The 56783-nt window shown below is 64.6% G+C and carries 53 protein-coding genes and 1 other RNA gene (2 of these 54 only partly in view); 35 read left to right on the top strand and 19 right to left on the bottom strand.

Going from position 1 to position 56783, the window contains the following annotated elements; all coding sequences use genetic code 11:
* Nucleotides 1–606, bottom strand: partial view of a galactofuranose ABC transporter, galactofuranose-binding protein YtfQ gene (gene ytfQ, locus K1177_RS09425; protein ID WP_318153295.1) — the 5' portion only. 345 nt of this gene lie to the left of the window's left edge; 606 of the gene's 951 nt are visible here — the first part of the coding sequence; it begins with the start codon at nt 604–606; the stop codon falls past the left edge of the window.
* Between the two features lie 472 nt (nt 607–1078).
* The gene (locus K1177_RS09420) at nt 1079–1378 is read right to left on the bottom strand and encodes a hypothetical protein (RefSeq protein ID WP_224703050.1); all 300 of its coding nucleotides are present in this window, start codon (nt 1376–1378) and stop codon (nt 1079–1081) included.
* 147 nt (nt 1379–1525) lie between these two features.
* Here K1177_RS09420 and K1177_RS09415 point away from each other — a divergent pair, with 147 nt between their 5' ends.
* From K1177_RS09415 to K1177_RS09405, 3 genes are all read left to right on the top strand, one after another.
* Entirely contained in the window at nt 1526–1945 is a 420-nt protein-coding gene (locus K1177_RS09415; protein ID WP_224703049.1) for a DUF4864 domain-containing protein, read from the top strand.
* Nucleotides 1946–2198: 253 nt separating this feature from the next.
* Nucleotides 2199–3401, top strand: coding sequence for a pyridoxal phosphate-dependent aminotransferase (locus K1177_RS09410; RefSeq protein WP_224703048.1), 1203 nt, complete (start codon nt 2199–2201; stop codon nt 3399–3401).
* Entirely contained in the window at nt 3402–3917 is a 516-nt protein-coding gene (locus K1177_RS09405; RefSeq protein WP_224703047.1) for a 2'-5' RNA ligase family protein, read from the top strand.
* Nucleotides 3918–4009: 92 nt separating this feature from the next.
* On the opposite strand, the gene K1177_RS09400 is transcribed toward K1177_RS09405, so the two are convergent.
* The 6 genes from K1177_RS09400 to greA form a co-directional block, all read right to left on the bottom strand.
* Nucleotides 4010–5122 carry a hypothetical protein gene (locus K1177_RS09400; RefSeq protein WP_224703046.1) on the bottom strand — a complete coding sequence of 371 codons (1113 nt, stop codon included), beginning with the start codon at nt 5120–5122 and terminating at the stop codon, nt 4010–4012.
* 1189 nt (nt 5123–6311) lie between these two features.
* Nucleotides 6312–7304 (bottom strand): magnesium transporter CorA family protein, encoded by a 993-nt coding sequence (locus tag K1177_RS09395; RefSeq protein WP_224703045.1) that lies wholly within the window; start codon nt 7302–7304, stop codon nt 6312–6314.
* Between the two features lie 209 nt (nt 7305–7513).
* On the bottom strand, nt 7514–8221 hold the full coding sequence (locus K1177_RS09390) for an HAD family hydrolase (protein ID WP_224703044.1): 708 nt from the start codon (nt 8219–8221) through the stop codon (nt 7514–7516).
* Nucleotides 8222–8231: 10 nt separating this feature from the next.
* Nucleotides 8232–9125 (bottom strand): LysR family transcriptional regulator, encoded by an 894-nt coding sequence (locus K1177_RS09385; RefSeq protein WP_137152546.1) that lies wholly within the window; start codon nt 9123–9125, stop codon nt 8232–8234.
* Nucleotides 9126–9158: 33 nt separating this feature from the next.
* On the bottom strand, nt 9159–10109 hold the full coding sequence (gene trxB / locus K1177_RS09380) for a thioredoxin-disulfide reductase (protein WP_224703043.1): 951 nt from the start codon (nt 10107–10109) through the stop codon (nt 9159–9161).
* 154 nt (nt 10110–10263) lie between these two features.
* On the bottom strand, nt 10264–10737 hold the full coding sequence (greA, locus tag K1177_RS09375) for a transcription elongation factor GreA (protein WP_224703042.1): 474 nt from the start codon (nt 10735–10737) through the stop codon (nt 10264–10266).
* A gap of 203 nt (nt 10738–10940) precedes the next feature.
* Between greA and K1177_RS09370 the strand changes: the two genes are divergently transcribed.
* Entirely contained in the window at nt 10941–12068 is a 1128-nt protein-coding gene (locus K1177_RS09370; RefSeq protein WP_224703041.1) for a PQQ-dependent sugar dehydrogenase, read from the top strand.
* Here the strand turns inward: K1177_RS09370 and K1177_RS09365 are convergent.
* Nucleotides 12065–12631 carry a TetR/AcrR family transcriptional regulator gene (locus K1177_RS09365; RefSeq protein WP_224703040.1) on the bottom strand — a complete coding sequence of 189 codons (567 nt, stop codon included), beginning with the start codon at nt 12629–12631 and terminating at the stop codon, nt 12065–12067. The two genes, K1177_RS09370 and K1177_RS09365, sit on opposite strands and share 4 nt — an antisense overlap.
* Before the next feature lie 76 nt (nt 12632–12707).
* Between K1177_RS09365 and K1177_RS09360 the strand changes: the two genes are divergently transcribed.
* The gene (locus tag K1177_RS09360) at nt 12708–13109 is read left to right on the top strand and encodes a nuclear transport factor 2 family protein (protein ID WP_224703039.1); all 402 of its coding nucleotides are present in this window, start codon (nt 12708–12710) and stop codon (nt 13107–13109) included.
* Nucleotides 13110–13340: 231 nt separating this feature from the next.
* Nucleotides 13341–14258, top strand: a complete 918-nt coding sequence (gene ppk2, locus K1177_RS09355) for a polyphosphate kinase 2 (RefSeq protein ID WP_224703038.1) — start codon at nt 13341–13343, stop codon at nt 14256–14258.
* Here ppk2 and K1177_RS09350 read toward each other — a convergent pair.
* Together K1177_RS09350 and K1177_RS09345 are read right to left on the bottom strand one after the other, a co-directional pair.
* Entirely contained in the window at nt 14252–15250 is a 999-nt protein-coding gene (locus tag K1177_RS09350; RefSeq protein WP_224703037.1) for a GlxA family transcriptional regulator, read from the bottom strand. The genes ppk2 and K1177_RS09350 overlap by 7 nt on opposite strands.
* The gene (locus K1177_RS09345) at nt 15247–15804 is read right to left on the bottom strand and encodes a cysteine hydrolase family protein (RefSeq protein WP_224703036.1); all 558 of its coding nucleotides are present in this window, start codon (nt 15802–15804) and stop codon (nt 15247–15249) included. The genes K1177_RS09350 and K1177_RS09345 overlap by 4 nt, the downstream gene beginning before the upstream one ends.
* Before the next feature lie 177 nt (nt 15805–15981).
* Here K1177_RS09345 and K1177_RS09340 point away from each other — a divergent pair, with 177 nt between their 5' ends.
* The 3 genes from K1177_RS09340 (at nt 15982) to K1177_RS09330 (ending at nt 19352) form a co-directional block, all read left to right on the top strand.
* The gene (locus K1177_RS09340; protein WP_224703035.1) at nt 15982–18153 is read left to right on the top strand and encodes an FdhF/YdeP family oxidoreductase; all 2172 of its coding nucleotides are present in this window, start codon (nt 15982–15984) and stop codon (nt 18151–18153) included.
* Complete coding sequence (locus tag K1177_RS09335; protein ID WP_224703034.1) at nt 18150–18839, top strand: DUF2461 domain-containing protein; 690 nt, start codon at nt 18150–18152, stop codon at nt 18837–18839. The genes K1177_RS09340 and K1177_RS09335 overlap by 4 nt, the downstream gene beginning before the upstream one ends.
* 183 nt (nt 18840–19022) lie before the next feature.
* The gene (locus tag K1177_RS09330; protein ID WP_224703033.1) at nt 19023–19352 is read left to right on the top strand and encodes a hypothetical protein; all 330 of its coding nucleotides are present in this window, start codon (nt 19023–19025) and stop codon (nt 19350–19352) included.
* Between the two features lie 134 nt (nt 19353–19486).
* On the opposite strand, the gene K1177_RS09325 is transcribed toward K1177_RS09330, so the two are convergent.
* The 3 genes from K1177_RS09325 to K1177_RS09315 all read right to left on the bottom strand — a co-directional run bounded on the left by K1177_RS09325 (nt 19487) and on the right by K1177_RS09315 (nt 23247).
* Entirely contained in the window at nt 19487–20419 is a 933-nt protein-coding gene (locus K1177_RS09325; RefSeq protein ID WP_224703032.1) for a catalase family protein, read from the bottom strand.
* Between the two features lie 110 nt (nt 20420–20529).
* The gene (locus K1177_RS09320) at nt 20530–21858 is read right to left on the bottom strand and encodes a M16 family metallopeptidase (RefSeq protein WP_224703031.1); all 1329 of its coding nucleotides are present in this window, start codon (nt 21856–21858) and stop codon (nt 20530–20532) included.
* 3 nt (nt 21859–21861) lie between these two features.
* On the bottom strand, nt 21862–23247 hold the full coding sequence (locus tag K1177_RS09315) for a M16 family metallopeptidase (protein ID WP_224703030.1): 1386 nt from the start codon (nt 23245–23247) through the stop codon (nt 21862–21864).
* 206 nt (nt 23248–23453) lie between these two features.
* Here K1177_RS09315 and ettA point away from each other — a divergent pair, with 206 nt between their 5' ends.
* The 4 genes from ettA to K1177_RS09295 all read left to right on the top strand — a co-directional run bounded on the left by ettA (nt 23454) and on the right by K1177_RS09295 (nt 26815).
* Nucleotides 23454–25109 (top strand): energy-dependent translational throttle protein EttA, encoded by a 1656-nt coding sequence (gene ettA, locus K1177_RS09310; RefSeq protein WP_224703029.1) that lies wholly within the window; start codon nt 23454–23456, stop codon nt 25107–25109.
* A 52-nt stretch (nt 25110–25161) separates the two neighbouring features.
* The gene (locus K1177_RS09305; RefSeq protein WP_224703028.1) at nt 25162–25491 is read left to right on the top strand and encodes a hypothetical protein; all 330 of its coding nucleotides are present in this window, start codon (nt 25162–25164) and stop codon (nt 25489–25491) included.
* A 158-nt stretch (nt 25492–25649) separates the two neighbouring features.
* Entirely contained in the window at nt 25650–25970 is a 321-nt protein-coding gene (locus K1177_RS09300; RefSeq protein WP_224703027.1) for a hypothetical protein, read from the top strand.
* Nucleotides 25964–26815, top strand: a complete 852-nt coding sequence (locus tag K1177_RS09295) for an alpha/beta fold hydrolase (RefSeq protein ID WP_224703026.1) — start codon at nt 25964–25966, stop codon at nt 26813–26815. Before K1177_RS09300 ends, K1177_RS09295 begins: the two co-directional genes overlap by 7 nt.
* Before the next feature lie 144 nt (nt 26816–26959).
* Here the strand turns inward: K1177_RS09295 and K1177_RS09290 are convergent, their stop codons facing one another.
* Nucleotides 26960–27409, bottom strand: coding sequence for a host attachment protein (locus K1177_RS09290; RefSeq protein ID WP_224703025.1), 450 nt, complete (start codon nt 27407–27409; stop codon nt 26960–26962).
* Between the two features lie 202 nt (nt 27410–27611).
* On the opposite strand from K1177_RS09290, the gene rarD reads away from it, so the two are divergent.
* A complete protein-coding gene (rarD, locus tag K1177_RS09285; RefSeq protein ID WP_224703024.1) occupies nt 27612–28568 on the top strand; it encodes an EamA family transporter RarD in 957 nt (318 codons plus the stop codon).
* Nucleotides 28569–28606: 38 nt separating this feature from the next.
* Here rarD and K1177_RS09280 read toward each other — a convergent pair whose 3' ends face one another.
* On the bottom strand, nt 28607–29113 hold the full coding sequence (locus K1177_RS09280) for a nuclear transport factor 2 family protein (RefSeq protein ID WP_224703023.1): 507 nt from the start codon (nt 29111–29113) through the stop codon (nt 28607–28609).
* Between the two features lie 144 nt (nt 29114–29257).
* Nucleotides 29258–30157, bottom strand: coding sequence for a hydrogen peroxide-inducible genes activator (locus K1177_RS09275; RefSeq protein ID WP_224703022.1), 900 nt, complete (start codon nt 30155–30157; stop codon nt 29258–29260).
* 108 nt (nt 30158–30265) lie between these two features.
* Between K1177_RS09275 and katG the strand changes: the two genes are divergently transcribed.
* From katG to ftsA, 20 genes are all read left to right on the top strand, one after another.
* Nucleotides 30266–32467: a catalase/peroxidase HPI gene (gene katG / locus K1177_RS09270; protein ID WP_224703021.1), complete on the top strand. Its 2202-nt coding sequence runs from the start codon at nt 30266–30268 to the stop codon at nt 32465–32467.
* Nucleotides 32468–32649: 182 nt separating this feature from the next.
* On the top strand, nt 32650–33780 hold the full coding sequence (locus K1177_RS09265) for a DUF2336 domain-containing protein (protein ID WP_224703020.1): 1131 nt from the start codon (nt 32650–32652) through the stop codon (nt 33778–33780).
* A gap of 145 nt (nt 33781–33925) precedes the next feature.
* A complete protein-coding gene (locus tag K1177_RS09260) occupies nt 33926–34876 on the top strand; it encodes an ArsR/SmtB family transcription factor (RefSeq protein WP_224703019.1) in 951 nt (316 codons plus the stop codon).
* 12 nt (nt 34877–34888) lie between these two features.
* Nucleotides 34889–35788, top strand: a complete 900-nt coding sequence (metF, locus tag K1177_RS09255) for a methylenetetrahydrofolate reductase [NAD(P)H] (protein ID WP_224703018.1) — start codon at nt 34889–34891, stop codon at nt 35786–35788.
* Between the two features lie 278 nt (nt 35789–36066).
* Nucleotides 36067–36903 (top strand): hypothetical protein, encoded by an 837-nt coding sequence (locus K1177_RS09250; protein WP_224703017.1) that lies wholly within the window; start codon nt 36067–36069, stop codon nt 36901–36903.
* Nucleotides 36904–37053: 150 nt separating this feature from the next.
* Nucleotides 37054–37767 carry a TerB family tellurite resistance protein gene (locus K1177_RS09245; RefSeq protein ID WP_224703016.1) on the top strand — a complete coding sequence of 238 codons (714 nt, stop codon included), beginning with the start codon at nt 37054–37056 and terminating at the stop codon, nt 37765–37767.
* A gap of 33 nt (nt 37768–37800) precedes the next feature.
* An RNA gene (gene rnpB / locus K1177_RS09240) (RNase P RNA component class A) lies at nt 37801–38192 on the top strand.
* A gap of 180 nt (nt 38193–38372) precedes the next feature.
* Nucleotides 38373–39374, top strand: coding sequence for a 16S rRNA (cytosine(1402)-N(4))-methyltransferase RsmH (rsmH, locus tag K1177_RS09235; protein WP_224703015.1), 1002 nt, complete (start codon nt 38373–38375; stop codon nt 39372–39374).
* Nucleotides 39371–39754 carry a cell division protein FtsL gene (gene ftsL / locus K1177_RS09230; protein ID WP_224703014.1) on the top strand — a complete coding sequence of 128 codons (384 nt, stop codon included), beginning with the start codon at nt 39371–39373 and terminating at the stop codon, nt 39752–39754. The genes rsmH and ftsL overlap by 4 nt, the downstream gene beginning before the upstream one ends.
* On the top strand, nt 39754–41496 hold the full coding sequence (locus K1177_RS09225) for a peptidoglycan D,D-transpeptidase FtsI family protein (RefSeq protein ID WP_224703013.1): 1743 nt from the start codon (nt 39754–39756) through the stop codon (nt 41494–41496). The genes ftsL and K1177_RS09225 overlap by 1 nt, the downstream gene beginning before the upstream one ends.
* 17 nt (nt 41497–41513) lie before the next feature.
* On the top strand, nt 41514–42956 hold the full coding sequence (locus K1177_RS09220) for a UDP-N-acetylmuramoyl-L-alanyl-D-glutamate--2,6-diaminopimelate ligase (RefSeq protein ID WP_224703012.1): 1443 nt from the start codon (nt 41514–41516) through the stop codon (nt 42954–42956).
* A 180-nt stretch (nt 42957–43136) separates the two neighbouring features.
* Nucleotides 43137–44528, top strand: a complete 1392-nt coding sequence (locus K1177_RS09215) for a UDP-N-acetylmuramoyl-tripeptide--D-alanyl-D-alanine ligase (protein WP_224703011.1) — start codon at nt 43137–43139, stop codon at nt 44526–44528.
* Nucleotides 44529–44555: 27 nt separating this feature from the next.
* A complete protein-coding gene (gene mraY, locus K1177_RS09210; protein WP_224703009.1) occupies nt 44556–45641 on the top strand; it encodes a phospho-N-acetylmuramoyl-pentapeptide-transferase in 1086 nt (361 codons plus the stop codon).
* Between the two features lie 147 nt (nt 45642–45788).
* On the top strand, nt 45789–46958 hold the full coding sequence (locus tag K1177_RS09205) for an FtsW/RodA/SpoVE family cell cycle protein (RefSeq protein WP_224703724.1): 1170 nt from the start codon (nt 45789–45791) through the stop codon (nt 46956–46958).
* A complete protein-coding gene (gene murG / locus K1177_RS09200; protein WP_224703007.1) occupies nt 46955–48037 on the top strand; it encodes an undecaprenyldiphospho-muramoylpentapeptide beta-N-acetylglucosaminyltransferase in 1083 nt (360 codons plus the stop codon). Before K1177_RS09205 ends, murG begins: the two co-directional genes overlap by 4 nt.
* Before the next feature lie 23 nt (nt 48038–48060).
* Entirely contained in the window at nt 48061–49479 is a 1419-nt protein-coding gene (gene murC, locus K1177_RS09195) for a UDP-N-acetylmuramate--L-alanine ligase (RefSeq protein WP_224703006.1), read from the top strand.
* Between the two features lie 8 nt (nt 49480–49487).
* Nucleotides 49488–50465, top strand: a complete 978-nt coding sequence (murB, locus tag K1177_RS09190; RefSeq protein WP_224703723.1) for a UDP-N-acetylmuramate dehydrogenase — start codon at nt 49488–49490, stop codon at nt 50463–50465.
* 43 nt (nt 50466–50508) lie between these two features.
* The gene (locus K1177_RS09185; protein WP_224703005.1) at nt 50509–51429 is read left to right on the top strand and encodes a D-alanine--D-alanine ligase; all 921 of its coding nucleotides are present in this window, start codon (nt 50509–50511) and stop codon (nt 51427–51429) included.
* Nucleotides 51417–52298, top strand: coding sequence for a cell division protein FtsQ/DivIB (locus tag K1177_RS09180; RefSeq protein WP_224703004.1), 882 nt, complete (start codon nt 51417–51419; stop codon nt 52296–52298). The genes K1177_RS09185 and K1177_RS09180 overlap by 13 nt, the downstream gene beginning before the upstream one ends.
* Nucleotides 52295–53608, top strand: coding sequence for a cell division protein FtsA (gene ftsA / locus K1177_RS09175; protein WP_224703003.1), 1314 nt, complete (start codon nt 52295–52297; stop codon nt 53606–53608). The genes K1177_RS09180 and ftsA overlap by 4 nt, the downstream gene beginning before the upstream one ends.
* Nucleotides 53609–53611: 3 nt before the next feature.
* Here the strand turns inward: ftsA and K1177_RS09170 are convergent, their stop codons facing one another.
* Together K1177_RS09170 and K1177_RS09165 are read right to left on the bottom strand one after the other, a co-directional pair.
* Nucleotides 53612–54238 (bottom strand): LysE family translocator, encoded by a 627-nt coding sequence (locus K1177_RS09170; RefSeq protein WP_224702998.1) that lies wholly within the window; start codon nt 54236–54238, stop codon nt 53612–53614.
* Nucleotides 54239–54273: 35 nt separating this feature from the next.
* Entirely contained in the window at nt 54274–55074 is an 801-nt protein-coding gene (locus tag K1177_RS09165; protein WP_224702997.1) for a nucleotidyltransferase domain-containing protein, read from the bottom strand.
* 242 nt (nt 55075–55316) lie between these two features.
* Between K1177_RS09165 and ftsZ the strand changes: the two genes are divergently transcribed.
* Nucleotides 55317–56783: the 5' portion of a cell division protein FtsZ gene (ftsZ, locus tag K1177_RS09160; RefSeq protein ID WP_224702996.1), read on the top strand. Its footprint extends 216 nt past the window's final position; only the first 1467 of its 1683 coding nucleotides appear in the window; it begins with the start codon at nt 55317–55319; its stop codon lies off the right edge, out of view.

The raw sequence follows: 56783 nt of genomic DNA, 5'->3' as shown, positions 1-56783 counted from the left end.
CTTGATGAAGCCTTCCATGACTTCCTTGCCCTTGGAGCGGGTGAAGTCACCGGTCTGGCTGCGGGCGATGGTGATGTTGTCGTGGCCGGCAATGGCTTCTTCAAAGCCCTGCTTGCGGTTGATGGCCGGGGTGGAGCCGACGGTGCCCTGGAGCTCGACGACCTTGCAATCGGCATCGCCGACGGTGTCGACCAGCCACTGACCGGCAACGCGGCCTTCCTTGACCTGATCGGAGGCAACCGAGGTGAGGTAGAGGTCTTCGGGGGCATCCACGCCACGGTCGAGCAGGATCACGGGGATCTCGGCTTCCTTGGCTTCGGTCAGCACATCTTCCCAGCCGGTGGCGACGACGGGGGCAACCATGATGGCATCAACGCCCTGGGCGATGAAGCCGCGGATGGCCTTGATCTGGTTTTCCTGCTTCTGCTGGGCGTCGGCAAACTTGAGGTCGATGCCGCGTTCTTCGGCCTGGGCCTTGGTGACCGAGGTTTCGGCAGCGCGCCAGCCGGATTCCGAGCCGATCTGGCTGAAGCCGACGACGAGACCCTTGAGGTTGTCCTGGGCGATGCTGACGGACGTCAAAGCGGTAGCGAGGCTCGCCGCGATGGCAAGCTTGGTGATGATGGTCACGATGTCCTCCCAAAAAATGGTCGCTACGGTGTGTTCACCTGCAGCGATGATCGGACGCTATATAAAGTACTATTATATGTAAAGTCAAAATCGCGCGCAGGATCTGACCAAGAAAGGTCAGATGGAGTGTGCCCATCAAGTCCTTGTTTTGCAATGATTTTGCTCGCCGGTTCAGCCAGGGGTTGAGCATCTCGGCGGTGCTGCGGGCCTGCTGGACGGGCCGGAAGGTTTCAGCCTCAAGTGGTTTTGCGGCGCCTTTGCCGGCGTCCCCGCAAGGGGGAGGGGGCGATCGAGCCGTGCCCATCTGAAGGCGAAACGATCTGGATATTCTGGCTGGGGCTGGCGTTGAGCGGGGTTGGCGTGTTCCGCTGCGGCAAAGAAAAAGCCGGCCCAGAGGGCCGGCGAAGGGTCATACGACTGGAGGGAGGTCGATGAGAAAGGGGAGGCGTCAGCCTTCGCGGCGGCCGGGGGACCAATGGCGAGGCTTGCGGATGCGCGCCGGTGCACTGTCAGGGAGGGGACCGCGCAGGGCGAAGCGGGCCACTTCGATCATGGTCGCCAGGACCAGAAGCGTCAGGGGCACCATGAAGATGGCGATCTGGGCGTCGGGTTGAGCAATCAGCGTGGCCGCAGAAGCGGTGCCGACCCCGGCAAGCAGCGCGCCACCGGAGGCAACGGCCACCACAACCGTAGAACCAATGGCGAAGCGCTTGAAACTTTTCTGCCGGGGCGACGTAGTTTTGTGCATGGGTAGATGTCGTTCATCTGGAGGTCAGTGACAGCATCAAGCCATGTGAATGCGGTTCGAGTTTGTACCCAATCCGGCTGCCTGCGTACCATTTGGTGGCGGAACTGTGGCAGCGCGATGCGCCCGGCGCATCAGGAGGAGACAGACATGCGCACTTTGGCAGCACTATTGATGGTGATGATGGCGCTGGTGATACCAGCACAGGCACAGGACGATGCGGCGCCCTGGCAGGCGGTGGTGAGCGGGCAGATCGCGGCCCTGCACGAGCAGGACGCCGCGGCGGCACTGGCATTTGCCAGCGAGGGTTTCCGCACCCAGTTTGCCGAACAGCCCGAGGCCTTTCTGGTGGCCGTTGAAGCCAGCGGCTATGGGCCGATTATCCGGTCGCGCTCGCACAGCTTTGGCAGTTTCGAGCGGGTGAGCGACACGGTTGTGGCGCAGGTGGTCAAATTCGTCGGCCCCGACCAGAGCCTTTACGACGCGCTCTACCAATTGGGCGAGGAACCCGGCGAGGGCTGGCGCGTGCTGGGTGTGGCGCTGCGCAAGGCGCCGGGCATCGGCATCTAGCTCATTTCACGCCAAAGTGGATTTGCGGCTCCTTTGCCTTTCTCCATTTTATGGGAGTGAACGAGGGAGAAGGACACCGGTGGCCGCTAGAGCCACCCCCACCCCAACCCTCCCCTCAAGGGGGAGGGGCGATGGCACCGCATCAATCTGATCTTGCACCGATCAGACGAAAGCGCGCCGCGCGGCGCATGCGGCTTGATTGGCTTGCGCGCAATGCCTATCACTGCCGCCCGTCACAGGTGGGAGATCGATGATGGGGTTCTTGTCGGAAGCACTGGGCCGGGTGGCGCCGTCGGCGACCGTGGCCATCAGCCAGAAGGCGCGCGAACTGGCGCAGCAGGGCCGCGACATCATCGCGCTCTCGGCCGGCGAGCCGGATTTCGATACGCCGCTCAATGTGCGCGACGCAGCCAAGGCGGCCATGGACGCGGGCAAGACGCGCTACACCAATGTCGACGGCATTCCCGAGCTCAAGGCGGCAGTGGCGGCCAAGTTCAAGCGCGACAATGGGCTGGACGTCACGGCGGCCGATTGCTTTGTGTCCTCGGGCGGCAAGCAGATCATCTTCAACGCGCTGATGGCCACGCTCAACCCCGGCGACGAGGTGGTGGTGCCGGTGCCCTATTGGGTGAGCTATCCGGAAATCGTGCGGCTGTGTGGCGCCGAGCCGGTGTTTGCGGTAGCCGACGCCTCGACCGGCTTCAAGCTGTCGCCGGCCGTGCTGGAAGCGGCGATCACGCCCAAGACCAAGTGGCTACTGCTCAATACGCCGTCGAACCCGACGGGCGCGGCCTATACGGCGGCCGAGCTGCGCGGGCTGGCCGATGTGCTGCTGGCGCATCCGCATGTGCATATCCTCACCGACGACATCTATGAAGTGCTGGTCTATGACGGCGGCAGCTTTGCCACCATCGCCCAGGTGGAGCCCAGGCTGCAGGCGCGCACGCTGACCATGAACGGCGTGTCCAAATCGCATGCCATGACCGGCTGGCGCATCGGCTTCTGCACCGGGCCGCGGCCGCTGCTGGCGGCGATGACCAAGCTGCAGGGCCAATCGACCAGCTGCCCGACCTCGATTGCGCAATGGGCTGCGGTGGAAGCGCTCAACGGGCCGCAGGACTTTCTGGCCGAGTGGCGAGAAGTGTTCCAGGCGCGGCGCGACATGGTGGTGGCCGGGCTCAATGCCTGTGCGGGCCTTGATTGCCTGACGCCGGAGGGGGCCTTCTATGTGTTCCCGTCCTGCCAGGCGCTGCTGGGCAAGACCAGCGCCGGCGGCACACTGCTCAAGACCGATGAGGATTTCGTGCTGGCGCTGCTGGAAGAGACCGGCGTGGCGCTGGTGCATGGCACGGCCTTTGGCCTGCCGGGGCATTTCCGCCTGAGCTATGCAGCCAGCAATGCCGAGCTGGAGGAAGCCGTGAAGCGCATCCAGGGGTTCTGTGCAGGGATCAAGTAGGTGGCCTATTCCTTCTGCCTGACGCTTGATGCGGCGACTGATGCCGCCGTTCGATCGATCTGGCAGCAATTGGCGGCCGAAGGCATCTGCAACCACATGGTGACACTTGACTATGTGCCGCATGTGTCGCTCGCGGTGCTCGATGATGAGCCGCCGCGCGAGACGGTGGAGGCGGCGCTGGCGGCCATGAGGTCGGTGCGGGCCCTAACGGTCCGGCTGGGTGGCGTGCGGAGCTTCGAGGGGACCACTATTGCCTGGCTAGCAGTGGAGGGCGGAGACGCGCTCGAAGCGATGCATTCGCACCTGATGGCGCACCTGCCAATCGACAAGGTACGGGCGCACTACCAACCGGGATTGTGGACGCCCCATGTGACGCTACAGATGGAAGGCGACGTAGCGCGTGGAATGGCCGCCATCTCGCGCTCATGGCCCGAGCGGCGCGCGGCACGGATAGACGCCCTGGATCTGGTGCAGGTGCCCCCCGTCGTGGTGTTGAACCGCATAAGGTTGCAGTAGGACCGTGCTTGTTACACGCCCGGGCCATTCGAGCGTAGCGCTCATGGCCTCCAAACCTAAAATCACGACATGGGCGTGATTTTGCCTGCGGCCTACTTGCCCATCCAGCTCAGGAAGCTGGTGCTGCTGCCGCCGGCCTGGGCGAACATTTCGGTGAGCTTGTTGGTGGTCTGGTAGCTGGCGAGAGCGGCGGCATAGAAATCGCTGCTCCAGCCGGCGGCCTGGCGCTCCTCGTCGCTCATCGAGGAATAGATCGAAATGATGTTCTGGCTGAAGGCGGTGGGGTCGCTGGACTTGGCGGCGTTCTGGAAGCCCGCCAGCAGCGCGGCGCCGCTCTTGGTGCGCAGGGCGCCCCTGGCGGCATTGACTTCTTCGGGCGCGAACTTGTTCTCGGTGTTGAGCGCGATGGCGGAGAGGGTACGGCTGGGGAAGCTGGACAGGTCGACATAGGTGCCGACCGTGGTCTGCTTGTTGAAGGTGGGCACCTTGCCGTCCTTGATCGCCTTGGCATAGAGCGCGTCGAGCGAGGCGCGGGCGCCGGTGGCGACATCCTTGATGTCCTGCTGCTGGGTCTGGCCGGCCTCGGTGAGCGCGAGATAGAGCGCCACCGGATCGTTGTCGCCGGCATCGGGCAGGGTCTTGGGATCGGACTGCAGCTGCTTGAGGCCTTCCGTAATGGCGTCACGGCCGGCAATCCAGTCGGTGCCGTTCTTCTCCTCGTCGCCCAGGCTATCGAGATAGGTGGCGGCGGCCTTGTAGAGGCCAGTGTAGTCGCCGGTGACCTTGGCGACGGCAGCGGGGCCGGACATGGCGCTTTCAAAGCGGCGCTGCATCTCGAGCCCGGCGGCCTCGCGCTCTTCGGGAGCGAAGCTCTTGTCGCTGGACATGGCATAGAGCTCGCGCGGATCCAGGCTCGAGATGTCGAGCGCCAGCTTGCCATCCTGCAGGGGGCTGGTGCGCTTGGCGTCCTTGAGCAGGGCGAGCAGCTTGGCATGGGCGTCGGCCAGGACGGTGGCGAAATCCTTCTTGGCCAATTCGGCCTGGGCGGCACTGGACAGCGTGATCGAGGTGGCGGGCGCTTCGGTGGTGGTGGTCGACGTGGTGCCGGCGCCCGAGTCCTTGTTACTGGCAGCCAGGTTGGCCGCCACGGTGGTGGCGAGATTGAGATAGCTGGTGCTGGGATAGGTGGCGTTGACGGCAACCATTGTGGGCTCCTGCAATCGGTTAACAAATCCTATGCAAGGGCCGTGCCTGAAAATTACGCCGATAAATCAATGGGGTGACGGGCGAGTGCGGCTGCCGCGCGGCAATAATTGCCGGTCGGTGGGCAGAAGTGACATGTCCGGGGAAAAAGGAAAGGCCCTGCCCGAGGGGATGGGCAGGGCCAGGAGTCATTGGCCGGAGCCAGTGACTTTGGAGGTGCGGCACCACGACCGCCGCAGAACTTACAGGCCAGTTATCGCGCCCGGAGGCGGGTGCGACAATTCGTCAATTGGGAAACGCTGCCATGCAGAATCGGGCGCCCGGGACGCGGCCGGGATGTGCCGGGGCAAAAAAAAGAGGCTCCAACCGAAGTTGGAGCCTGATGATAGGGCCGAAGCCAAATCTGAAGTTTTGGCCCGATGCAAGGGAGGAGGAGATGCATCAGACCGGTGAACCCAAGCCGAGGGAGGAGGATACGGCTCAAGTTCGTGTCGCCTAAACGCGGGTCCGAGGGAGGAGGATACGGAGCGGCGTCGCCAGCGACAGGTACACATATAGATTTTGACCGTTTGGTCAGCAAGACATAGGTCAACATGCCTGCCATGCATTTTGCACAGCGACAAGTTGTCAGCCATGCAGCGCGCCGGGGCGAAAGCGGACGAAAAAAAAGGCCCTGTCCGAGGACAGGGCCAATGATAGGGCCGAAGCCAAATCGAAAGTGAGGCAGAGAGCAAGGGAGGAGGAGATGCGCTCTGCCGGTGAACCGTGATCGAGGGAGGAGGATACGATCGTGGCTCGGTGTTGCGATACTTGTTCCAAGGGAGGAGGAAATGGAACGCGCCTCAGCAACACCCTCCTTATGAACTCGACTCACTCAGTAGGCAATCATCTGTGTCGTATGTCAGCCATGCGCTGAGTGCAGGATGGCCAAAACACATGTGGCCCCGCTCGAGGGGAGAGCGGAGCCACATATTTGCGGGAACGAGTTCCCACAAGGAGGGAACGCAGAGGGCGCAAGGGAGGAGGGAGGCGCCCGCTGTGCTGGGAGGCATATATGGGGTGTCGCTTTGCTCAACAATAAGGCATCGCGTATAATAGCTATGCAGAGGCTGCATAGATTTTAGAACATTTCAGTCGTCCGGGCCGGATTTGGCATGGTTTTTCCGGCGCTTACGGCGGCAGGCCGGGCGCTCACAACCAGCCGCGCCGCTTGAAGAAAAGGTAGGGCAGGACGGCCGACGCCACCATGGCAAACAGGGCAGCAGGATAGCCGAACTGCCAGTTGAGCTCGGGCATGACCTGGAAATTCATGCCGTAGATGGAGGCGACCAGCGTGGGCGGCAGGAAGACCACGGCCGCCACCGAGAAGATCTTGATGATCTGGTTCTGCTCCAGATTGATCAGGCCCAGGGTGGCATCGAGCAGGAAATTGACCTTGTTGGAGAGAAAGCCGGCGTGATCGGCCAGGGCCTGGGCGTCGCGCTGCAGCACCTTGAAATCCTGCCGCACCTCGCGGGCGCTGCGCGGCGTGCCGGGCAGGCGGGTTTGGTGGAAGGTGGTGAGGCGCAGGATGGTGATCAGGCTTTCGCGCACCAGGGTGAGCATGTCGCCCTTGTTGCCGATCTTTTCGATCAATCCTTCCAGGTTGCGCGACTTGCGGGTGGCGCCCTTGACCTTGTTGCGGAAGACCTCGCGCGAAATGGCGTCGAGATCCTCGCCGGCGGTCTCGAGCACCTGGGCGATGCGATCGATGAAGGAATCCAGCAGGCCCGCCATGACATGTTCGCCGGTGGTCAGTGGGCGACCGCCGGGGCGGGTGGCCAGGGCCTCGAAGGTGACAAAGGGCAGGGGCTCGGCATAGCGGATGGTGACCAGCGCCGTGCCGCGCAGCACAAAGGTGACGGGCACCTTGATGGGGTCGTGCTCGTGCATCTTGCTCAGGACAGTGGCCGTCATGAACTCGGCGTCCGCCTCGGCATAGAGGCGGGCGGAGGGCTCGATGTCCTTCATCTCGTCGCGGGTGGGCACCTGGATACCCAGGCATTGCTCGACCAGATGTTCTTCGTCGCGGGTGGGATTGACCAGGTCGAACCAGATGGCCTGGGCGGCATCGTCGGGCACGGAAGCGGGGGCGAGGGGGAGGCGGGCCAGGTGGTCGCCGGAGACGGTGTAGATGTTCAGCATGGCAGGTATCCTTGTGCGCGGGCGGCTACGCCGGCGCGACCTGCTGCGTCACGCCGTGTTTCGTGCCGTCCTGTTCGTCGATCGACTTCGAGAGTCGGGGTTCACTTTTGCGGTCCGTGGCTTGTCAAAGACGGTGCACGGATGCTCCCGAAGCGCGGCGAGGTCAAGACCCTGATGTGATGTTGAACGCGTGTGGCGCGTATTGCCGCTCAGGCCGCAGCCTCAAAGCCGGCGATGGCGGCCGCCAGTTCGCCCAGATGGGCAATTCGGGCATAGCGCGGCTCGTTGAGCGGTTCTTCGGCCTGCTCATAGGCCCAGGTGAGATCGTGCGGCACAAAGACGCCATAGCTGCCGGCGGCAATGGCGGGCAGCACGTCGGATCGCATGGAATTGCCCACCATGACGGTGTGGGCGGCGCCATCGGTGTGGCGCTCGAAAATGCGGGCATAGGCAGCCGGCGTCTTGTCGGAAATGATCTCGACCGCCGAGAAAAAGTCGGCCAGGCCCGAGGCGGCGAGCTTGCGCTCCTGATCGAACAGATCGCCCTTGGTGACCAGGATCAGGCGGTGGCTGGCCTCGAGCTCTGCGAGTGCCTGATCGACATAGGGCAGGGTTTCGACGGGAAAGTTCAGCAGTTCGCGGCCCGAGGCAAGGATTTCGGCAATCACGGTGCCGGGCACGGCATGATTGGTGACCTCGAGCGCCGTCTCGACCATGGAGAGGGTGAAGCCCTTGGCGCCGAAACCATAGTGCCTGAGATTGCGACTGACCGCGGCGATGAGGCGTTCGTCGAGGTTCTCGGCATCGGCGTGATCGGCCAGGAGGGCCTTGAACCGATCCTGAGTGATGCGGAAGAACTGCTCGTTCTGCCAGAGCGTATCGTCGGCATCGAGGGCGATCGTGGTGATGCGCGTCACGGCGGCGTGCCTAGAAGCTCCACTCGCGAGCCTTGCCGACCAGGAAGTCGCGGAACACGCCGACGCGCTTGGAGTTCTTGAGCGCAGGCGGGTACACGAAGAAAGCCTCATAGGCCGGCAGCTCGGTCTCGGGCAGGACCTGGACCAGGCGATCTTCCTTTTCGGTGACATAGTCGGGCAGCATGGCGATGCCGATGCCGGCGCGGCAGGCCTGCATCATGCCATAGATGGCATTGACCTTGAGCGTGGTGCGGCGCGGGCTGGAATCGCTGCGGCCCATGCGCTCGAGATAGTTGATGTCACCCAGATAGGACGGCACGGGCTCGCCGAAGGTGACGATGCGGTGATCGTCCAGCTCGTCGGCCGTCTTGGGCATGCCGAATTCCTCGATGTAGTCGACCGACGCATAGAAGTGGTTGTGCACGGTGAACAGCTTGCGCTGGATCATCTCGGACTGGTTGGGCCGGTGCAGGCGGATGGCCACGTCGGCCTCGCGCATGGCCAGATCGAGCTCGGCGTCGTTGAGGCGGATCTCGAGCTGGATGAGCGGATAGAGCTTGAGGAATTCATCAAGCCGCGAGCTGAGCCAGGTGGAGCCGATACCCACGGTGGTGGTGACGATCAGGGGCCCGGTGGGGACATCCTGACTTTCCGACATCTGGGTCTCCACCTGCTGGAGTTCCCAATGCATGCGGTGCGCGGTGCGGAACAGCTGCTCACCCACTTCGGTGAGCACCAGGCCGCGGGCGTGGCGGATGAAGAGCTTGAGCCCCAGATCATCCTCGAGGGCGGAAATCTGGCGGCTGACGGCCGACTGGCTCATGCCCAGCTTTTCGGCGGCGTGGGTAAAACTGCCCGACTCGGCGGCGGTGTGGAAAATCCGGAGCTTGTCCCAGTCGAGCATATTTGGTCGCCTTCTTGTTGGGTCTTGGTTCGGCTACTCCGCCGCTTCGGCGAGTTCGTGTTCAGCCAGGAAGCGTTCTGCCTCCAGCGCGGCCATGCAGCCCATGCCCGCCGCAGTGATGGCCTGGCGATAGACATCGTCGGTCACATCGCCGGCGGCAAAGACACCGGGAATATTGGTTTCAGTGGTGCCGGCCTTCACCTGCAGATAGCCGCCGGGCTTCATGTCGAGCTTGCCGGCGAAGATAGCGGTGGCCGGGGCATGACCGATGGCGATGAACACGCCGTCGATGGGCTGCTCATAGGTGCGGTTGGCCGCCAGATCGCGCAGGGTGACCGAATTGACCGAGGGCGGCATGGCCGAGCCGCCAACTTCGGCGATCTCGGTGTTCCAGCGCACTTCGATCTTGGGGTTCTTGAACAGGCGATCCTGCAGGATGCGCTCGGCGCGGAATTCGTCGCGACGGTGCACGACGATGACCTTGGAGGCGAAATTGGTGAGGAACAGCGCTTCCTCGACAGCGGTATTGCCGCCGCCGACGACGATGACTTCCTTGTTGCGATAGAAGAAGCCATCGCAGGTGGCGCAGGCGGAAACGCCGAAGCCCTGGAACTTCTGCTCGCTGGGCAGGCCCAGCCACTTGGCCTGGGCGCCGGTGGCGATGATGACGCTGTCGGCTGTATAGACTTCGCCGTCATGGCCGGTGAGCTTGAACGGGCGGACGTCAAAATCGACATGGGTGATGATGTCATTGACGATGCGCGTGCCGACATGCTCGGCCTGGGCCTTCATCTGGTCCATCAGCCAGGGGCCCTGGATGACGTCGGCGAAACCGGGATAATTTTCGACATCGGTGGTGATGGTCAATTGGCCGCCCGGCTGCAGACCCTGGATCATCAGGGGCTCAAGCATCGCACGCGCGGCATAGATCGCCGCGGTGTATCCGGCCGGGCCGGAACCGATGATGACGACTTTGGCGTGCATCGCAACGCTCTCCAGAAAGTGGGAGTCTCCCTCGCCCTCTAGTTAAGGGGCGAAGGTGCACTCTTTCAAGGCAAACCATTCCACATTGCCAAAGTGTTGTGCGGAACGGACAGAAAAGTCACACCAATGGGCAAAACCCAATGATTTGACAGGCTTAGATGTAGCGGATCTTGAGGATTTCGTAGCTGCGCGCGCCACCGGGGGCCGCCACTTCAAACGAATCGCCTTCCGACTTGCCAATCATGGCGCGGGCGATGGGCGAGGAAATCGAAATACGGCCTGCCGAAGCGTCGGCTTCCGGGTCGCCGACGACCTGGTAGGTCTTTTCCTCTTCGGTGTCCTCATCGATATAGGTGACCGTGGCGCCGAACTTGACCACATCGCCGGACAGCTTGCTGACGTCGATGACATCGGCGAGCGCGAGAATGGTCTCAAGCTCCTTGATGCGGCCCTCGTTGAGGCTCTGCTGCTCCTTGGCGGCAGAATATTCAGCGTTTTCAGAAAGATCGCCATGGGCGCGCGCTTCCGAGATGGCTTCGACAATGCGTCGACGCTCGCTCGCGGTGCGGTGCTCATATTCGGCGGCAAGGGCCTTTTGCCCGGTTACCGTCATCGGGATCTTATCCATGGTCGTCGCCTCCAATCGGCACGGCAGTCAACAATACAAATCCCAGCCAAATCCGTTCGGCGTGCGCTTCACGATAAATTTGTAAGGGAGAGTGGCCGCACGTTGCCCGCCTGCCGCGTTCTGGTCAAGCCGGTGTGCGAAAACTAGATGGTCATGTCCACACGCGACTTCAAGTTCGGACCCCATTTCGGAAAGGCCCAACCATGAAAACGACCGCCCTGCCTGCCTTGGCCGCGCTTACCGGCCTCCTGCTCACCAGCCTGCCTGCCACGGCGCAAACGATCGACAGCAGCGCCGGCGCGTTGACCGCCAGCGTGGTGGCCGAGGGGTTGGCGCATCCTTGGGGACTGGCCCTGCTGCCCGATGGCCGCATGCTGGTGACCGAGCGCAGTGGACAGTTGCGAATGGTCGCCGACGGCGTGGTGGGTGCACCGATCGAAGGCACGCCCGACGTCTTCAACCAGGGGCAGGGCGGCTTGCTCGACATTGCCCTGGCGCCCGACTTTGCCGACAGCGGCAAGCTCTATCTCAGCTTCTCCGAGCCCGGCGAGGGCGGCGCCGGCACGGCAGTGATGGCGGCCCGGCTGGTGCTGGAGGGCGACAGCGGGCGGCTGGAGGATCAGAAGGTGATCTTCCGGATGAACAAGTTTACCGGCACCAGCCAGCATTTTGGTTCGCGCATCGTGGTGGGGCAGGATGGCAATCTGTTCGTGACGCTGGGTGAGCGCGGTGCGCAGGACCGGGCGCAGGACATGGCGGACCTGGCAGGCGCCGTGGTGCGCATCACGCCCGAGGGCGGCGTGCCCGATGACAACCCCAAGCCGGACGGCTGGGCGCCCGAGCTGTGGAGCAAGGGGCATCGCAATCCCCAGGGCGCGGCCCTGCGCAGCGACGGGCAATTGTTCACCGTCGAGCACGGTCCCAAGGGCGGCGACGAGCTCAACATGCCGCAGGCCGGGGCCAATTATGGCTGGCCGATCATTACCCATGGCGTCGCCTATTCCGGCGCCAAGGTGGGGGTGGGCCAGGAGCAGGCGGGCCTGGAGCAGCCGCTGCATTATTGGGTGCCCTCCGTCTCGCCCTCGGGCCTGGCATTCTATTCGGGCGCGATGCTGCCGGACTGGGACGGCGACCTGCTGACCGGCGGGCTGAGCGGGCAGATGCTGGTGCGGCTCGACATGGAGGGCGACAAAGTCGTCGATGAGGAGCGGTTGTTCGAAGGACAGTTGGGCCGTATCCGCGACGTGCGCGTGGCGGCGGATGGGGCGATCTATCTGCTGACCGATGAGGACAACGGGCGCTTGATCCGGGTGGCGCCGGAGGGGCGCTAGGCCTTCACCGACTGCCAGGCGGAATCGGCGAAGAGGTCGGCAATCCGCCTGGCCTCGTCCGCTGACGAGTTCGGCGCCGTCCGCAAATAGGCGTAGGCGGGGCCCAGCATCAGGGCGTGGGCAATGGCGAACGGCAGATTGCGAACGGAACCGCGCGCGGTCATGCGGGCATAATGGGCTGCGCCGTCTTCCTGTCCCCGATCGAGCAAGGTGCGCACGGCGGCAAAGTCGGCGTCTGCAGTGGAGAGCCTGCGCAGTTCGTCCATGAAGCGAAACTGGCTTGGGTTTGTGAGGGCCCAGAGCACGAGCCCGCGCACCGAGGCCTTCACGGTTTCTTCGTCGGGTGTGTCCGGATCGAGCGCCGCGGCAGAGAGCAGGGACCAGCCCGATACGGCTTCGCGCAGCAGGGCCTCGGCGATGGCGCCCTTGCCGGAAAAGAAGTGATAGATGCTGCCCGTGCTGGCGCCGCTGCGCTGGCGAATGTCGGCGATCGTCGTGGCGCTGTAGCCTTTCTCGAGAAAGGCGGCGAGAGCGGCGTCCAGGATCTGTCTTCGGCGGTCCATCATGCAGAAACACTAGACCAAACTAGAATGATGTTCTAGAACGCAATCTAGAATGCTGTTCTAGAGGAGGCAGGTTGTGGGCAACGCGGCGGTTGTGCGGAGATATATCGAGGCGGCGGAGCGTTTCGACGCAGAGGCAGCGTTCGGTTTGATCCACCCCGATGTCCGGTTTCACGAGCTGCCCAATGCCATCCGCCCCAAGGGCGGCGTCGATGACATGGCGGCGATGGTGGCGGGGATGCGTCGGGCGGCAACGGGAACCGTGTTGCGCGCTCAACGCTATGCGATCGGCGAGGTGATCGAGGCCGGGGACCGCGTCGTCGTGTTGGCGCGATGGGAGGGGACATTGGCCATGCCCATTGGACGCCTGCAAGCGGGCGAGGCGATGGTGGCGCATCTGTGCATGGTGTTTCGGCTGGTTGAGGGCCGCATCATCGAACAGCGGAACTATGATTGTTATGAGGATTTTGCCGCGTAGCGGTCGGTTCTGCCGCTTGACCATAGGTCTCGTGGCCTCCGTGCTTAAAATCGCTCCACTGGAGCGATTTTGCCGCGTAGCGGCCAGCCATGCCACTCAGGCGTAGCCTTCGTGGCCTTCTCGCCTAAGATCGCTCCACAGGAGCGATCTTACCGCTGCGCGGTCGTCTCGAAGTGTCACAAAACCGTAATGGTGGTGTGAACAGGTGCGGCGCTGCCGGAGGATGGTGCCATGAGCGAACGCGTGAGCCAGAGTGATCTTGATCGCATCCGCGACGAGATCAGAGACAGTTTTGACGAAGAGCTGGAGCTGCAGTTCGAAGACGACCAGATGGAAGCGCTGGCCGGCGACCTGCCGAGCCACCGGCGCAAATCCTCGTTGGATCGGCGCGTCTACTTCCGCGAATTGTTCCGCCTGCAGCATGAGCTGGTGCGGTTGCAGGACTGGATCGCGCACAAGGGGCTCAAGGTCGCAGTGATCTTTGAAGGGCGCGATTCCGCCGGCAAGGGCGGGGCGATCAAGCGCATCACCCAGCGGCTCAATCCGCGGGTGTGCCGCGTGGTGGCGCTGCCGGCGCCCAATGACCGCGAAAAGACGCAGTGGTATTTCCAGCGCTATGTGCCGCACCTGCCGGCTGCCGGCGAAATGGTGCTGTTTGACCGCTCCTGGTACAATCGCGCCGGCGTCGAGCGGGTGATGGGTTTCTGCACGCCCGACGAGCTCGAAGAGTTTTTCCGCACCGTGCCCGATTTCGAGCGCATGCTGGTCGGCTCGGGCATTATCCTGATCAAATTCTGGTTCTCGATCAGCAATGAAGAGCAGGAATTCCGCTTCCGCATGCGCATCGATGATCCGCTCAAGCAGTGGAAGCTGTCGCCGATGGACATGGAATCCCGCCGGCACTGGGAAGACTATACCAAGGCCAAGGAAGACATGCTGCAGCGCACCCACACCGCGGAATCGCCGTGGTGGATCGTGGATGCCGATGACAAGAAGCGGGCGCGGCTGAACACCATCGCGCATCTGCTCAGTGCCATTCCCTATGAGGACGTGCCCAAGCGCGAAGTGGTGCTGCCCGAGCGCATCCGTCACCCGGACTATGCGCGCGGGCCGGTGCCGCCGGAAATGTATGTGAAGGCGGTTTACTGAAGCGAACCAGCGCGCATGGCGCTGGGTGGTTCGGGATAGAGGCGGCTCCAGGCGCGGCGCAATTGTCGGCTGGAGCCGAAGCCGCTGCGCTCGGCAATGCGCTCCATATCGAGCCGCGTCTGGGCCAGCAATTCGCGCGCCAGGGCGACGCGCAGGCGATTGACGAAATCGATCGGCGTCATGCCCGTGGCCTGATGAAACAGGCGCGACAGATGCCGCGGACTGGCCGCGCCGATGTCGGCCATTTTCTCCAGGGTCCAGTCTGCGGCGGGTTCGGCGGCGATAGCGTCCTGCACCCGGTGAATGGCGGGATGGAGATGGTTGCGGCCCTCGAACCAGGGCGAGACCTGGGCCGCATGGCCGTCGCGACGCATATAGACCACGAGGTGCCGGGCGATCTGCGCGGCAATCTGTGGTGTGGTGTAGCGGCCCACCAGATGCAGCATCAGATCGATGCCGGCGGTGATGCCAGCGCTGGTGAGGCAATTGCCGTCTTCCACAAACAGCCGGTCATCCATGACCTGGGCCCTGGGCGCCAGCTGGGCGAGGCGGGCACAATCGGCAAAATGGGTGGTGCAGGCGCGGCCGTCGAGCAGGCCGGCGCGGGCGGCCAGCATGGCGCCGCTGCAGATGCAGACCAGTTGCACATCGGCGCCCGCGAGCTGGCTGAGCCAGGTGACGATGGCGTCGCTGCCGGCCCTGGCGGGTTCGATGGCGCCGAGATTGCCGGTCGGCATGACCGCGTCGGTATCGCCGCTGACTATGACCAGGGCCCCTGGGGGCAGATGATCGGGCAGCGGCGCGAGGCCGCTCAGGGTGAGGCCAATGGAGCTGGTGACCTCAGGCAGCGGGCTGACATAGGTGACGTCGAACGCCACCGCCGACTGGAACTGATTGGCCTTGCGCAGCACCTCCATGGGGCCGGCCACATCGAGCAGAAGCGTGTGGGCCGGCACCACGACAAAGGTGGGGATGCGCTTTGGCGCGGTCATGCGGCGGCCCGCTCAGGGCCGGCGAGAGCGCCTTCGACTGTGGTGACGCGGGCAAAGCGCCCGTCCAGCACGGCGGCGGTTCGCGCCTTGAGTTCGTCAACGGTCCAGGTGTGGCCGGTGGCGTCGGTCAGCAGCGTGGTGTGGGTCGCCTCGGTGACGAAATCGACGCTCCAGCCCATGTCGGAGGCATTGCGGGTGGTGGTTTCGCAGCACTGCTCGGTGCGAATGCCCGAGATGATGAGGCGGGCAATGCCGTTCTGGGTGAGCCAGACGGGCAGATCGGTGCCCACGAGGGCGGAATGGCGGCTCTTGTAGATTGTGACATCGGGCTCATAGACCAGCTCGGCCAGCGGGCGGACAAAGCCGGAGGCGATCGAGAAGATGCCCTCGGGTTCGACATGCAGGACGCGGACAATGCGGTGGCCCTTGGCCCGGGCGCCATCGATCAGCGCCTGCTGACGGGCAAAATAGGTGGTGGGATCGACCTCAAACCAGTTTGGCCGCTGGCGGAAGGATTCCTGGGCATCGATGACGAGAAGGGCGGTGTCGGACATTTTGTGTTCCAGCCTGTGGAGTTGATAGCACGAGTATTTCGCGGCTTTCAAACGCCAACAAGGCCGGGAGCGGACCAATGGCGGACAAATCAGGACATTGATGGCTCCGGGCGGCGATTTGGCTTGCTTGTGCGCATGGCGGTCGCAAGAATGGGCCCAGTTGCGAGGAGTGCAGTCTTGGCGGATACCAGCCAGATCGTGGGCGGCGGGCCCAAGAAGGTTCTTTATACCCTGGCCACCATTGGCCGCATGGGCGTGGGCAAGGCCGCCAAGGCGCTGACATCCAAGAATGCCTGCAAGGCCTGTGCCTATGGCATGGGCGGGCAGCGCGGCGGCATGACCAATGAGCTCGATGAATTCCCCTCGGTCTGCAACAAGAGCGTGCAGGCGCAATCGAGCGATACGCAGCGGGGCATTCCCGAAGCGCTGTTCGAGCATGAGCTGGAGGATTTCCAGGCGCTGACCGGGCGCGAAATGGAGCAGCTCGGGCGGCTCAATACGCCGCTGTTCAAGGCCAGGGGCAGCGACCGCTACAAGCCGGTGGACTGGGACTTTGCCCTGAGCCATGCCAGCCAGCGGCTGGGCGCGACCGATCCGCAGCGAAGCTTTTTTTATTCGTCGGGGCGTTCGTCCAATGAGGCGGGGTTCCTGTTCCAGCTGCTGGCGCGGGCCTATGGCACCAACAACGTCAACAACTGCTCATACTATTGCCACCAGGCGACGAGCGAAGGGCTGGCCACGACCATCGGCAAAGCGACTTCGAGCGTCGAGCTGGAGGATCTGACCGGGGCCGACCTGATCTTTGTGATCGGCGCCAATCCCTCATCGAACCATCCGCGTTTCATCCACATGCTCAAGAACTGCCGCGAGCGGGGCGGGCAGGTGATCGTGATCAATCCGGCCAAGGAGCCGGGGCTGGTCAAGTTCGCGGTGCCGAAGTCGCCGAGTTCGATGCTCAAGGGTGGCAGCGAGATCGCCTCGGACTATTGCCAGCCGCGCATCGGCAGCGACATTGCCCTGCTCAAGGGCATCGCCAAGGCGGTGCTGGAACTGGGGCTGGAAGACAGGGCGTTCATCGCCAGGCATGTCACCGGGTTTGAAGCATTCCGGGCGGACCTCGATGCGCTGGGCTGGGAGGTGATTGTCGCGGCCTGTGGCGTGAGCCGGGAGGCGATCACGCACCTGGCGCGGCAATATGGGCGGGCGAAAAATGCCGTGTTTGCCTGGGGCATGGGCATGACGCATCATCTGCATGGCGTGGCCAATGTGGAGGCGATTGCCAATCTGGCGGTGCTGCGCGGCATGGTGGGCAAGCGCTTTGCCGGGCTCTTGCCGCTGCGCGGGCATTCCAATGTGCAGGGGATCGGCACCATCGGGGTCAAGCCTGTGCTGGCCAAGGATGTGTTGACCAAGATGGAAGCGGCGTTCGGCGTGACGTTCCCCGAGGCCAAGGGCATGGACACCATGGCCTGCCTCAAGGCGGCGGACGCCGGCGAGATCGACAGCGCCGTGATCATGGGCGGCAATCTCTGGGGCGCCACGCCGGACACCGGCTTTGCCAACCGGGCGATGGGCGCCATTGGTTTCAAGCTGTTTTTGACCACCACGCTCAACATGGGCCATGTGCATGGGCTGGGCGATGGCGAGGTGCTGATCCTGCCGGTGACGGCCCGCGACGAGGAGTGGGAGCCCACCACGCAGGAATCGATGTTCAACTATGTGCGGCTGAGCGATGGCGGCATTGTGCGGCTGGACAATGTGCGGCCTGAAAGCTGGATCCTGGGCGAGCTGGGGCAGCGGCTGATGCCCAATTCGCCAATCGCGTTCAAGGCGTTCAGCGCCCATGCCAAGGTGCGGGACGCCATTGCCGCCATCGTGCCGGGGCTCGAAGAGCTGGCCGATATCGACGTGGCCAAGAAGGAATTCCACATCAAGCATCGCGTGATGCACACGCCCGAATTCGGCACGGTGGACGGCAAGGCGCATCTGGTGATCACGCCACTGCCGGAGATGGCGCCGACCACGCTGACGCTGGCGACGGTGCGCAGCGAGGGCCAGTTCAACACCATCATCTATGAGGACAGCGACAGCTATCGCGGCGGGGCGGGGCGGCACGCCGTGTTTCTCAATGCCCAGGACATGGCAGGCATGGGCATCAGCGAGGGGCAGGCGGTGACGCTGGCGTCGGACGTGGGGCGGATGGCGGCGGTGGCCACGGCGTTCGACCTGCCGCGCGGCAGCGCCATGGCCTATTATCCGGAGGCCAATGTGCTGGTGGGCACGGCGGTGGACCCGCGCAGCAAGACGCCGGCGTTCAAATCGGTGGCGGTGCGGGTGGAGGCGGCATGAGCGGGGTGATGTTTACCCAGGACACGCTGGATTTTCTCAGCGGCATTGCCGCGCACAATGAGAAGGCCTGGTTCGAGGCGAATCGAGACCTCTATGAGCGCGGCTATGTGGCGGCGGGGCGGGCCTTCGTCGAGGCCGTGGGACCGCGGCTCAAGGCGATTTCGCCCAGCTTGCAGTTTGCGCCGAAAATCAACGGCTCGCTGTCGCGCATCAATCGCGACGTGCGCTTCTCCAAGGACAAGCGGCCCTACAAGGACCATCTCGACCTGTGGTTCTGGCACGGGGAAAAGCGCAGCTGGGACGCGCCGGGCTTCTGGTTCCGACTGCGGCCGGACAGTGTGCAACTGGGCACGGGCATGCATGGCTTCATGCCCGAGACGCTGGAATCGTTCCGCCATGCCGTGGTGCTGCCCCGCTCGGGCAAGGCGCTGGTGGCGGCGGTGGCGCAAGTGCGGGCCAATGGCGACTACCAGATTGGCGAGAAGACGCGGCAGCGCATGCCGCGCGGCTTCGAGGCGCCCGAGGATCGCGCCGAGTTCCTGCTCTATGAGGGGCTCACGGCCGGCACCATGTTGCCGGCGAGCGCGGCGCTGGAGGCAGACTTCGCCGATGTCTGCCTGCGCCATTTCACGGCCACCTGGCCGGTGGGCAAATGGCTGCTGGATGAGATTGCCACGGGCGCCTAAATCGCTGTTCCCAATGGGTTCTTGCGAAGTCTCTCCTATGCTCGATCATCGTTCTACACGGTCGCCATAGGGTAGGGTTGTCGCAGGGTTTCGACCTGTGCCCGGCGGAACAGCGGCCCCGCCTGATCCAGCCTAGGTTTCCTGCATGGACGGCCATGACGGCCGCCGTGAAGGGACAAGGCGATGCTGATCTGGAGCGGTTGGGGTTTTATGGTGGCGCTGGTCTGGGGCACCATCGGGGCGACGATCTATAATACGACCAAGACGATGACGGATGCGCCGGTGACCATGGTGGCGATTGTTGTCGTCGGAAGCCTGGTGATCAGTGGGCTGATCTGGGGCATCGACAGGCTGATCACAAGGCTGACGCGCCGCACGCTGATCGACCAGCGCACTGGCATCGCCTTTGATGTGAGCGCCAGCGGGTCGCTGTTCTTCGTGCCGACGCGGTTCTGGGCCTATCTGGTGCCGGTGATCAACCTGGCCCTGGTGTTGATCAACCTTGGGAAATGAACCGATCAGCCGCGCGGACAGGCGACATCGGCGCGCGTCTGGCTGTCGGAGACCAGGCGTTTACGGTGATTGTACCCTGGCCGCCAAACAAATCAGCGAGAACCCGGCGTGGGCCATCTTGGGGCGCCTGCGCACTACGATCGGGCGAGCTGGCTGGCGCGATACGCGGCTTTGCGTGCGCGCATGATTTCGCCCAGCGGGCGATGGTCGGCGAGGCCACCCCAGGGGTCGAACTGCAGGGTCTCGACATCGGCCGGGGCCAGCAGGGTCAGCCGGGCCACGGTGAGCAGCGGGGCAGACCAGACCACGCGGTGATCTTCAATGGGTGTGGTCTTGGGGTCGGTGTAGAACTGCAGTTGGACGGCATAGTGGATCGGGCCGGCGGCGAGCAACCGGGTGATATCGGCGCCTGGGTCCTTGCCCTGCATGCGCGATGGCGTTTCGGGCGTGAACAGGATCCGGGCCGCATAGGGGCCGATGGCATGGGGCACGACCGTGTTGAAGGTCTCGGCACCATAGCCGGCAAAGGGCTTGCCCATGGTCTGCTGCAAATCCTTGAGGCGCGCGAGCAGACCGCCCAGGCCGTGGCGACGCAGCAGGGTCAACAGGGCCTTGGCCTGGTTGTCTGCGGCAAGGGTAGCGAATTCCACAAAGCTGTCGCTGTCGATGGCGTTGAAACGGTCGTGATTGATCAGCAGGAAATCCTGGTGATCGGTGGCCGGTGCCAGGGCGCCCGGGCCAGCGACGCCCAGGATGCGCAGGGCAAAGCCATGGATATCGGGCTTGGTATTGGCCTGGATGTCAAAGCTGCCGTTGGAAAGTCGCACCAGCGCCTCGTACGATCCCGGCGTGGCAAAGACGCCATGGCTGGCTTCCGGCGGCAGGTCGGGCAGTACCTCGAGGCGCGCCGTGGCGCCGAGAATGGGCTTGCGGTGGAGGAAGCGGCCCTGGCCATGGCGCTGGTTGGTCACTTGATGGGCCGCGCGGATCAGCTCGGCTTGCCGGGCAAAACGCCGTGCCTCGTCGGGACCGATATCTTCGACCCAATCGCGTGACGGAATGCCCATGCCTACCCCCCAGTGCGACACAGGCAATGTGCTAGCACCCGGCCAAATGCTCGGCAAGCTGGCCGGGTGTCTGTGGGCGCTTGTGCCTGCGCTGCGCTGGGCGACAGGGCCTATTGGCCCTGCGCCGGGCCCATCTGCATGATGGTGGGTTTGACGGTGAGCAGCTTCTGCGCCACGGCCTTCACGTCATCAATGGTCACCGCCTCGATCAGGTCGCTGCGCCGGGTGATGTAGTCGATGCCCAAATCCTTCATCTGCAGCCCCACTAACGTGTTGGCGATGGCCGATGACGAGCTCAACTCGCTGATGGGATAGGAGCCGATCTGGTAGCGCTTGGCGTCGGCCAGTTCCTCTGGCGTTGGGCCATTGGCGGCCAGTTCGGCCACGACGTCCTGGATCACCTTGAGGGTTTCCGGCGCCCGGTCGGCGCTGGTGGCCGTGGAGATCAGCAGAGAATTGCTGTGGTCGAAGCCGACCATAGAGGCGCTGATGCTGTAGGTCAGCCCGCGCTTCACGCGCACCTCGCTGGTCAGGCGCGACTGGAAGGACTTGCCACCCAGGATCTGCGTCATCAGCATGGTCGCAAAGTAATCCGGATCGCCCAGTGGGACGCTGGGATAGGCCATGAAGATCGACGCCTGCGGCAGCGGGTAGTCCACGCGCAAATCCTGCCCCAGGTTGGGAACAACATCTGGAACCGGGGTGAGGCTGGGCTCGGCGGGGAGATCGGCAAAGAGCGTGTCCAGCATGGCCTTTGCATCATCGGCACTGATGGCGCCGACAATGCCGACCGTCAGCCTGGCCCTGGCGAAGATCGCCTGATGCCGGGCGCGCAGATCATCGGCGGTGATGGTGTTGAGGCTTTCGATCGTGCCCTGGCTGCGTCGGGCGTACGGGTGATCGCCGTAGAGCGCCTTGCCCCACTGCAACTGGGCCTCGGTGCCCGGGTCCTGCGCGGCAGCGGTGATGCTGGTGATGAGCTGATTGCGCATGCGGTCGATGGGGTTGCTGTCAAAGCGCGGATTGTCGATGGCCTGCTTGAGCAGCGGCACGGCCTGGTCGCGCTGGTCGGCCAGCATGCGCATCGAGCCATAGGTCGCATCGGCGCTGGCGCCAAAGCCCATTTCGGCGCCGGCATCGTCGAGCGCGATCTGGAAGGCGTCGCTGTCCAGCGCGCCCGCGCCTTCATCGAACAGCATGGTCATGAGCGCCGTCAGGCCCTCCTTGCCCATCGGGTCCTGGGCGGTGCCGCCCTCGAAGGCAAAGCGAATGGTGACGATGGGCACGGCATAGTCTTCCACCAGCCAGGCCTTGATGCCGGCAGGGGAGGTGATGTCCTGAAAGACCACTTCGGCCTGGGCCGGCAGCATGAGCATCAGGCTGGCGCCCAAGGTGGCCAATGCGGCCAGCGGACGGCGGAACAAGGTCGGGATAGTCATGGCTTATTGCGCTCCGTTGGCGGGGGGCAGCAGATAGCTGGTTACGGCGATGGACGGATCGAGATATTTGGCGGCGACGGCCTGCACCTGCTCCGGCGTGACGGCGCGAATGCGGTCCGGCCACTGCGTGATGTCCTCGATGGTGCCACCATTGACCAGCTTGGCGCCGTAGATATTGGCCATTGTCGACTGGGCATCCTGGGCAAAGACCATGCTGCGCACAAAGCGGGCCTTGGCGCTGTCGAGTTCGCGCACGGTGACGCCATCGCGGATCAGGCGGGCAAGCTCGGCATCCACGGCCGCTTCCACTTCGCTCAGGTCATGGTCGCCCTGCGGCGCGCCGTAGAGCGAGAAGGCGTTGGGATCCATGGTGGCGCCGGTATAGGCCGCGCCGGCGTCGGCGGCGACACCGGTCTTGACCACGACATCCTGGTAGAGCCGGCTGCGATTACCACCGCCCAGGATTTCGGCCAGCAGGTCGAGTGCCTCGGCCTCACCGGGGGCGGCGCTGAGATAGGAGGGCACCACCCAGCTGCGGCTGAAGCTGGGCACGCTGACGCGTGGATCGCGCAGGGTGATGGTGCGCATGGTGTTCTGTTGCGGCTCGGCCGGGCGGACGCGCGGCGGCAGGTCGGGGCCGCGCTCTAGCTTGCCGTAGCTGGCCTCGGCCAGGGTGCGGACGGTGTCGGCATCGACATCGCCGGCGACGACCAGCACGGCGTTATTGGGCGCATAATATTGCTGGTAGAAGGCCAGCGCGTCGGTGCGGTTGAGCTGCTCCATCTCATGGCGCCAGCCAAGCACCGGAATGCGGTAGGGGTGGTTCTGAAACAGGGTGGCCGCTGTCTCTTCGCCCAGGACGGCCTGGGGATTGCCGTCGATGCGCAGGTTGCGCTCTTCGAGCACGACCTGACGCTCAGAGGCAACGAGCTCGTCGGTCAGCACCAGGCCACGCATGCGGTCGGCCTCGAAATCCATCATGGTCGCCAGCGCATCGGGCGGCACAGTTTCGTAATAGGCGGTGAAGTCGCTGGTGGTCGTGGCATTCAGACTGCCGCCCAGGCTGGCCACGACGCGGTCCAGCTCGCCATCGGGATGGCGCTCGGTGCCCTTGAACATCAGGTGCTCGAAGAAGTGCGCGATGCCGGACTTGCCCGGCGCTTCATCGGCGCCACCGACCTTGTACCACACCATATGGGTGACGATGGGTGCCCGATGATCGGGGATCACCACCACTTCCATACCATTGTCGAGGAAGAAGTGGCTGATTGCGGATTCGGCGGTGGCCGTTTCGGTGGCCGGGGCGACCGATGCGGTCTCGGCATAGGCCAGCGTGGGCAGGCTCAACGCGAGGGCAAGGCCGACGATCCGGGCGAAATTCTTGTTCATTGGCAATATCCCGAACGAAAGTTGGCCCGTGCATAGACCAGAAGGCTGCAGCGGGGAATGCACCAGTGCGTCACTACGCGAAGGTTGGGACGCCTGGTGCCACCATTGGGACGGTGGATGCGGCCAGAGTGCGGCAGCATGTTGCTCTGCGTCACCGCTTCCCCTACATACGGGCCCAAATCTCCCACTGCCGAGGACAGCGCCCCATGGCCCGCCAATTCATCTATCACATGTCCGGAATGTCCAAGGCCTATGCCGGCGGCAAGAAGGTGCTGGATAATATCCATCTCAGCTTCTACCCCGATGCCAAGATCGGCGTGCTGGGCCCCAACGGTTCGGGTAAATCGACCCTGCTCAAGATCATGGCGGGCGTGGACACCGAATTCCAGGGTGAAGCCTGGGCCGCCCAGGGCGCCAAGGTGGGCTATCTGAGCCAGGAACCCGAGCTTGATCCGGCGCTCAACGTGCTGGGCAATGTGATGACCGGCGTCAAGGAAAAGAAGGCCATCGTCGACCGCTACAACGAGTTGATGATGGACTATTCGGACGAGACCGCCGACGAGGCATCCAAGCTGCAGGACCAGATCGACGCGGAAAACCTGTGGGACCTGGAAAGCCAGGTTGAGGTGGCCATGGAAGCGCTGGGCTGCCCGCCGGGCGATGCCGATGTGACCAAGCTCTCTGGTGGTGAACGCCGCCGCGTGGCGCTGTGTGCGCTGCTGCTCAGCAAGCCCGACCTGCTGCTGCTGGACGAGCCGACCAACCATCTGGACGCCGAGACGACATCCTGGCTGGAACGGCACCTGCGCGAATTCCCCGGCGCCGTGCTGATCATCACCCACGACCGCTATTTCCTCGACAATGTGACGGGCTGGATTCTCGAGCTCGACCGTGGTCGTGGCGTGCCCTATGAGGGCAATTACTCGGCGTATCTGGCAGCCAAGGCCAAGCGCTTTGCCCAGGAAAAGAGCGAAGACGCCGCGCGCGCCAAGGTGCTGGAACGCGAACGCGAATGGATGGGCCAGAGCCCGCAGGCCCGCCAGTCCAAGTCCAAGGCGCGCCTGAAGGCCTATGACGAGCTGGTCAAGATCAACGAGGCGCGCACGCAGTCCTCGACGGCGCAGATCATCATCCCGCCGGGCGAGCGGCTCGGGCAGAACGTGATCAATGTCGACGGCCTGAGCAAGAGCTATGGCGACCGCCTGCTGATCGACAATTTGACCTTCAAGCTGCCCCCGGGCGGCATCGTGGGCATCATCGGCCCCAATGGCGCGGGCAAGACCACGCTGTTCCGCATGCTGACCGGGCAGGAGACGCCCGACAGCGGCACGGTGACGGTCGCTGAAAGCGTCAAGCTGGGCTATGTGGACCAGAGCCGCGACAGCCTCGACCCCAACAAGACGGTGTGGGAAGAAATCTCGGAAGGCGACGAAATCCTGCTGCTCGGCAAGCGCGAAGTGAACTCGCGCGCCTATACGTCCTCGTTCAACTTCAAGGGCGGCGACCAGCAGCAGAAGGTGGGCAATCTCTCGGGCGGGCAGCGCAACCGCGTGCACCTGGCCAAGATGCTCAAGAGCGGCAGCAATGTGCTGCTCCTCGACGAACCGACCAATGACCTCGACACCGAAACCCTCGCCGCGCTCGAAGAGGCGCTGGAGGAATTCGCCGGCTGCGCCGTGATCATCAGCCACGATCGCATGTTCCTCGATCGTCTGGCGACCCATATGCTGGCCTTCGAAGGCAACAGCCATGTGGAATGGTTCGAAGGCAATTTCGCCGATTACGAAGCCGACAAGATCCGCCGCCTGGGCGCCGATGCGGTCAATCCAAAACGCGCGACATACAAGCCGCTGACGCGCTAAGGTTCTTGGGCGGGCCAGTTGCCCGCCCTTATTGTTGTGCTGTGGGGACAGTATGAGATTTGTTGTTGGCGCGCTGATCTGGGGCGCGATGGCCGTGGCAGCAACTGCTGCACCGGGACAGTGCGTGGTGCGGGACGGGGCGGCGTTTGATTGCGATGTGGCGCTGGATGGCAGTGGGCTGACCTTTGCGTTGCCGGATGGGCAGGTGTTTGCCTTTGCCCTGATCGAGGATGGCGTAGGTGTGGGCTATCTGGTGGCGCCCGATGCGGCGCCCGGATCGCGACCGGATGAACTTGGGCAAATGGTGCCCGTGCCGGACAAGCCTGGCTGCTGGATGGGCGGGCGCGATGATTTCAGCTTCTGCGCCCAGGTGGCCCAGTAGGCCCTCGTGGGCCTTGTACCGGCCATCGCAGGCGCTGTGGGGCTGACCGCGCCGGATTGTACCGGCGACCATGGCGGCGCCGCATTGGCATGGATGCTGGATGCGGCCGCTGGGACTGATGAAATGCGCGCACTGAACGCGCCTGGGGAGTTTGAGCGATGCGGATTGTGATGGGGCTGCTGGTTGTGGGCCTGCTGGCGACGCCGGCGATGGCCAAGGATGCGCTGTGCCGCACCACCGATGATGGCGAATATCCGTGCGTCTTCACATCGCTGGATGAAGCCGGGAGCTTTGAGATTTCCGCCGCCGGCAAGCCGACCTTCGAGCTGTGGGTGGATAGTCCCGGCATTGCATCGGTGAGCGCCACGTTTGAGGAAGGTGGTCGCTCGGTGGCACTGCCGGGCAGCTATCTGCGATCGGAAGAGGATGGCGCCTGCTGGAAGAGCGACGCCGCGGAAACGGAAATCTGCGCGTGGTGATTGAATCCTTTGCCTTCGAGACCGGCGGCGCTGAGCTGACCGGCCTGGAAGCCGGCGAGGGCCTGCCGGTGATCTTTCTGCACGCCGGGGTCTGCGACAAGCGGATGTGGCTCGACCAGATGGCGGCGGTGGCCGAGGCTGGCTGGCACGCCATTGCCTATGACCGGCGCGGCTATGGCGAGACGACGAGCCCGGACGAAGCCTTCAACCATCTCGATGACCTCGACGCGCTGCTGGATGCCTTCGACATCCATGCGGCGGTGCTGGTGGGCTGTTCGATGGGTGGCGGGCTGGCGATCGATTTTGCGCTGCGCCACCCCGGCCGAGTGATCGGGCTGGTGCTGATCGGCACTTCGGTGACCGGCGCGCCCTGGAGCGCTACCGAGGCCGAGGCGATGATCGAGGCGGCCGAGGAGCACGCCTTCGAGCGTGGCGACATGGACATGCTCAACCGGGTGCAGGCGCATGAGTGGCTCGACGGGCCGCGGGCGCAGTCGGGACGCGTGGCGGGCGCGGCGCGCGAGCTTTTCATGGACATGAATGCGCTGGCGCTGGCCAAGCCGGCCCTGACGCAGGAGCAGCGGCGGCCGGAGGCCTGGAGCCGGGTCGGCGAGATCAATGCCCCCAGCCTGCTGCTGGTGGGCGACCAGGATTTCACCGCGCTGATCGATCGGCATGAGCATCTGTCGGAAGAAATGCCCAATGCCTTTGCGGCGGTTCTCGAGAATGTGGCGCATATTCCCAGCATCGAGCGCCCCGAACTGGTCAACTCCATGCTGGTGGAGTTTCTCGACGCCATCTCGGGCGGCGGCGACGCGGAAAGCGATGACGATTCAGAGGACTAGCAGGCCGGGCTGGATGGGCGTGCGGATCGGCTGAGTGGCTGATTCAAGCGGTTCAGACGCTGATTCAAATGGCTGAAAAACCGATTCAACGCCTTGTCGCGTTGAATCGGTTTTTCTATTCAATACACTGAAATATCAGTGCAATCAGGCGGCCAGCACGCCTTCGAGGTGCTGCGGCAGCTGGGCGGTGGGCAGATTGGTCAGATCCTTGTTGATCTCGGCCATCACCGCCTTCTGCACGTTGGGGGTCATAGCCTTGCGCAGGTCGCCCAGGGCAATGGGCGCGGCGACCACGACAAGGCGATCAAAGGCGCCTTCCTGCAGCTTGGCGTCGAGAGTGGCGGCGACCGATTTCACGAATTCGGTTTCGCGATGCTCCACGGGATCGGTCTTGGGTTCCATGGCGCTGCGGCCGGGGCCGGCGGAGGAGAAGCTGCGGCCGGGGCGGTCGGTGACGATGTCCTGCGCCTGCAGGGGCTCGATGGACCAGTCGAGGCCCTTCACCTGCGCCAGCCCCTTGCCGGGTCCGGTGTTCTCGAGGACGCGGGCCTGTGCGCCGTCGGCAATCAAGATCCAGGTGATGGTCTTCTTCATGTGTCAGCTCCTGCTCGTCAAATAATCGGTCAGTGGCAGCGCCGGGGTCGGCGCAGGACAATAGGACGCCCCGATCATGGAAAGGTTGTGGCCAGCCATTCGCGAATGCGCACGAGCCGATCAAAAACTCTGATTGGTGGGTTTCGGAACCCTCTGGTATCAGGGCAGGAGCAGCTGCCCGACATGGGCGCGGAGACGTGTGATGTCCCTTCCAGAATCGGCTCCCGAGGCCATCGCCCCCGGCGATGTCGCGCCCCCGAGCGCGCCATCGTCCAATGACGGTCGCAATGGTGTCGTGGCGGCACTGGCGGCCTATATCCTTTGGGGCTTTTTGCCGCTGCTGTTCCGCCAGGTGGAAGCGGTGGGTTCGGTGATGATCGTGGCCGAGCGCACCTTGTGGTCGCTGCTGCTGCTGGGCGGCATATTGGCGCTGAGCGGTGGGTTCGGTGATGTGCGGGCGCTGTTTGCCGACCGCCGCCGCGCGCTGATGACGCTGCTCTCGGCAGTGCTGCTGGCGGGCAACTGGCTGCTCTATGTCTGGGCAGTCGAGACCGGTCAGGTGCTGGAAGCCAGCTTTGGCTATTTCATCAATCCGCTGGTCAACGTGGCCATGGGCATGGTGCTGCTGGGCGAGCGCCAAAACCGGCTGCAGACGGTTTCCATCCTGATCGCGGTGGTGGCCATCGGCATCCAGGCGATTGGTCTGGGCCGGGTGCCGGTGATTGCGCTGGGGCTGGCGCTGTCATTCGGTTTTTACGGCTATTTCCGCAAGACGGCGCAGCTGGGGCCAGCCAGTGGGCTGTTCTCGGAAACGGTGATGCTGGCGCCTGCGGCGGCCGCCTATGTCATCTTCAACCTGATGACGGTCGGGCCGGGCATCCATGCCGATCCCTACTACATGACATTGCTGGTCTTTACCGGCCCGGCGACGGCTATTCCGCTGCTGCTGTTTGCCTTTGCGGTGCGGCGGCTACGGCTGACGACGATCGGCATGTTCCAGTATATCGCGCCCTCGATCCAGTTCCTCCTGGCGATCTTCCTGTTCGGGGAGCATCTGAACGGGCTGCGGCTGGTAAGCTTTGCGCTGATCTGGCTGTCGCTGGCCGTCTATAGCTACGACAGCTTCCGTCGCCGCGGACAGGCGCGCGCGCTGGCCTAGCGGGGCAAGGCGGCCAGGCCGCCCTGCCGATATGGGGCCTACTGCTTGACGGCGGCGTCCCAGTGCTCGTCGGCCTTGCCATCGAGGATGCGCCAGGTGTCATACCAGGTGGTCGTATAGGTCTTGGTGGGGTCCTTGGGATCGGGCTCGGTGCGCACGGTCGCGACGGTCACAAGATCGCCCTCGGCAGTGACGAAGACCACAGGGGTCTGCAGCTTGTCCGGAATGGGGGTCGGCTCGACCTTGAGCGCCTCGGTGAAGAATTTCACCACGGTGTCGCGGCCCGAGGGCACGTTGGGATTGTGCTGCAGATAGCGCTCGGTGAGGAACTGGTCAGCGGTGTCCCAGTGATTGGCCTCCAGCAGGTCCTTCATGATGTGATAGACCACCTGCTTGTTGGCATTGAGCTGGGGATGGGGGCTGGTGAACAGCGCCTCCTTGTCGGCAGCGGCGACCACCGCTTCCTGCGCCTGGGCAAGGCCCGCCAGCGGGCCGGCGGCGAGCAGGGCCAGCGCCAGCGCGGCGCCGCCAAACAGTTTCTTCATCATCAACTCCTGTATGCAAGGTGGCTTTGGCCGGGCCTGTGAACCGGCGCTACCCTAGGTGGGGCATCGGGAGCGTACGCCGCAAGGAGGTACCATTCCGGCCGATAGGCACCCGGGGGTGCCCCGGCCAGCGCGGCCATGTGGTCAGGCCGTTGCGGGCTGGGTGGCGCGGATGGTCTGGGCCATGCGCTCGAACAGGGCGGCAAAGGGCGTGCCTTCCCGCCAAACCAGCGACAGCATGCGCTCGGCGCCGGAGCTGGCGATGGCGTGCACGGCGATGCGGGAATCGCTGGCCTCCTTGGCGACGGCAATCTGGGGCAGCAAGGTGACGCCCTGACCATTGGCGACGAATTCGACGATGGTGGAGAGCGAGGTGGCGGCAAAGGTGCGCGGCGTTGCGCCACCCTGAATGCGGCAGGCGGCGATGGCCTGATCGCGGAAACAGTGGCCTTCATCAAGCAGCAGGATGCGATCTGGGGCCAGCGCAGTGAGCTGCACCGGTGCATTGGCCGCCTCGTCCCGGCTGGTGGCCAGAACGAAACGATCAAGGAACAGCGGCACGCTGACCAGACGCGGACCGCGCTCGGGCACGGGCGTGGCGATGAGCGCGACGTCGAGACTGCCATCGGCAAGGCCGGCCAGCAGCGAATCGGTGCGGCTTTCGCTGACGGCGAAGTCGATGTCGGTCAGTTCGCGGCGCAGCGCGGGAAAAATGGCCGGCAGGAGATAGGGGGCGACGGTCGGGATCAGGCCGAAGCGCAAGTGCCGATTGGGCCGGCCCGCCCGGCCGAGGGCGAAGGCGTCCAGTGCCTCGGCGCTGCGCAGCGTTGTCTGGGCCAGCGCGATGAAGTCGCGCCCGAAGGGGGTAAGCTGCACGCCGGACTTGAGGCGATCGAACAGCGGCGTGCCGCACAGGGCCTCAAGCGCCATGATCTGCTGCGACAGTGCAGGCTGGGATACGGCGCAGGCCTCAGCGGCGCGGCCGAAATGGCCAGTGCGGGCCACCGCGTCGGCATAGCGCATCTGGCGGAGGGTAATTGTCATGATAATGTAATCCTATCGACGCAGGAAGAATTATCGATTGGCCTAATCAATGTCACCCCCCTATAACCCAAGCCAAATCCCAGACGCATAGACGACAGGAGTCTTCCCATGAGCGATGAAACCGCATCCAGTGAACCCGCAGCCAGCGCCGGCAAGTGCCCGGTAGCGCATGGCGCGATGCCGCGCAGCAACCGCGAATGGTGGCCCAACCAGCTCAACCTGGCGGTGCTGCACCAGCAGTCGTCGCTGTCGGACCCGATGGGCCCGGACTTCGACTATGCCGAAGCCTTCAAGTCCCTGGACCTGGCGGCACTCAAGGCTGACCTGGCCGCGCAGATGACCGACAGCCAGGACTGGTGGCCGGCGGACTTCGGGCACTATGGCCCGCTCTTCATCCGCATGGCCTGGCACAGCGCCGGCACCTATCGCACCGGCGATGGCCGTGGCGGCGCCGGGGCCGGGCAGCAGCGCTTTGCGCCGCTCAACAGCTGGCCGGACAATGTGAACCTGGACAAGGCGCGGCGCCTGCTGTGGCCGATCAAGCAGAAATACGGCAATGCCATTTCCTGGGCGGATCTGATGATCCTGACCGGCAATGTGGCCTTGGAAACCATGGGCTTCAAACCCTTCGGCTTCGCCGGTGGCCGCGCCGATGTGTGGGAACCCGAGCAGGACATCTACTGGGGCCCCGAGGGCAAGTGGCTGGCCGACGAGCGCTATAGCGGCGACCGCGACCTGGAAGACCCGCTGGCGGCCGTGCAGATGGGCCTGATCTACGTTAATCCCGAAGGCCCCAATGGCAATCCGGACCCGCTGGCGGCGGCGCGCGACATTCGCGACACCTTTGCCCGCATGGCGATGAACGACGAAGAGACCGTTGCGCTGATCGCAGGCGGCCACACCTTCGGCAAGACCCATGGCGCGGGCGACGCAGCGCTGGTGGGTGCGGAGCCGGAAGGTGCCGACATTGCCGAGCAGGGCCTGGGCTGGCGCAGCACGCATGGCACGGGCATGGGCGGCGACACCATCGGCAGCGGGCTCGAGGTGACCTGGACCACCACGCCCACGCAGTGGAGCAACAACTTCTTCGACAATCTGTTCAACTATGAGTGGGAGCTGACCCGCAGCCCGGCGGGCGCCCAGCAGTGGACGCCCAAGAACGGCGCCGGCGCGGGCCTGGTGCCGGACGCGCATGACGGCAGCAAGCGTCATGCCCCGGCCATGCTGACCACCGACCTGGCGCTGCGGTTCGACCCGGCCTATGAGGCCATTTCGCGCCGCTTCCACCAGAATCCGGACCAGTTTGCCGATGCGTTTGCCCGGGCCTGGTTCAAGCTGACCCACCGCGACATGGGACCCAAGGTGCGTTACCTCGGCCCCGAAGTGCCGGCTGAAGACCTGATCTGGCAGGACCCGATCCCGGCCGTGAATCACGAACTGGTCGACAGCGGCGACGTTGCCGAGCTCAAGCGCCGTATCCTCGGCTCGGGCCTGAGCGTGGCACAGCTGGTCACCACGGCATGGGCCTCGGCCTCGACCTATCGCGGCTCGGACATGCGCGGCGGGGCCAATGGTGCCCGCATTCGCCTGGCGCCGCAGAAGGACTGGGCCATCAACCACCCGGCGCAGCTGGCGCGGGTGCTGGAGACGCTCGAAGCCATCCAGGCCGGCTTCAATGCCGAGCAGGCCGGTGGCAAGGCCGTGTCGCTGGCAGACCTGATCGTGCTGGGCGGCAGCGCGGGCATCGAAAAGGCCGCGGCTGATGCCGGCGTGCAGATCGAGGTGCCGTTCGCGCCCGGTCGCATGGATGCCAGCCAGGAGCAGACCGACGTGGCGTCCTTCGCGCCGCTCGAGCCCAAGGTCGATGGCTTCCGCAATGTGGTGGGCAAGCGCCAGCGCCAGTCTGCCGAGGAAGCACTGGTCGACAAGGCGCAGCTGCTCGGCCTGACGGCACCGGAGATGACTGTGCTGGTCGGTGGCTTGCGGGTGCTCAAGGCCGGCCAGCCGGCGCATGGCGTGTTGACCCATCGCGCCGAGAAGCTGACCAATGACTTCTTCGTCAACCTGCTCGACATGAGCACCGTCTGGACGCCGTCCGAAGGCAGCGAGGGCGTCTATGAGGGCCGTGATCGCAAGACGGGCGACTTCAAGTGGAGCGCCACGCGCGCCGATCTGATCTTTGGCTCGCATTCGCAGCTGCGGGCGCTGGCGGAAGTCTATGGCCAGTCCGACGCGGGCGAGAAATTCGTCCGTGATTTCGTGGCGGCCTGGGTCAAGGTGATGAACGCGGATCGTTTCGACCTGCGCTGATCCTGCCCTCCTAGAGAAACGCGACGGCCCCGGTGGAGATGTCTGCCGGGGCCGTTGTGCTTCTTGGGGTGTCGCTGGACGCAAACAATTTGATGCAAATGCCGGGATCGCCTTTCAGAACCCGCAAGCCTCTGGGGCGTCATGGTCGTGTCTCACGGTATCGAGGCGCCAGGAGTATGACGATGAGCGAGCTTGACCAGGGACAGCGTGCCTTCTCCAGCTTCCGTGTGCTCAATGGTGATGAAAGCCTGAGCGAGCGCGAGCATCTGTTCCGCAACATGGCGGAGCTGTTCAGCTATGTTTCGGACCGCTGCGACGACGAGCAGGTGGCCCAATATGACGAGGTGCTGTGCCAGCTCGCCGAATTCGTCGAGGTGGAAGCGCGGGCCCATGTCGCCCGCCTGCTGGCGCCTCTCGACCGCGCACCGGGCACGGTGGTGCTCAAGCTGGCCAATGACGACATCGAGGTGGCGCGGCCGCTGCTGGAATTCTCCAATGTGCTGTCGGACGATGACCTGATCGACATCATTACCAAGCAGACCGAAGCCCATCGCGAGGCGATCGCCGGTCGGGCGCAACTGGGCGATCGCGTTGGTGAAGCCATTGTCGAGCACGGCGAAAGCGCTTCAGTGGTGCGGCTGGTGCGCAACGCCAATGCGCATATTGATACGGCGATCCTGGAAAAGCTGGTGGCGCGCGCCGCCAATGACCGCGAGATTGCGGCTGACCTGCGCAGCCGCCCGGGGATCGACTGGGCATCCCTGCGCAAGGAAATCGACAACGTCGCCAGCAAGGTGCTTGAGACGCTGGGCGAGATGGATCGTGGCTTTGACCCGGTCGCTGCCGGCAAGGTCAATGCCGTCGTTTATAACCGCATGCGCAATCGCGCCGGCTTCTCGGCCGACGAATGGAAGGTGGCCTATAACCAGGTCAAGGGATTGAGCGACCGCAAGCAGCTCGATGCCCGCGCCCTGGCCCGGTTTGCCCGTTTCGGCTATGGCCACCATTGTGCTGCCGCGCTGACCGTGCTGTTGCGCGTCAAGCCCGAGGTGGTGGTCAAGTGGCTGGCGAGCCAGGATTACGTCGCCGTCACCGTGGCGCTGCGCGCCGCCGGGATGACGCCGGACCTGTTCGAGGCCATGTTCGCCACGCTGCCCTGGCGCGACCTGCCGACCGACGCCGACAAGCGCATGGTGGCCAGCCGGTTCGAGGCCATCGACGGCGACGAGGCACAGGGGATCTTCGACCTCTGGCGTGCCCATGAATTCCGCAAGCGTGCGGTGACCGAAGCGCGCGAGGCCGCATCGGCCTAAAATGGCGTGAAGTCTTTCTATCAACAGCCCGCTCCGGCCCTGCCGGGGCGGGTTGTGCGCTTTGTGGGGTCCGGCTGCAACTTCCCCCTAGACCCGCGCCGCAATCCGGATATAAAGACATCTTTATATCTAGTTCGAGGTTGCATTGGCTGAGCTGGCGGATCTGGTGGGTGTGCTCAAGGCGGCGGGTGAGGGGACCCGCGTGCGCCTGTTGGCCTTGCTGGCCGATGGCGCGCATTCCGTCAAGGACCTCACTGAAATCCTCAAGCAGAGCCAGCCGCGCGTGTCGCGGCATCTCAAGCTTTTGGCCGACGCCGGGCTGGTGCAGCGCAATGCCGAGGGCGCCTGGGCCTATTATAGCCTGACCATGGATGGCGACGGCGCCGAGCTGGCGCAATGGCTGATCGGCCGGCTGAACCCCGAAGATGTGGAACGTCGGCGCGACATCGAGCGGCAGGCTGCGGTGCGGGCCAGCCACACCGCCCAGGCGACGGAGTATTTCGCCAAGGTCGCCAGCAGCTGGGACCTGCTCAAGACACTGCAGGTGCCCGAAGAAGCCGTGGAAGCGGCAGTCGTGGCCGCATTGGGCGGGCGCCGCGTCGAGACGCTGGTGGACCTGGGCACCGGCACGGGCCGGATGCTGGAAGTGCTGGCCGATTCCTACAAGCGCGGCATTGGGCTCGATTCCAGCCGCGAAATGCTGGCCGTGGCGCGCTCGCGCCTGTCTGGCGCCGGCATCACCCATGCCCAGGTGCGCATGGGTGACATCGGCGACCTCGATGTGGCCGTGGGGCCGGCGGACGTGGTGGTGATCCACCAGGTGCTGCATTATTTCGACGACCCGGGCCGCATGCTGGCGCAGGCGCGGCGCCTGCTCAAGCCGGGCGGGGAGATGATCATCGTCGATTTTGCGCCGCATGATCTCGAATTCCTGCGCAGCGAGCATGCCCACCGCCGACTGGGGCTGTCGGCAGACCAGATGAGCAGTTGGGCGGCGGCGGCCGGGCTGGTGGTGGACACCATGCAGCCCTTTCCCAGCCAGACAGGGCAACGCGGGCTGACAGTCTGCCTGTGGCGCCTGAGCGATAAGACTTGAACGGATAACGACATGATTGATGACAATGTGCGTGCCAGCCGGCAGACCGCAGACCAGCGACCCGAGCTGCAGATCTCGTTCGAGTTCTTTCCGCCCAAGACCGACGTCATGGAGGAGAAATTCTGGGACACGGTGCACAAGCTGGCGCCGCTCAAGCCCCGCTTTGTCTCGGTGACCTATGGCGCCGGTGGCACCACGCGCGAGCGCACGCTGCGCATGGTTAGCTCGATCAAGGCGGACACGGGCGTGGATGCCGCAGCACATCTGACCTGCGTGGGCGCCAGCCGGGACGAGGTCGATGGCGTGGTGCGCGGCTACCGGGCTGCCGGGATCAGCCGCATCGTCGCCTTGCGCGGTGACCCGCCGGAGGGCGTGGGCAAGCCCTTCACCCCGCATCCGGATGGCTACCAGAATGCCGCCGACCTGGTGGCGGGCATTCGTCGCATTGGCGACTTCGACATCTCGGTCGCTGCCTATCCCGAAAAGCATCCGCAGAGCCCGGACTGGGCCACCGAGATGGACAATCTCAAGCGCAAGATCGATGCCGGCGCCAGCCGTGCCATCACGCAGATGTTCTTCTCCAATGGCGACTACCTGCGCTATCTCGACCGTGCTCGGGCCGCCGGGATTACGGCGCCGATCGTGCCGGGGATCCAGCCGATCCACAGCTTCAAGCAGATCTCGAGCTTTGCCGCGCGCAGCGGCGCCTCCATTCCAGGCTGGCTCGCCGAGCGTTTCGAAGGGCTCGACGACGAGCCGGAAACGCACGCGCTGGTGGCCTCGGCGGTTGCGGCAGAACAGGTCACCGAGCTGCTCGATGAGGGCGTGACGGAGTTCCATTTCTTCACGCTCAACCGGTCGCCCCTGGCGCTGGCGCTGGCCCGCATTCTCGGGCTGCGGCCCGGGGTCTGAAGGCTCTCCCATACCAAGAGACCGCAGGCGACGGACCCGTGGTGCATCACGATGTGATCACCGCGAGGGCCGATTAACCTTGCGTTCACCATGATCTGGTGCCATCAGGCCGCGGCCCATGCGAGGGCGCCGCGTCCGGTGGCGTCGTTCAGCCTGGGTTCAGCCACATGCGCGCAAGACTGGCATCATGGCCAGCTTTCACATTGTGGCCACGAAATGCGGGCTTGAGTGGCGGTCTTGCGGGCCGCCAGCGGCCGAAAGAGACGGGACCAACGACCATGCAGATCGATCGCCGAGTCACCAATGGCCTGGCCTGGGCCGGAGCCCTGATCGTGGTGGCCATTCCGACGGCAGATTTGGTGACCAGCCAGTTGATGGGTGGCGCAGCGCGGCCCGCGCAGGTGGCGATGGTCGATGTGCCCGCCGCTGTCCCGGCGGCCAAGGTTGCGCCGAAGCCGGTGCCGCTGAGCCAGCGTCCCGCTGCTCCCCAGGTGGCTGCAGTGACACAACCGGCGGTCGCAAAACCCGTTGCCACGCCGGTGACCGAGCCGACTGCGGCGGCCGAGGTGGCTGTGGCTCCTGCGGCCGCGACCACTGCACCTGCTGGCGATGATGTGGTGAACAGCTATCTCAAGTCCGGCCGCGCGCTGCCCAGCTATATCAGCGACAGCGCCGTAGCCCCCAAGCCGGTGGTCACCACCCAGCCTGCGCCCTCGACCATGCCTGCCCAGACGACTGCCACGACGCCCGCACCGGCGACGACACCGGTGGTGCAGGACCCGGTTGTGGTCGGGGCCATCGAGCCGCAGCACATTGCCCCCATGCCCATGCCGCTCTCGATGCGGCCCCGGCCCGTGGCCGTAGCCACCCCGGCGCAGACCGTGGTGCAGCCGACCGTAGTGCGGCCCGCAGAACTGACGGCGGAAGATCTGCGCGACTGGGAAACCGGTCCGCTCTCCGAATTCCTCGCCAAGCGGCAGGGGCGGGCCCAGCCGGCCAAGCCGGTTCCGGCTGAATATGACGCCGATGGCTTCTTCCTCGACGAAGGCCCCAATCGCAGTGGCGACAGGTTGATCGGGCCGGCGGCGCCATTCGGCTTCTGGGACTTCCAGTAACGCAAGGCTGGTCTGAGGCCTGGCGCTGGACCGGGGCGGCAACAGGGTCTATTCTATGGACACTGATTGCGCGGGTCATTTGAGTCCGGGCGATGACCTGAGAGGCGCTGCGGCGACCCACGCATGCGCAAGCCTGAAGAGAAAACAGACATGTGGCAGAAACTGTCCGACTTTGTCGGCTCGTTCAGCCATCGTACAGGCCTTGCCGGTTCGCTGGTCAATGCGCTGGACCCCGACAATTGGCTGCCTGGTGGTCGCGACGCAGCGTTCACGCTGGCCCTGATTGCCCTTGCTGCCAAGATGGCGGTCGCCGACGGCGTGGTGACGGCCTCGGAAGAACGGGCTTTCCGCGCCACGGTGGAGATCGCGGCTGGCCATGAGGACCAGGTCGAACGGGTGTTCAACCTGGCCAAGCAGGATGTGGCGGGCTACGACGCCTATGCGCGCAAGGTGGCCCGCTTCTTCGTGTCCAATCCGGAAACGCTCGAGCATGTGCTGGACAGCCTGTTCTTCATCGCCACGGCCGATGGCATGGTGCACGAGGCTGAGCTCGACTACCTCAAGTCGGTGAGCGACATCTTCGGCTTTGACGATGCGCGCTTCGAGCAGATGGCCAGCCATTACGTGCGGCTGGAGGTGGGCGTGGACCCCTACGCAGTGCTGGGCCTGTCGCCCGACGCCTCCGACCATGAGGTCAAGCGGGTCTATCGCCTGCTGGTGGCCGAGCACCATCCGGACCGGCTGATTGCCCGGGGCGTGCCCGAAGAACTGATCGATGTGGCCACGGCGCGCATGAAATCGATCAACCTGGCCTATCAGGCGCTGACCAAGCCGGTGGCGCAGCCGCTGCTGACCGGCGCTTGACGGCGGCCCATATACCTCTCTACACCACGCCAGCCAGTTGACCGGGTGGCCGCTGGCAGTGGGGTAACCTGCTGCTGGAGGAAAGTCCGGGCTCCATCGAAACACGGTGCCGGGTAACGCCCGGCGGGGGCGACCCCAGGGAAAGTGCCACAGAAAGCAAACCGCCCCGGCATGCCGGGGTAAGGGTGAAAGGGTGCGGTAAGAGCGCACCGGGTGTCCAGCAATGGAGATCGCACGGTAAACCCCACCGGGAGCAAGACCAAATAGGGATGACGCGGAACTTCGGTTCCAGCCGGTTTTGAGGCCAGATCATCCGGGTTGGTTGCACGAGGCGTCTGGCAACAGGCGTCGCAGATGAATGGCCGCCACGTCCGTTCCGCAAGGGGCGGGCCCTACAGAACCCGGCTTACAGGTCAACTGGCGTTTTCCTTTCCGGTCCAAAAATGGTCCACCCGGGCGCAATCCTGCCTGCGCTGGGCGCGGCTTCGGCGGCGCAAATTGCGTGGCCGAAACCGCCATGGGAAACAGAATCTTAAACGTCATGATGCAGATTGCGAGGATGCGTTTAACCGGCAACCTATGCCGGCAGTGGAGTAGTCAATGTAATGGGCAAGCGTTCCATGCCCGAAACCAGCCCCGATGCCGGCCCGCATGTCCCCGTCCTGATCGATGAGGTGATCGCGGCGCTGTCGCCACTGGCCGGCAAGCGGATTGTCGACGGCACGTTCGGCGCTGGCGGCTATTCGCGGGCGCTGCTGGAGGCTGGTGCGGTGGTGGTGGCCATTGACCGCGACCCGAGCGTCAAGCCCTTTGCCGATGCATTGATGGCCGAGTTCGACGGCCGCTTCATTTTCGTGCCCGGAACATTCTCGCAGCTCGATACGCTGGCGGCGCCGCACGGGCCGATTGATGGCGTGGTGCTCGACATCGGCGTCTCGTCCATGCAACTCGACCAGGCCGAGCGCGGCTTTTCCTTCATGCGCGAGGGGCCGCTCGACATGCGCATGAGCGGGCAGGGCGAGAGCGCCGCCGATCTGGTCAACGGACTGGACGCCGAGCAACTGGCCAATCTGCTCTATGCGTTTGGCGAGGAACGCAAGTCGCGCCGCATTGCCCAGTTCATCGTGGCCGCGCGCGAAACGGCGCCGATCGCCACCACGCTGGAGCTGGCCCGCATCATCGAAAAGGCCATTGGCCGCAAGCCGGGTGATGCGCATCCGGCAACCCGCTCGTTCCAGGCGCTGCGCATTGCCGTCAATGCCGAATTCGACGAGCTGGTCGAGGCGCTGTTTGCCGCCGAGCGCCTGTTGGGCGAGGGCGGTACGCTGGCCGTGGTGGCGTTCCATTCGCTGGAAGACCGGATCGTCAAACGTTTCTTTGATCCCGACAAGGGTGGTCCGGCGCAGTCGCGTCACCTGCCGCAGGTGGTGGGCGAGGCCCGTCGCTGGGTGGACGTCGCCAAGGCCCGCAAGGCCGGGGACAACGAAGTGGCGCGCAATCCACGCGCCCGCTCGGCCATTCTGCGCGCGGCGCATCGTTCGGCCGCGCCGGCTCGTCCGGTCAGCGCCGAAGGGCTCAGCGTGCCCAGGATCAGGGACGCATCATGATCCGCAACCTCAACATCGTCCTGATCTTTTCTGCCGTGGTGATGCTGGCGGGCGTCTATGCGCTCAAGTTTTCCATCGAGAACACAGCCAGCCAGCGCACGGCGCTGATCGCCATGATCGACGAGCAGGAGGGCCAGATCTCCCTGCTCAAGGCCGACGAGGCCGTGCTGAACCAGCCAGGCCATATTGAGCCCATCGTGCGGCGGCACCAGGCAGCGCTGGCCATCGAGCCCGTGCGCCAGGAGCAGTTCGGCAGCTTTGCCGACCTGCCCATGCGCCCTGCCAAGCCCAATAGTGCCGCGATGAACTCGCTGTTTGAATCTCTCGAGGCGGGTGTCGACCCCATCGATGCCATCCTGAGTTTGGAGGGGATCGAATAATGGCCATGACAGCAGACCAGGTCGGCGCCACCATTGCGCTGGACGGCGCCCGCAAGGTTCGCGGCAATCTCACCCAGGCGCGCATCCGCTGGATGGTGCTGGCCATCATGCTCGGCTTCGGCCTGGTCGGCGCGCGGCTGGTGCAATTGGGCATGACCGAGACCGATTCCACCATCGAAGGCCAGGCGCGCGATGTGATCACCGCGACCCGCCCGCCGATCCTGGATCGCAACGGGCTGGAAATGGCCGTCGATATCCGCGTGCCCTCGCTCTATGCCGAGCCGCGCCGCATCATTGACGTGGAAGAGGCCGTGCGCAAGCTGCGCACCGTGCTGCCCAATCTCAGCGAAAGCTGGCTGCGCGACCGGTTGACGGGCGACCAGGGCTTCGTCTGGGTGCAGCGCGAGCTGTCGCCGAGCGTGGAAGAAAAGGTCATGCGGCTGGGCATTCCCGGCATCGACTTCATCACCGAATCCAAGCGCTTCTATCCGGGCATGACCGAGGCCAGCCATATCCTGGGCTCGACCAATATCGACAACCGCGGCATTGCCGGCATTGAAAAGCACATGGACGGCGAGGACATCGCGCTGCTGCAGGACCTGGGCCTGGCGCGCGGCAATGCACTGGCGCCGGTGGAGCTGAGCGTGGACATGCGCGTGCAGCATGTGATGCACGAACAGCTGGTGGACGCGATGACCCGCTACCAGGCCATCGCGGCGGCCGGGGTGATGATGGACATCCATACCGGCGAGATCATCGCGCTGGCCTCCGTCCCCGACTTCAACCCCAATGAGCCGGCGACGGCGCTGGTCAAGGACAGTTTCAACCGCATCACGGCCGGTATTTTCGAGCCGGGCTCGATCTTCAAGACGGTGACCATGGCCGGCGCGCTGGACAGCGGCGCGGTGTCGCTGACGGACAAGTTCGACGCGCGGTTCGGTGTGCGGTTCGGGCGGTTCACGATTGAGGATTTCCACGGCAAGCACCGCATCCTGTCGCTGCCCGAAGTCTACAAATACTCCTCCAACGTGGGCACGATCCACGTCATGCAGGCTCTGGGCAAGGACAATTTCCGCGCCTTCCTGACCCGCATGGGCTTTGACGCGCGCGTGCCGTTCGAGCTTCCCGAAATGCGCCTGCCGACCGTGCCGAAGGAATTTTCCGAGGTGGGGGCGGCCACGGCGTCCTTCGGGCACGGCCTGTCGGTGTCGCCACTGCACATGCTGGCGGCCTATGCGGCCTTTGTGAATGGCGGCAACTACGTCCCGCCCACGCTCTACAAGCGCAGCGTGGCGGAAGCCGAGCCGCTGTACCGCCGCGTCATCCAGCCCAGCACGAGCGAAGCCATCCGCTATCTGATGCGGCTCAACGCCATCGGCCAGGGTGGTTCGGGCTCGCAGATGAACAAGCTGGCGCTGGGCTTCCGCGTCGGCGGCAAGACGGGAACGGCCGAAAAGGTGGTGGATGGCCGCTATTCGTCCAACAAGGTCACGAACTTTTTCGGATCGGCTTTTCCGCTCGAAAATCCCCGCTATGCTATGGTCATCATGGTTGATGAACCCAAGGCAGAGAACCCTCAGTCCGGTACCACTGCAGGCTGGAATGCCGGAACAGTGACGGGCCGTATTGTGCAGCGCGTCGCGCCCATGCTGGGCATTGCGCCAGACTTTTCGCCACTTCTTGACGAAAGCCTTGTCCCGGCTGCCCTGCAGGGCGGTCCGGTTGGCTCGCACTTCAACTAATCCAGAAGGATTTGCCCGTGTCCCTCAGCGTAACCCAACTGCTCGAAGGTTCCGGCGCCCGCCCCAAGAAGGGCCTGGGCGCGGTCTTCGGGCTGAACTCGGACAGCCGGCGCATCGAGCCCGGTGACATCTTCTTTGCCCTGCCGGGCGCCAATGCCCATGGCAACCAGTTCGTGGCCGATGCCGTGCGTCGCGGTGCGCTGGCCATCATCAGCGATACCCAGCCGGTGGGCGACCCCGGTGTGCCCGTGGTCATCGTCAAGGATGTGCGCGCAGCCTACGCCCGCGCTGCCTCGCGTGTGTATGAACCGCAACCGGAAATCACGGTGGCGGTGACGGGCACGAGCGGCAAGACCTCGGTCGCCTCCTTCGTGCGCCAGATCTGGACCCATGCCGGCATTCCCGGCGCCAGCATCGGTACGTTGGGCGTGGAGACGGCCAACCGCCTGATCGAGGGAAGCCTCACCACGCCGGATTCGCGCACGCTGCACCAGTCGATGCGGGCGCTCAAGGCGCAGGGGATAGACCATGTGGCGCTGGAAGCCTCCAGCCATGGCCTCGACCAGCGCCGTCTCGACGGCATCCATTTCGAAGCTGTCGCCTTCACCAATCTCAGCCATGACCATCTCGACTATCACGCTGACATGGACGAATACCGCAATGCCAAGCTGCGGCTGTTCACGGACCTGCTGGTCGATAGCGGCCCTGCCGTGGTCAATGTCGATGACCCCGAGCATGAGCCCTTCATGTTTGCCGCGCTGAGCGCAGGCGCAACGCTGCTGACCGTGGGTCGCGAAGGCGCCTATATCGAAGTGCTGTCGATCAAGCCGGAAGGCTATGGCCAGCGCGTTGAAGTGCGCCATGTTGGCGAGAAGATGAGCTTTCATTTGCCGCTGACGGGCGAGTTCCAGGTGTCCAATGCGATCATTGCGGCGGCGCTGGCCATGTCCTCGGGCGTGGACAAGTCCGATGCCTTCCCGGCCCTGAGCGAGCTCAAGGGCGCCAAGGGTCGGCTTGAACTGGTGGCCGAGCACAATGGCGCGGCCATTTTCGTGGACTACTCGCACAAGCCGGCGGCGCTGGAATCGGCGCTGACCTCGCTGCGCCCCTATGCCAAGAACAAGCTGCGGCTGGTGTTTGGCGCCGGTGGCGACCGCGACAAGGCCAAGCGCCCGATGATGGGCGCGGTGGCCAAGCGCATGGCCGACGACATCATCGTGACCGATGACAACCCGCGCACCGAGGATGCGGCCGGCATTCGCGCGGCCATCCTGGCGGAAGCGACGGGCGCCAAGGATATCGGGGATCGCGGCGAAGCCATCCGCACGGCCATAAAATCGCTGCAGAAAGGTGACGTGCTGCTGGTTGCCGGCAAGGGCCACGAGAGCTACCAGATCATCGGCACCACCAAACACCACTTCAGCGACCACGAGGTCGTGCTGGAGGCGATCAAGGGATAGAATTTTGAGCGTACGCCAGGTCCGGTCTTTCACCCGTCCCGAGAGGGACGAGGTCGGCGCTCCGCGCCGGCCGGCCGGGCCTTCAGGGCGCCTGGATTTACCCTTTTCACTTTCTCCCCGACCCAAGAGGGCTGGCCTTTCCCCGATGGGGACGGGCGGCGCCAGCGGCTGCATCCCGTCATGACCACACCACTTTATACAATCGCCGAAATCCTCACGGCGACGGGCGGCACGACCACGCTCGATGGAGCGACCCCGATCAACTCGGTGTCCATCGATTCGCGCGAAATCGGCCCGGACGCCCTTTTCGTCGCCATCAAGGGCGACCGGTTCGACGGCCATGACTTTGTCGATACCGCGCTGGCCAATGGCGCGGCGGCTGCGCTGGTCAGCCGGGGCGAGGGGCCGGGGCGCATCGGGGTGGACGATGCCCTCGAGGGGCTGCGCGATCTGGCCCGGGCGGCGCGGGCGCGCAGCGGCGCCATCGTGGTGGGCGTCACCGGCAGCGTGGGCAAGACCACGACCAAGGAAGCCATTCGCGTGGTGTTGGAGGCCGCGGGCCCGACCCATGCCTCGATCAAGAGCTTCAACAATCACTGGGGCGTGCCGCTGATGCTGGCACGCCTGCCGCAGGCAGCCGAGTTCGGCGTGTTCGAAATGGGCATGAGCGGACCGGACGAAATCCGGCCGCTGTCGCAACTGGTGCGCCCGCAGATTGCCGTGATTACCACGGTGGCGCCGGCGCATTTCGAGGCTTTCGGCAGCCTTGAGGGCATTGCGCGGGCCAAGGCTGAAATCTTTGACGGCTTGCTGCCGGGCGGAACAGCGGTTCTCAATGCCGATCATGGTCAGATCGAGCTGCTGCGCGATGCGGCGCGGGAAGCCGGGGTGACCAATATCGTCACCTATGGCGAACGCGCGGGGTCAGACTGGCAGATCACCGAGATCGCCGGGGATGCGGAAACCGCCAGCGCCGTTATCACCCATGGATCGGGGCGGTTCCTGCTGGCGCTCAACGTGCCTGGCCGGCACATGCTGGCCAATGCTACCGCAGCCCTGGCCGTGGCTCAGATTGCCGGCGTCGAGCGGGAGGTGGCCCTCGAGGCGCTGGCTGGTTTCGGCGCCCAGGCCGGGCGCGGCCAACGGCTGCTGCTGGGGCCCAGCGACAAGCCGCTGCTGCTGATCGACGAAAGCTACAATGCCAATACCGCCTCGATGACGGCTGCCCTGTCGGTGTTTGCCGCGCAGGTGGCGCCGGGCGGGCGCAAGATGGTGGTGCTGGGCGACATGCTCGAGCTTGGGCCGCGCTCGGGCGAGCTGCATGCGAGCCTTGCCGAAGCCGTGCGCGCGTCTGGGGCCGAGCGGGTCTATCTGGTCGGTCACGAGATGTCTGCACTGGCGTCGGCGCTGGGGGAGGGGCAGGTGGCCGCCCATGCCGGAACGGCGCGCGAGATGGCGGAGATCGTGCGCAATGACCTTGCCTATGGCGATGCAGTTATGGTCAAAGGATCAAACGGCGTGGGGCTGGCAGGACTGATCGAGACGATCCGCGGGCAGTTCGGTAACAACTGACCCCACCCAGCGAGGACACGCCTACCCATGTTGTATTTTCTCGGCCAGTTGGGCGACGCGCTGACGGCGCTCAACGTTTTCCGCTACATCACCTTCCGTACGGCGGGCGCGGTGATCACGGCGCTGTTCTTCGTGTTCCTGTTCGGGCCCGGCATGATTGCGCTGCTGCGCCTCAAGCAGGGCAAGGGCCAGCCGATCCGTGAGGACGGTCCGGCCGGGCACCTGCTGACCAAGAAGGGTACGCCCACCATGGGCGGGCTGATGATCCTGTCGGGCGCGGTGTTCTCGACGCTGATCTGGGCCAATCTGAGCAATGGCTATGTCTGGGTGGTGCTGTTCGTGACGGTGGGCTTTGGCGCCATCGGCTTTTACGATGACTATCTCAAGGTCAAGCGCATGAGCCACAAGGGCTTCGGCAGCAAGCAGAGGCTGCTGCTTGAAGCGCTGATCGGGGGCATCGCCGCCTACGCGATCTCCCAGCTCAATGCCGGGCCGCACAGCAATGCGATGCTGTTCCCGTTCGTCAAGGATCTGGCCTTCAACCTGGGCTATTTCTACATCCTGTTCGGCGGCTTCGTGGTCATGGCTGCGGGCAATTCGGTGAACCTGACCGACGGCCTGGATGGCCTGGCCATCGTGCCGGTGATGGTGGCGGCAGCCTGCTTTGCGCTGATTGCTTATCTCGTGGGTAGCGTGAACTTCTCGGACTACCTGCTGCTCAACTATGTGCCCGGTACGGGCGAACTGGCGGTGGTCTGTGGCGCGCTGATCGGGGCGGGCCTGGGCTTTTTGTGGTTCAACGCGCCGCCGGCACAGATCTTCATGGGCGACACCGGTTCGCTCGCCCTGGGTGGCGCTTTGGGCACCATCGCGGTGGCCACCAAGCACGAGATTGTTCTGGCGATCATTGGCGGGCTCTTCGTGCTGGAGACGGTGTCGGTCATCGTCCAAGTGACGTCGTTCAAGCTCACCGGCAAGCGGGTGTTCCGCATGGCGCCGATCCACCACCATTTCGAGCATCTCGGCTGGACCGAGAGCCAGGTGGTGATCCGTTTCTGGATCATCAGCTTCGTGCTGGCGCTGATCGGGTTGTCGAGCCTCAAGCTGCGCTGACGCGACGGCGAGCTGCCGCGCTCAGGGGGCCGCGCGCTGTGCTCGCGGCCCGCACTTTTTGCAAAACGCAAAAGCAATTGGCAAATCGGTAACCAACGGCCTGCTACAATTTAAAGCAGTTTGTACCCAGTAGCCGGCTTTGCCATGATGTTCTCCCGTGCCGAAAAAACGCCCCTGGCGGAGTGGTGGTGGTCCATTGACCGGGAACTGCTCGGCGCGCTCATTCTGTTGCTGACCTGCGGCATGGTGCTGAGCTTTGCCGCCAGCCCGCCAGTGGCCGAGCGCATCGGGCTCAATGAATGGTATTTCGTGATCCGCCACGCCATGTTCTGCGCGTTGGCGCTGCCGGTGATGCTGCTGACCTCGCTGCTCAACCATCGCCAGGCGCGCATTGCCACTTTGATTACCCTGGTGATCAGTGTCGCGCTGCTCTGGGCCACGCTGCGGTTCGGCACCGAGGTCAAGGGTGCCCGTCGCTGGGTGTCCTTCGCCGGCCAGTCGGTGCAGCCCTCAGAATTCGTCAAGCCGGCCTTCGCCGTCCTCAGCGCCTGGCTGTTTTCGGAATCGATGATTCACCGCAATGTGCCGGGCAAGATCCTGGCCACAGGCATCATGCTCGCCATCGTGGGCGGCCTGTTGCTGCAGCCCGATATCGGTCAGACGGCGCTGGTCACCGGCACCTGGGCGGTGTTGCTGTTCCTGTCGGGCATTTCCTGGTTCATCATCTTCGGCATGGCCGGGGCCGCAGGGGCGCTGCTGTTTGGCGCCTACATGTTCTTCCCGCATGTGTCGCGCCGTATCGACACTTTCCTCAACCCCGATGGGGGCGGCAACACCTACCAGATCGACCGTGCGCTGCAGTCGCTGCTCGAGGGTGGCTGGTTTGGTCGCGGCCCGGGTGAATCGATTGCCAAAAAGCTCATTCCCGACGCCCACGCCGACTATGTGTTTTCGGCGGCTGCCGGCGAGTTTGGCATATTGTTCTGCATGGTTCTGGTGGCGCTGATTGCCTTCATCGTGATCCGCGCCATGATCGGCGCGCAGCGGCAGTCGAGCCTGTTCGCGCGCCTGGCAGCGTCGACGCTGGCCATCCAGTTTGCCATGCAGTCGGGCATCAATCTGGCGGTGAATCTCAACCTCATTCCGCCCAAGGGCATGACGCTGCCGTTCGTCTCCTATGGCGGCACGTCGATGATCGCCGTGGCCTTTGGCATGGGGTTGATGCTGGCATTCACACGCATCAAGCCGGAAGAGCGCATGGCCACCGGCCTGCCCAGCTACAAGAGCGCCATCGCACCCCTGGCCCCCGCAGAATGAGCAAGTTCACCCTTCTGGCCGGCGGCACGGGCGGCCATCTGTTCCCGGCGATGGCCCTTGCGCAGGAGCTGGTACGGCGTGGCCATCACGTCGAGCTGATGACCGACCATCGCGTGGAAAGCTATGGCGGGGATTTTCCGGCCAAGGCCGTCCACATCGTGCCCTCGGCGACGCCCAGCCTGCGCAATCCGATCAAGTTCGTTGCCGGCGGGCTGACCATCCTGCGTGGCGTTGCCGTGGCGTTCTACAAGCTGGCCCGCAACCGGCCGGACTGCGTCATTGCCTTTGGCGGCTATCCGACCTTCCCGCCATTCCTGGCGGCAAACCTGCTGGGCATTCCCGGCATCCTGCACGAGCAGAACGCGGTGATGGGCCGGGCCAACCGGGCCCTCTGCATGTTTGCCGATCTGCTGGCGCTCAGTTTCACCAGCACAAAGTTCGCCGACAAGACGCGCGTCGAACAGGTGCTGACCGGCAATCCGGTGCGCGACCGCGTGCGGATGGCCTCCGGCGTTCCCTATCCGCCGCTGGATGGAAATGGACCAATCCGCATCGTGGTGTTTGGCGGCAGCCAGGGCGCCAAGGCGCTCTCGGAGATCGTGCCGCCCGCCATTGCCTTGTTGCCCGACGCCCTGCGCGCCCGGGTGCAGGTGCTGCAGCAGTGCCGCGCCGATGACCTGCAGGGCGTGGCCGAGATCTATCGCCAGGCCAAGATGAATGTGGAACTGGCCACCTTTGTGCCGGACCTGCCCGAGCGGATGGCGCAGGCGCACCTGGTCATCAGCCGGTCCGGGGCGTCGACCATTGCCGAACTGACAGTGCTGGGCCGCCCGGCCATTCTGGTGCCGCTGCCGGGCGCCATCGATGCCGACCAGAAGAACAATGCGCTGGTGATGGAGCAGGCCGGGGGCGGCTGGGTGGCCGAGCAGGCCACGCTTTCACCGCAATCGCTTGGCACTCGCCTCACGAACCTGTTAACCGATCCGACAACTCTGCCCAAGGCCGCCGCCGCAGCGCGGGCCCTGGGCCAGCCGCGGGCCGTCGAGAAACTGGCTGACGCGGCCGAACGGCTCGCCTGAGCCCTCAGCATGGAAACTGCACTATGAAGATGCCCCGCAATATCGGCCCCGTCCATTTCATCGGTATCGGTGGCATTGGCATGAGCGGCATCGCTGAAATCCTGCACAACCAGGGTTACACGGTGCAGGGCTCGGACGCCGCCGCCAATCCCAATGTGCAGCGGCTGCGCGACATGGGCATCAAGGTAGCCATCGGCCAGAGTGCCGACAATCTGGGCGCTGCCGAAGTGGTGGTGGTGTCCTCGGCCATCAAGAAGGACAATCCCGAGCTGGTGGCCGCCCGCGCCAAGGCACTGCCCATCGTGCGCCGCGCCGAAATGCTGGCCGAGATCATGCGCTTCAAGACGGCCATCGCCATTGGCGGCACGCATGGCAAGACAACGACCACCACGCTGGTCGCCACGCTGCTCGATGCCGGCAACCTCGACCCCACGGTGATCAATGGCGGCATCATCAACGCCTATGGTACCAATGCCCGGCTGGGCGCCGGCGAATGGATGGTGGTGGAGGCCGACGAAAGCGACGGCACGTTCATCAAGCTGCCGGCCGATGTGGCCGTGGTGACCAATATCGATCCCGAGCATCTGGACCACTATGGCAGCTTCGAGGGGGTCAAGAAGGCGTTCCATCAGTTTGTCGAGAACGTGCCCTTCTATGGCTTTGCCGTGATGTGCCTGGATCACCCCGAAGTGCAGGCGCTGGTGGGCGAGATCAAGGATCGCCGCGTCATCACCTATGGGCGCAATCCGCAGGCCGATGTGCGCCTGGTGGATCTGGAGACGGTGGATGGCGTCAGCCATTTCTCGGTTGAAATCCGCGACCGCATCCGCATGACCCAGCTGCGCATCGATGGGCTCGAGCTGCCCATGCCGGGCATCCACAATGCGCTCAATGCCACAGCCGCCATTGCCGTGGCCGACCAGCTGCATGTGCCGGCCGAGGCCATTCGCAAGGGGCTCAAGGGCTTTACCGGCGTCAAGCGCCGCTTCACCCGCACGGGCGTGGTGGGTGGCATCACCGTCATCGACGACTATGGCCATCATCCGGTGGAAATCGCCGCGGTGCTGCGGGCGGCCCGGCAGTCGACCCGGCGTGATGTGATCGCCGTGGTGCAACCGCACCGCTTCAGCCGCCTCAATGATCTGTTCGACGATTTCTCGGCCTGTTTCAACGACGCGGACACGGTGATCGTGGCCCCGGTCTATGCCGCCGGCGAGCAGCCGATTGCCGGCGTGACGCATGAAGAGCTGGTCAACCGCATCCGGGCGCGCGGCCATCGCGACGCCCGCGTGCTGGCCGGCCCCGAGGATCTGGCGGCGATGATCGCCGAGCGGGCCGAAGACGGGGACTATGTGGTGTGCCTGGGCGCCGGCAATATCACGCAATGGGCGGCGACACTGCCGGCGGAGCTGGGCGCGCTGATCGGGGAGGAGCCCAAGTGAGCGCTCCCATGACCTATCCCGACCTGCTGCCGCAGTTTGCCGACTGGATCGGTGCGGTGCGCGGCCGCCTGATCCCCAACCAGATGCTGAGCGAAGTGACCTGGTTCCGCGTGGGCGGACCGGCGCAATTGTTCTTTACGCCGGCCGACGAGGCCGATCTTGCCTATTTCCTCAAGCACCTGCCGGCGGATATCCGCGTGACCGTGATCGGGCTGGGCTCGAACCTGCTGATCCGCGACGGCGGCATCGACGGCGTGGTCATTCGCCTTTCGGGCAAGGCCTTCGGCCAGATCGAAGTGCTGGACGATCACAAGATCCGCGTGGGCACCTCGCTGCCCGACGTCAAGGTGGCCACTGCTGCGGCGGAAGCCGGCATTGACGGGCTGACCTTTTATCGCGGCATTCCGGGCGGCATTGGCGGCGCGCTCTATATGAATGCCGGCTGCTATGGCACCGAGACGCGCGACCGCATGGTCGAGCTGCGCGCGGTGACCCGCCAGGGCGAGATCATCACCCTGAGCAATGCCGACATGGGCTATCTCTATCGCAAGTCCAACGGGCCGCGCGGCGCCGTGTTCACCTCGGCGGTGTACCAGGGCTTTGCCGGCAATCGCGAGGAAATCCTCGAGCGCATGCGCGAGATCACCGAAAAGCGGGAATCCAGCCAGCCGACCAAGGCCAAGACCGGCGGCTCGACCTTCAAGAACCCCGAGGGGCATTCGAGCTGGAAGCTGATCGATGCCGCCGGCTGCCGGGGCCTCAGGGTCGGCGGCGCGCAGATGAGCGAACTGCATGCCAATTTCCTGCTCAATGTCGAGGACGCGACAGCGCACGACATCGAGACGCTGGGCGAGACCGTCCGCAATCGCGTGCGCGCGCATTCGGGCATTTCGCTGAGCTGGGAAATCCGGCGCATGGGCCATTTCCTGCCTGGGCAGGAGGTGCGCGAGTTCCTCGATGGCGATGTGTTCACGGGGGCGGTGTGATGGCGCCCATGTCTTCTTGTATCGTCAGTGATCGGACCCAGCCATGAGCAAGCACGTCGCCGTTCTGATGGGTGGCTGGTCCAATGAGCGGCCGGTGTCGCTCAATTCCGGCCGCGAATGCGCCCAGGCGCTGCGCAATGCCGGCTATCGGGTGACCGAGGTCGATGTGGGCCGCGACATTGCCAATGTGCTGACCGCGCTCAAGCCCGACGTGGCCTTCAATGCGCTGCATGGTCCGTTCGGCGAAAGCGGCATGATGCAGGGCGTGCTGGAACTGCTGTCCATTCCCTATACGCATTCGGGCGTGCTGGCCTCGGCGCTGGCCATGGACAAGCACCAGGCCAAGATCGTGATGAAGGCCGCCGGCGTGCCGGTGACCGATCACATGATTGTGCCGCGCAGCGAGGCGGGAGCCGAGCACGTGATGGCGCCGCCCTATGTGATCAAGCCGATTGCCGATGGCTCGAGCTTTGGCGTGCATATCGTGCGCCAGGGGGCCAACCGGCCGCCGCAGGAAATCCTCGGTGCCGACTGGAATTCGGGCGAAGAGGTGATGGTCGAGCGCTATATTCCGGGGCGCGAGCTGACCTGTGCGGTGATGGGCGATGTGGCGCTGGGCGTCACAGAAATCGTCACGGACCTGGCCTTCTACAACTATGACGCCAAATACGCCAAAGGCGGCTCCACCCACATTATTCCGGCGCAGCTGCAACCGAAAATTTACGACAAAGTGCAAAAGCTAAGCCTAGCCGCGCATGCGGCGATTGGCTGCCGAGGCGTGACGCGGTGCGACTTCCGCTACAACGACGCAGCCGGTCCTGACGGCGAACTGGTCTGCCTGGAAATCAACACCCAACCTGGCATGACCGCGACGTCCCTGGTGCCCGAGCAGGCTCTGCATGCCGGGCATTCCTTCGAAGAGCTGGTTTCCTGGATGGTGGAGGACGCGAGTTGCAACAGGTAAAGAGCGAGGCCTTTCTCGCTGGTGCGCGGGTCTATGACCCCCGGACCCTGCCTGTTCCTGTCCGCTCTCCCCGCCGCAAGCTGGCCAACAATATCGGTCGTGCCTGGGTCCTGCACCGCAAGGGCCTGACACGGGCGATGATCGTGACGGCCATGCTGCTGGGCGGTGTGGCTCTCTATCAGATGCGCGAACCCATCGAGATGGGGACTGCCGCCCTGAGCGACCTGGCACAGTCGCGCTTCGCCGCCGCCGGATTTGCCATCGGCGAGATTTCGATTTCCGGCCAGACGCTGACCAGCGAACAGGCCATCTTCGATGCGCTGGGCGTCCAGCCGCAGACTTCCAGTGTCGGCTTCGACATCGAGGCGGCGCGGCAGCGCATTGCCGCCCTGCCGGCCATAGACACCGTCAACATTCGCAAGACCTATCCCGATGGGCTGGTCGTGACTGTGACCGAAAAACTGCCTGTGGCGCGCTGGCGCATCGATGGCATCACCTTTGTCGTCGACGGCAGCGGCGAACAGATCGGCGAGGACAAGGGCGCCTATGGCGACCTGCCACTGGTGGTGGGCGATGGCGCCAATGACGATGCGCTGGTGATGATCCGGGCGCTCGATCAATATCCCACGCTCAAGGATGGGCTGGTGGCGCTGTCGCGCATCGCCGATCGACGCTGGGACCTGATCTATGACACGGGGCTGCGCGTGCAGCTGCCCGAGCTGGGGGTGGCGGGGGCGCTGCGCCATCTGGTGATGTACCAGGATAGCTATCAGTTGCTGGATCGGGATCTGAGCGTGATCGACCTGCGCGTGCCCAGCCTGGTGGCGGTTCGACCCAATAAACCTGACGAAGAAACCAAAAAGCCATGATGACCGATGCCATGACCTCGCGGCTGCGTCCCGTGCAACCCGGCAAGACCACGCTGGTGGCGGTGCTGGACATCGGCTCGACCAAGGTGTGCTGCGTGATCGCGCGCCTGACGCCGCGGGCCGAAGGCACCGCGCTCAAGGGCCGTTCGCATCGCGCCGAGGTCATCGGCTTTGGTTATGGCCCGTCGGCAGGCGTCAAAAGCGGCGTCGTCACCGATATCGAAAAGGCCGAGCACACTATCCGCAGCGTGGTCGGCATGGCGGAGCGCGCTGCCGGGCTGACGCTGGAATCGGTGATCGTCAACGTGACGGCCGGTCGGCTGGGGTCGGAGACGTTCTCGGCGGCCGTGTCGCTGGACGGGCAGGAGGTCGAGAAGGCCGACATCCATCGCGTGCTGCGTGCGGTCAATGAGCGCTCGGTGCGGCCGGAGCGCTCGATCATCCATGCGTTGCCGATCGGTTACGCGATTGACGGCCAGAAGGGCATCCGTGATCCCAAGGGCATGGTGGGCGACAAGCTCAGCGTCGATGTGGCCGTCGTCAGCTCGGAAACCCTGGCCATGCGGAACCTCGAACTGGTGCTGCACCGCTGCCATCTGCAGATCGAGGCGCTGATCGCCACTCCCTATGCCTCGGGCCTGGCGACACTGGTCGACGACGAAGCCAAGCTGGGCGTCGCCTGCATCGATTTTGGCGGCGCGACCACGACTGTTTCCGTGTTCAACGAAGGCCATCTGGTCTATGCCGATGCCATTGCCATTGGTGGCCATCACCTGACGCTCGACATTGCGCGGCAGCTCTCGGTGAGCGTGGCCGATGCCGAGCGGCTCAAGACCTTTTATGGCTCGGTGCTGCCCGGCCAGGCCGATGAACGCGACCTGATCCCGATCCAGCCGGTGGGCGCCAGCCATGACGAAGCGCCCGGGCAGGTGGCCCGTTCGGTGCTGACCCGCATCATGCGCCCTCGTATCGAGGAAATCCTCACCGCCATCCGTGACCGCATGCAGGCCACCGGCATGATGGATGTGTGTGGCCGCCGCTTCGTGCTGACGGGCGGCGCCAGCGAAATGACCGGCCTGCCGGAAGTGGCACGGCGCACGCTGGCGCGCAATGTGCGCAATGGCCGCCCGATGGGCATTGCCGGCCTGCCCGAGATTGCCAAGGGTGCGGCCTTTGCCACGGTCGCGGGCATGCTGATCTACCCGCAGGTCTGCGCCAAGGAGTATTCCGAGCCACGCGGCAGCCGCAAGCTGACCGGCACGGACGGCTATTTCCACCGCGTCGGCAACTGGCTGCGCTCGAGCTTCTAGACGCTATCGTCCGGTTGCCGACACCAGCAAGGTCACGCCCAGCGCCGCAAAGGCAGCGCCGAAAACGGCCTCGGTGATCCGCCAGAACCGCGCATAGGCACGCGTTGCCGTGCCCGTGGAAAAGACCAGCCCATAGCCGCCATAGATCACCAGCGCCGAGACGGCCACCACTGGTCCGAAGGCGAGCACCTGCAGATTGCCCAGCCCGGCGCCGAACAGGAAGGTGGCAATGGCTGACCACATCAGCGCCGCCTTGGGGTTGGTCAGCACCACGAGCGCGCCGCGGCGCCAGGCGCCCAGAGGCGACAGTGAGGCGAGCGCGGGCGCCACATGGGTGGTGCTCGTGGTCAGCAGCGTGCGCAGGGCTTTTGTGGCGATGAACAGCAGGTAGAGCCCGCCCACCAGCTTGAGCACGGTCAGCGTCACCGGCACCGTGCTGAACAGGGCGCCCAGGCCAAGGGCAACAGCGGCGGCCCAGATCAGCGAGCCGCTCGCAATGCCCAGGGCGACCAGTAGCGCGTGGCGCCGGCCCTGGCCCAGAGCGACCGCAATGACGGCCATCATATTGGGCCCGGGAGAGATCTGCGCCAGGGCAACACCAAGCCAGGCCAGGAAGAAGGCATGCAGCATCGCTCAAGCTCCAAGAGGTTTGGTCCGGCGCAGGTCTACCACGCGGCGGCGTCTGGCCCCAGCGTCGCATTGAGATGACGCCGGGTCGCGGCCTCGAAATCATCGGGCCAGGGGATGTCCAGCTGCTTCGCCAGCGCCCGGGCGCGTGGCATGAACTGGCGGGCGATGGCCAGATTGGCATCGATCAGCGCCTGCCGTTCCAGTGGCGGATAGGGCAGGGCGCGCAGAACCGCCATATCCTCGGGCGGCAGCACCTTGGATTGGTGCAGGATGCCGCCCGGATCGGGGTCGGTGACCGACTGCATCATCAGGCCGGCCACATGGTCGCGCATCATCCCGAGGCCCAGGGCCATGGCCACCAGTTCGCCGCGGCCAAGCCCAACCGGCATCAACCCCAGCATGCGGATGAACTCGTGGATGACATAGCGGACATAGCCGGGATTGGGTGCCTTGGGCGGCATTGAGGCCGGCAGGGTCGCGTAGAGACTGTCCCGATCGATGAGTGGCTTGATGCGATCGCGCGCGCGGGACTGCAAAGTCTGGGGCGGCTGGATGGCCACGTCGCAACGCAGCCAGTCTTCGGTGATGGCGTTGAGCACCATGCGCTCGCCATTCATCTGGTTCCAGAAGACGATGGGGGTGATGGACGCCAGCAGGTCCCGCCAGGCATTGGCGACTGCTGCCTGGTCGGCAGGCGCGGCGGTGATGATGAAGTCGACATCGCTCCATTGGTCGGCCGTGCCCCGACCAAGGCTGCCGCCCAGGAACAAGCCGCGTATCCTGGTGTCCTGCGCCAAACCGTCCGTTACGGCCTGGATGAATGCCGTGGTGTCCAACTCCGCCTCCGCCAATGATTTTCCCGCTTCGTCACAAGAGCATGCGCAATGCGCAGCGCCAAGTCCTGGAGCCTGATGGGACGATCGGCGGCAGCGGCGGAGACATGGTTAACGGGCTTTGAACCGGTAACCATTCGGAGTCGCATTTTGCGATCTTGTTAACGCGAACGGGACAATTGTTAGGGGCCGGTTAACGTTTTGGGGGGTAAATCTTTACCAACACCGCCACTATGAGGCCCTTCATGACTATCAACCTCACCATCCCGGACATCCAGGAGTTGAAGCCCCGCATTACCGTCTTTGGGTGTGGTGGCGCCGGCGGCAATGCCGTCAATAACATGATCGAGTCCGGTCTTGATGGCGTGGACTTCGTGGTCGCCAATACCGATGCGCAGGCCCTGGCCCTCAGCAAGGCGCAGCGCATCATCCAGCTGGGCGTCGGTGTTACCGAAGGCCTGGGTGCAGGCTCGCACCCGGAAGTCGGTCGTGCGGCGGCCGAGGAAAGCTGGGACGAAATCAATGATCACCTGAGCGGTTCGCACATGGTGTTCATCACGGCCGGTATGGGTGGTGGTACCGGCACCGGCGCGGCTCCCGTTGTGGCGCGTGCGGCGCGCGAGCAGGGCATCCTGACCGTGGGCGTGGTCACCAAGCCGTTCAATTTCGAAGGCAATCGCCGTGCGCGTCTGGCCGAAGACGGCATCGACGAGCTGCATCGCCATGTCGACACGCTGATCGTCATCCCCAACCAGAACCTGTTCCGCGTGGCCAATGAGAAGACCACGTTTGCCGACGCTTTCGCGATGGCCGACCAGGTGCTGTTCTCTGGCGTCGCCTGCATCACCGACCTGATGGTCAAGGAAGGCCTGATCAACCTCGACTTCGCCGACGTGCGCGCCGTGATGCGCGGCATGGGCAAGGCGATGATGGGCACCGGCGAGGCTTCGGGCGAAGACCGTGCGCGCCACGCTGCGGAAGCCGCCATTGCCAATCCGCTGCTGGACGATGTGTCCATGCACGGCGCCCGTGGCCTGCTGATCTCGATCACCGGCGGCCCGGACCTGACCCTTTATGAAGTCGACGAAGCGGCCAGCCGCATTCGCGAAGAAGTCGATCCGGATTGCAACATCATCCTGGGCGCAACCTATGATCCGAGCCTGACGGGCACGATCCGCGTGTCGGTCGTGGCCACGGGCACCGACGCAACCATGGTGCAGGCTCTCGAGCCGGCCAAGCCGCATGCTTCGCGCACGCCGCTCGAAGTGCGCCGTCATGTCCCGGTCGAACCCACCCGCGTGGCTGCCGAACGTGCCCCGGTGGCAACGCCCGCCGTCAGCCAGCAGATCGAACACCAGGTCGAGGCCGCCGTGGCCGAAGCCTTCTCGTTCAACGCTGCCCAGCAGCCTGCGCCGCAGGCCGCCGCCCAGCATGACGACGATGGCGTGTTCGTGGAGCCCTATATTCCTGCCGCGCCGATGCCGACCCATGACGAAGATGAGCCGGCAATGGTCGAAGAGCAGCCCGTGCCCAGCGTCTACGTGCCGTCCCATGCTGCCCGGCCGGAAGGCCAGCGCCGCATGCCGCGCACCGAGGAGCTGCCGGTTGTTGCGCGCCGGACACAGGAGTTGCAGGATCGTGTCGATCCCGAGCCCCGCAATGCCCGTGCCCTGTTCAAGCGCCTTGCTTCCAATGTCGGCCTGAACCTGGGT

This window comes from Devosia aquimaris (genome assembly GCF_020169335.1).
GTDB lineage: Bacteria > Pseudomonadota > Alphaproteobacteria > Rhizobiales > Devosiaceae > Devosia > Devosia aquimaris.
This window is presented reverse-complemented; position numbering and strand designations above follow the sequence as displayed.

Excerpts from the sequence above, each read along its gene's own strand:
- K1177_RS09420 (WP_224703050.1), bottom strand. The coding sequence starts at position 1,378 with ATGCACAAAACTACGTCGCCCCGGCAGAAAAGTTTCAAGCGCTTCGCC.
- K1177_RS09415 (WP_224703049.1), top strand. The coding sequence starts at position 1,526 with ATGCGCACTTTGGCAGCACTATTGATGGTGATGATGGCGCTGGTGATA.
- K1177_RS09410 (WP_224703048.1), top strand. The coding sequence starts at position 2,199 with ATGGGGTTCTTGTCGGAAGCACTGGGCCGGGTGGCGCCGTCGGCGACC.
- K1177_RS09400 (WP_224703046.1), bottom strand. The coding sequence starts at position 5,122 with ATGGTTGCCGTCAACGCCACCTATCCCAGCACCAGCTATCTCAATCTC.
- K1177_RS09395 (WP_224703045.1), bottom strand. The coding sequence starts at position 7,304 with ATGCTGAACATCTACACCGTCTCCGGCGACCACCTGGCCCGCCTCCCC.
- K1177_RS09385 (WP_137152546.1), bottom strand. The coding sequence starts at position 9,125 with ATGCTCGACTGGGACAAGCTCCGGATTTTCCACACCGCCGCCGAGTCG.
- trxB (WP_224703043.1), bottom strand. The coding sequence starts at position 10,109 with ATGCACGCCAAAGTCGTCATCATCGGTTCCGGCCCGGCCGGATACACC.
- greA (WP_224703042.1), bottom strand. The coding sequence starts at position 10,737 with ATGGATAAGATCCCGATGACGGTAACCGGGCAAAAGGCCCTTGCCGCC.
- K1177_RS09370 (WP_224703041.1), top strand. The coding sequence starts at position 10,941 with ATGAAAACGACCGCCCTGCCTGCCTTGGCCGCGCTTACCGGCCTCCTG.
- K1177_RS09365 (WP_224703040.1), bottom strand. The coding sequence starts at position 12,631 with ATGGACCGCCGAAGACAGATCCTGGACGCCGCTCTCGCCGCCTTTCTC.
- ppk2 (WP_224703038.1), top strand. The coding sequence starts at position 13,341 with ATGAGCGAACGCGTGAGCCAGAGTGATCTTGATCGCATCCGCGACGAG.
- K1177_RS09350 (WP_224703037.1), bottom strand. The coding sequence starts at position 15,250 with ATGACCGCGCCAAAGCGCATCCCCACCTTTGTCGTGGTGCCGGCCCAC.
- K1177_RS09345 (WP_224703036.1), bottom strand. The coding sequence starts at position 15,804 with ATGTCCGACACCGCCCTTCTCGTCATCGATGCCCAGGAATCCTTCCGC.
- K1177_RS09335 (WP_224703034.1), top strand. The coding sequence starts at position 18,150 with ATGAGCGGGGTGATGTTTACCCAGGACACGCTGGATTTTCTCAGCGGC.
- K1177_RS09330 (WP_224703033.1), top strand. The coding sequence starts at position 19,023 with ATGCTGATCTGGAGCGGTTGGGGTTTTATGGTGGCGCTGGTCTGGGGC.
- K1177_RS09325 (WP_224703032.1), bottom strand. The coding sequence starts at position 20,419 with ATGGGCATTCCGTCACGCGATTGGGTCGAAGATATCGGTCCCGACGAG.
- K1177_RS09320 (WP_224703031.1), bottom strand. The coding sequence starts at position 21,858 with ATGACTATCCCGACCTTGTTCCGCCGTCCGCTGGCCGCATTGGCCACC.
- K1177_RS09315 (WP_224703030.1), bottom strand. The coding sequence starts at position 23,247 with ATGAACAAGAATTTCGCCCGGATCGTCGGCCTTGCCCTCGCGTTGAGC.
- ettA (WP_224703029.1), top strand. The coding sequence starts at position 23,454 with ATGGCCCGCCAATTCATCTATCACATGTCCGGAATGTCCAAGGCCTAT.
- K1177_RS09305 (WP_224703028.1), top strand. The coding sequence starts at position 25,162 with ATGAGATTTGTTGTTGGCGCGCTGATCTGGGGCGCGATGGCCGTGGCA.
- K1177_RS09300 (WP_224703027.1), top strand. The coding sequence starts at position 25,650 with ATGCGGATTGTGATGGGGCTGCTGGTTGTGGGCCTGCTGGCGACGCCG.
- K1177_RS09290 (WP_224703025.1), bottom strand. The coding sequence starts at position 27,409 with ATGAAGAAGACCATCACCTGGATCTTGATTGCCGACGGCGCACAGGCC.
- rarD (WP_224703024.1), top strand. The coding sequence starts at position 27,612 with ATGTCCCTTCCAGAATCGGCTCCCGAGGCCATCGCCCCCGGCGATGTC.
- K1177_RS09280 (WP_224703023.1), bottom strand. The coding sequence starts at position 29,113 with ATGAAGAAACTGTTTGGCGGCGCCGCGCTGGCGCTGGCCCTGCTCGCC.
- K1177_RS09275 (WP_224703022.1), bottom strand. The coding sequence starts at position 30,157 with ATGACAATTACCCTCCGCCAGATGCGCTATGCCGACGCGGTGGCCCGC.
- katG (WP_224703021.1), top strand. The coding sequence starts at position 30,266 with ATGAGCGATGAAACCGCATCCAGTGAACCCGCAGCCAGCGCCGGCAAG.
- K1177_RS09265 (WP_224703020.1), top strand. The coding sequence starts at position 32,650 with ATGAGCGAGCTTGACCAGGGACAGCGTGCCTTCTCCAGCTTCCGTGTG.
- metF (WP_224703018.1), top strand. The coding sequence starts at position 34,889 with ATGATTGATGACAATGTGCGTGCCAGCCGGCAGACCGCAGACCAGCGA.
- K1177_RS09250 (WP_224703017.1), top strand. The coding sequence starts at position 36,067 with ATGCAGATCGATCGCCGAGTCACCAATGGCCTGGCCTGGGCCGGAGCC.
- K1177_RS09245 (WP_224703016.1), top strand. The coding sequence starts at position 37,054 with ATGTGGCAGAAACTGTCCGACTTTGTCGGCTCGTTCAGCCATCGTACA.
- rsmH (WP_224703015.1), top strand. The coding sequence starts at position 38,373 with ATGGGCAAGCGTTCCATGCCCGAAACCAGCCCCGATGCCGGCCCGCAT.
- ftsL (WP_224703014.1), top strand. The coding sequence starts at position 39,371 with ATGATCCGCAACCTCAACATCGTCCTGATCTTTTCTGCCGTGGTGATG.
- K1177_RS09225 (WP_224703013.1), top strand. The coding sequence starts at position 39,754 with ATGGCCATGACAGCAGACCAGGTCGGCGCCACCATTGCGCTGGACGGC.
- K1177_RS09215 (WP_224703011.1), top strand. The coding sequence starts at position 43,137 with ATGACCACACCACTTTATACAATCGCCGAAATCCTCACGGCGACGGGC.
- mraY (WP_224703009.1), top strand. The coding sequence starts at position 44,556 with ATGTTGTATTTTCTCGGCCAGTTGGGCGACGCGCTGACGGCGCTCAAC.
- K1177_RS09205 (WP_224703724.1), top strand. The coding sequence starts at position 45,789 with ATGTTCTCCCGTGCCGAAAAAACGCCCCTGGCGGAGTGGTGGTGGTCC.
- murG (WP_224703007.1), top strand. The coding sequence starts at position 46,955 with ATGAGCAAGTTCACCCTTCTGGCCGGCGGCACGGGCGGCCATCTGTTC.
- murC (WP_224703006.1), top strand. The coding sequence starts at position 48,061 with ATGAAGATGCCCCGCAATATCGGCCCCGTCCATTTCATCGGTATCGGT.
- murB (WP_224703723.1), top strand. The coding sequence starts at position 49,488 with ATGACCTATCCCGACCTGCTGCCGCAGTTTGCCGACTGGATCGGTGCG.
- K1177_RS09185 (WP_224703005.1), top strand. The coding sequence starts at position 50,509 with ATGAGCAAGCACGTCGCCGTTCTGATGGGTGGCTGGTCCAATGAGCGG.
- ftsA (WP_224703003.1), top strand. The coding sequence starts at position 52,295 with ATGATGACCGATGCCATGACCTCGCGGCTGCGTCCCGTGCAACCCGGC.
- K1177_RS09170 (WP_224702998.1), bottom strand. The coding sequence starts at position 54,238 with ATGCTGCATGCCTTCTTCCTGGCCTGGCTTGGTGTTGCCCTGGCGCAG.